The sequence below is a fragment of the Weissella thailandensis genome, from assembly GCF_005405465.1.
GTDB classification, from domain to species: Bacteria; Bacillota; Bacilli; order Lactobacillales; family Lactobacillaceae; genus Weissella; species Weissella thailandensis.
Genome location: NZ_BJEC01000006.1, coordinates 57,672 through 115,342 on the forward strand (window position 1 = coordinate 57,672; position 57,671 = coordinate 115,342).

A 57,671-nucleotide genomic window follows, 5' to 3' on the forward strand; every position below is an offset into this window, starting at 1 on the left:
CGGTTAAGAAGACAGGTCGTGTTGTTGTGGTACAAGAAGCACAACGTATGGCTGGAGTTGCAGCTACCGTGATGGCTGAGATTTCAGAACGCTTTATCTTGAGTTTGAAAGCACCAATTGGCCGTGTAGCTGCACCTGATACAGTATACCCATTCGCTCAAGCAGAAAATGATTGGATGATGAAGGCTGATGACGTTGTTGCTAAGGCCAAGGAGGTTGTGAACTATGACTGAGATTTTTACGATGCCTGATATCGGTGAAGGAATGGCCGAAGGGGATATCACAAACTGGTTAGTTAAGGTTGGTGATACAGTTAAGGTTGATGATTCTGTTGCTGAAGTGCAAAACGATAAGTTAGTTCAAGAAATTGTGTCACCATACGCCGGAACTGTTACAAAGTTGTTCGTGGACCCTGATACAACGGTCGAAGTCGGTGATCCATTGATTGAGTTTGATGGTGATGGTAGTGGTACTGGAGCTGGTGAAGCAGCCCCTGCACCAAAGGAGGAAGAGACACCTGCTGATGAGCCAGAAACTTCTGACGCACCTGCAGCTCCTGCTGGTAATGTTGTTGCAACCAATGGACAAATCTTAGCCATGCCATCAGTGCGTCACTACGCATTTGAAAAGAACATTGATTTGTCACAGGTTCCTGCATCAGGACGTCATGGTCACATTACAATGACTGATGTGACTGAATTTACTGGGGCACCAGCAGCGCCTGAAGCACCAACACCTGAACCACAAGCAGCACCTGTTGCACCTGAGGCTAGTGTTCCCGATGAGAAGCCAGCAACAGAAAAGAAGGTTGAAGTAGCTGATACGAAGTCAGGACGGCAACCAATGTCTGGTGTTCGTAAGGCAATTGCAAACGCAATGTCTGTACAGAATTCAACAATTCCTACAGTTACCAACTTTGATAGTGTTGAAGTGTCAAAGCTTGTTGCTCACCGCTCAAACTTCAAGGAGCCAGCTAAAGAGCAAGGTGTTAAGTTGACTTACTTAGCTTATGCGGTAAAGGCATTGGCTGCTGTTGGTAAGAAGTTCCCTGAAATCAATGCTTCTATCGATATGGATAGTCATGAAGTTATTTACCACGATACGGTTAATGTTGGTGTGGCTGTTAATGCACCTTCAGGATTGTACGTACCAGTTGTTGCCCATGCTGAGAGTAAGTCGATTATGACAATTGCCACTGAAATTGCTGACTTAGCTAGTGCTGTCCGTGAGGGAACGATTAAGCCTGCCCAAATGCAAGGGGCAACGATTACAATTTCTAACTTAGGTTCAGCTCGTGGTACCTGGTTCACACCGATTATTAATGGTAAAGAATCAGCTATTCTAGGCTTAGGTTCAATTTTGAAGGAACCAATCGTTGATGAAAATGGTGAATTGGCTGTTGGACAAAACATGAAGCTATCACTAAGTTATGACCACCGTTTGATTGATGGTATGTTAGGTCAACAATCAATGAATTACTTAAAGAAATTGTTGGCTGATCCTAGCTATATGTTGATGGAGGTATAGAAAATGGTTGTTGGAGCAGAAGCGACTGATGTTGGTACAGTTATCATTGGTTCAGGGCCTGGAGGATATGTTGCAGCTATTCGTGCTGCCGAACTAGGTCAAGATGTAACTTTGATTGAACGAGACGATATTGGTGGAGTTTGTTTAAACATTGGCTGTATTCCATCAAAGGCTTTAATAAATGTTGGTCATCATTATCGTGACAGTCAAGAGGAGAATCCCTTTGGTTTGTCCATGACTGGTAAGTTAGACTGGGATAAAGCGCAAGATTGGAAGCAACATAAAGTTGTTGATCAATTGACTGGTGGTGTTGCAATGTTGTTGAAGAAACATCACGTGCAAATTATCAAAGGTAAAGCAACATTCAATGATAATGAAACATTAAATGTGGTTCAAGAAGATGGTCACCAGTTATTGCGTTTTGAAAATGCCATTGTGGCTGCTGGCTCACGTCCAGTAGAAATTCCTAGTTTGAAATTTGGTGGTCGTATCGTTGATTCAACTGGTGTGTTGAGTTTACCAGAAGTACCTGAACACCTCATCGTTGTTGGTGGTGGTGTCATTGGTTCTGAACTTGGTGGTGCTTATTCAAACTTGGGATCGAAGGTAACCATTGTTGAAGGGTTAGATCATACATTGAATGGCTTCGACAAGGAAATGACAAAGCCTGTTTTGAATGACTTTAAGAAGCATGGTGGTGAAATTGTAACTTCAGCTATGGCTAAAGGTGCAACACAGACCGACAAAGATGTTACATTGACTTATGAAGTTGATGGCAAGGAACAAACAGTGACAGGTGATTACTTGTTAGTTTCAGTTGGTCGTCGTGCTAACTCGGATACATTAGGACTAAATAATACAGATGTTAAAGTCGGTGATCATGGCTTGATTGAAGTGGATAACCAAATGAAGACCAGTGTGTCACATATCTATGCAATTGGTGATATTGTTGCTGGACCTGCTTTGGCCCATAAAGCAAGCTTTGAAGGTAAAGTTGCCGCAGCTGCCATTAGTGGCGCAAGCAATGCACATGACCTTCACTATTCACTACCAGCTGTTGCTTATACGCAATATGAATTAGCAACAACTGGTGAAACACCAGAATCAGTTAAGGCAAAGGACTTAAACGCTAAAATTAGTAAGTTCCCATTTGCTGGTAATGGACGTGCCTTAGCAATGGATGCGGGCGTGGGCTTTATTCGTCTGATTACTGATAAGGATAGTAATGCCATGTTGGGTGCACAAATTGTCGGACCGTCAGCATCTGACTTGATTTCTGAACTTTCATTAGCGATTGAAAATGGCTTAACATCTGAAGATATTTCGTTAACGATCCACCCACACCCAACTTTGGGTGAGGCTATTATGGATGCTGCCGAAGTGGCAGATGGTCTAGGTATTCATGTATAATAGATTAAAATAACGATGTAGAGGTGGGTAGGCAATGTCTTTCTTTAAAACAAATGACGGTGTGCGATTACATTATCAATTCGATGGTAACAGTGATCATCCAGTCGTCGTCTTTCTCGGTGGCTATACAAGTATGATAACCACGTGGGTAGCGCAAGTCGAAGCATTTAAAGCTGCGGGCTTTCGCGTACTGCGTTTTGAGTATCGTAATCATGGTCAGAGTGAACAGACGGACAAAAGCTTACGTATTTCTCGGTTAGCGATGGATTTGGCCAATTTATTGGATTACTTACATGTAAACCAATTTACCTTGATTGGCCATTCAATGGGAGCGATGGTTGCCAGTCAGTATATTTCACTATTTGGTGATCGCCAAGTAAATGTTATTGTGACTGAAGATCAGACACCCAAAATGTTGAACGAAGATGGCTGGCAATATGGTGTTAAAGATTCCTCCTTTGCCCGTATTAGTCAAATTTCTGATAGTTTCCCGACGACAAAACTAGTTAAACAAGCCATTCCAAAAGAGCTGAAACGTCAAGTCTCAGACGGTTATGTGCCGTTTGACTTTGAAAAAAATCGCCCATTGATGATTGATGGGATTGTCCAAGATTGGCGTGATGTTGTTCGTCATGAACGGATACCACATCTATTTTTGGCGGGTGGTGCATCCCCAATGTACCCAGTAGATCATGCAAAGCATGCCCTTGAGCTACAAGGGATTACAGGTTCGGCAATGCACGTCTTTGACGGCGCAGGTCACATCCCACATTTGGAATTTCCGGATGAATTTAACCAGGTTGTGTTAGGGTTTATAAAAAAATTTAATTAAGCATGTCTTTGGTAACGCAACTGTTCACGATGTGTATAGTTAAAAATAAGATGTTTAGGTTATAAAGTCTAGACATCTTTTTTTATGCTTCATTGAATAAATTAAAAAACAATTAGACAAATGAGAAAGTGCATGCTATTATAATAACACTATTAAAATTAAACCGTTCACAAAGGGGAATTAGGTATGAGAAAATTTGGAAAAGTTGCCGCAGTTGCTGCGTCAGTGACAATGGTTGGGAGTGTTGCGTTACCAGCAGTTTCGGCATCGGCAGCGTCTACAGGTAAGAAAATTAATTGGTCAGAAGTTGCGGCATTACCAACCATGGATCCAGCCAAATCTACAGATACTGTATCGGCAGATGCATTGGGTGCCACGAGTTTGCCTTTGGTGCAGTTTGGTAAGGGCGGCAAACTTGAAAATGAAGCAGCAAAGAGTTATGAAAAGTCAGATGATGGTCTAACTTACACTTTCCACTTACGTTCTGGATTAAAGTGGGAAAATGGGGATGATTTGACAGCAAAAGATTTCGTCTATGGCTGGCAACGTTCAATAGACCCTAAAACAGCTTCAGAATATGCTTATTTGTTAGATAGTGTTAAAAATGCAAAGGCTATTCAGAATTAGGTATCGAAGCAGTTGACGATCAGACTTTGAAGGTGACTTTGGAATCTCCTGCATCATATTTCTTACAAGAATTAACAATGCCTGTGTTCTTCCCAGAGAACCAAAAATTTGTGGAAGAAAAGGGAAACAAGTTTGGAACTTCAGCTGCCAACTATTTGTCAGCGGGGCCTTATAAATTTAAAGGCTGGTCAGGTTCAAATAATAAGTATTCGTATGTAAAGAATAATAAATACTATGATGCGGATAAGGTCAAAACTAAGAAAATTGCTGTGCAAACCATTAAGGACCAAAATACTGGTTATAACTTGTATCAAGGAAAGAAACTTGATTTTACACCATTGTCGCCAGATCAGGTGAAGGCTTCAAAGAGCAAGAAGGGTTATAAGGAGATTAAGTCTGGTGCAACACAAGCCTTGCAAATGAATCAAGAAAAGGTACCTGAATTCAAGAATACTAAGATTCGTCAAGCCATTTCTTATGCTGTCAACCGTAAGGCATTATCAAATCAAATTGTTACTGGGTCAGCTATTCCGGCAACTACCTATACACCTAAAGGCTTAGTAAAGAATCCTAATAATAACAAGGATTTTGCAACCGATGCTGAAGTAAAGGGGGCAGTTGGCTATGATAAGAAGAAGGCAGCTAAGTTGTTCAAGGCTGGCCTTAAGGAAGTTGATAAGTCAAAGCTATCGGTTCAATTGTTAACTGACGATGATGATACCTCAAAGCGTGTTGCCCAATTCTTACAAGAACAATTAGAAAAGAATTTGGACGGTATGGATGTTTCAATTAAAACAGTCCCAAAGAAGCAACGTTTGAAGTTGAGTACTGATGGTGATTTCCAAATGCTAAACTTTGGTTGGTTGGCTGATTATCCTGATGCCTCATCATTCTTAGATTTGTATAAGGCTGATGCATCATACAATTATGGTAAGTGGCAGAATGAAGACTACAATGCCGCTTTGGAGAGTGCTGAAGGTAAAAATGCTAATGACAAGAAGGCACAATATGCTGACTTCAAGAAGGCCGAACAAATTCTTGAGAAGGAAGCAGGTGTTGCACCTTTGTACTACCGTTCAACGGCGTCATTATTGAATCCTAAAGTTAAGGGTGTTGTGGCCAATCCAACTGGCGCACCATTTAACTTTAAGTATGCTGTTAAACACTAAACTAAATAATTTATAGTAACGCAACAGGCTGGAGCATAGTAAATGTTCCGGCCTGTTTTGTTCTTTAAATCCATTAACGCCTTTTAATTAATGTTAAAATAAATAGAAATATCATATATGAACAATGACGATTCTCAATTAAGTAAAGAAGGGGACAATGAAAATAACAATTATGGGTGGAACAGGTTATATTGGTCAGGGAATTCTATCTGCGCTCGTCCAGGATAGAAATAATTACGAACTGACTAGTTTATCTCGTTCTGGTGCCCAAAATCATACAAACTTAGTCGATTCTGTGACTTATTTGGCTGTTGATTTGACTAAACCAGGTCATTGGCAGACGGTCATTGATAATTCAGATGTTGTCGTTGATTGTGTGGGAATCTTTTTACCTAGTAAACGGAAAAATACGAGTTATCAGAAAAACAGTATTGATCCTGCAAAAACGGTTATTGACGAGTTAATGGCCAAGACAACGCAAACGAGGTTTGTCTTTATTGCTGCTAATAATGCACCATGGCCGCTTAAAAATTATATGAAAGCAAAAGAAGAGGTTATTGATTACGGTGTCGAAAAGTTGGATAATCGATTTGTAGCTGTTTATCCTGGAATGGTGTACGATAAACAACGTATGCTTAATTTCATTCCAGGCGTATTATTACATTTCGCCATCTATGGATTACATTTGAATTTTTTGAAAAAATATCGTCCAGTTAAACGCCAAAAGTTTAATCAGGAAATGCTTAAAATTATTAATCAACAATCCAGTGTTTTGACAAACAAAATATCATAATTACTTATAGGAGAGAAAAAGTTGATCACTTTAAAATCAAACAGAGAAATTTCAGGTATGGCACACTCTGGTAAAATTCTAGCGGGTGCCCATCTTGCATTACGAGATAAAATATATGTTGGCATGGATACTTGGGAAATTGAGGAAATTGTTAACCAATATATTCTTGATCATGATGCAAAACCTTCAGAAAAGGGCTTTGAAGGATATAAATATGCCACTTGCATTAGCATTAATGATGAAGTAGCACACGCAACACCACGTAAAGGATTAAAATTAAAAAATCATGATGTTGTGACAGTGGACTTTTGTGTTAATTGGCATGGTTATGAAAGTGATTCTGCTTGGACCTACGTTGTTGGTGAAAGTACACCCGAAATCGATCACTTAATGGATGTGACTCACACGGCTTTGTACTTAGCAATCGATCAAGCGCAAGTTGGTAATCGTTTAGGTGATATTGGTTTTGCCATTCAAGACTATGTGGAAAATGAAAACCATATGGGTGACGTCCGTGATTTGATTGGTCATGGTATTGGTCCAACGATGCATGAAAAGCCAGATGTGTTCCATTATGGGGTCGCACATAAAGGATTACGCCTAAAAGCTGGTATGGTCATTACCATTGAGCCGATGGTCAATGCAGGTGGTGACTGGGAAATTAATACTGAAATCGTTCCCGAAACTGGATGGGAGTATTATGTCTCAGGAGATGGTAGCTTGTCAGCACAGTATGAGCATACAATTGCGATTACGAATGACGGACCTAAAATTTTGACATCCCAAGATCCAGTTGGCGATGCCAAGTATTTATGGCAAGATTAATCATTTTGAATAATTAGCACAAAAAGGCAACCCGATTTATTAAAAAACGGGTTGCCTTTTTTGTGCATATTCTTGATTATTAAAATCTTAAGCTGTTACAGCAACTAATGGGTCACCGTTTTTGACCTGGTTAGTTTCGATCGGTTCAACGTTGGCGAAGTCTGCGGTATTCGTAATTGCCATAATTAGCGTTGGATCATACCCAGCGTCAGCAATTTTTTCAATGTCAAAACTACCTAATGGTTCACCTGCAGTAACATGTTGACCTTGTGAAACTTTAGCATCAAAATATTGTCCTCTTAAATTAACAGTATCAATTCCTAGATGAATTAAAATCTCTGCACCATTATCTGATTTAATACCATAAGCATGTTTGGTTTCATAAGCAACTGTTATTGTCCCAGAAATCGGTGCGTATATGGTTGTATCACTTGGTACGATTGCGGCACCATTACCCATTAATTTAGAAGAGAATACTTGGTCATTGACGTCTTCTAATTTAATTGCTGTACCAGAAACGGGTGCGTTAACAATTTCATCAGCTAAGTTAGTCTTGATTGATGCATTAGTAGCTGGTTTAGCATCATCGTTTTTGTTACCACCATCGATGATAGCAAACTTCGCTGCATTTTTCTTACCGTACAGATAGGTCAGGGTAAAGGCAATCACAAATGAAATCACTTCACATAACAGATATGCGGGAATTGACTTTGCGTTAATTGATAAGAAGCCTAGGAATCCTGCTGATCCAAGTGATACCGCAATGACGTGCATTAAGCCAGCGAATGCCGCTGCCACACCGGAACCAATCAAAGCGCAAAAGAATGGAAACTTATATTTTAGATTAACCCCAAACAACGCCGGTTCAGTAATTCCCAATAGGGCAGATACAGTGGCAGAAGAAGATAATCCTTTCATCTTTTTATTTTTTGTCAACGCAAATACACCAAATGTTGCAGCTCCTTGAGCAACGTTTGCCATCGAAGCGACAACGAATATAAAGTCACCATAACCACTGTGATTTTGTGTGAACGCCGTAACTAATTGTGTTTCAATAGCAGGAAAACTTTGATGAAGCCCGGTTAATACGATCGGCGAGTATAACAGTCCAAAAATCCCTGTTCCCACAAAACCTAATGTTTGATAGATAAAGACAATCCCATTAGTAACACCATCTGAAAGTAGGCGCATGACTGGTCCGACGATAACAAATGTTAGAAAACCAGTTACCATTAATGAAATTAAAGGTGTAAAAGTAAAGTCAACTGCAGATGGTAATCTTTTATGTAAGTATTTTTCAATTAACGACAAAATATAAACGGCAGCTAGGACAGGAATAACTTGATAATAGTAGTTATTTTGTGAAACAGTTAAACCGAAAATGTCCCATGATTGATTGGCTATTAAATCTGGTGACACCATGATCATAGCTAAAGCTGCACCTAGGTATTGGTTAGCACCAAAACGTTTGGCGGCTGAAATACCGACTAAGATGGGCATGAATATGAAGGGAGCAGCTGACATGACTTGAATCATCGCTGAGAATCCCTTAATAATTGGGAAACTTTCTACTAGAGCTTTTGGCCCAAATAAGTCAGGTGAAGTTAGAAAGTTATTTAATGCCATTAGCAGACCACCAGCTACTAAGGCTGGAATGATTGGCACAAAAATATCAGATAGTAATTTAATAAAAGCCATGATTGGATTTTTCTTTTTACCATCTTGAGTGACATTTTTAAGCTCTTCAGTTGAAACTGGCGTAACATTTGCAATATTTATTAATTCGTCATAGACATTATTAACATCCCCAGGACCAATAATAATTTGATATTGACCATTTGTTTTGAATGTTCCTTTAACATCATCATTATTATCTAGAGCATCTTGATTTAGTTTACTTTCATCTTTGATAACTAATCGTAGTCGTGTTGCACAATGTGCAGCAGCAGCAAAATTGTCCTTACCAACCGCTGAGACAATCTCATTAGCGACTTTTTTATGATCCATTTGTCTACTCCTTATTTTTGAAAGCGTTTTCTTTATAATTACACTTATTAGGATACCTTATTTTTGTTTTATGTCAATCGTTTGACATAAACTTTAATGATTTAATTTTTTTAAATTATTTATCAGTCTTTCGTTATGTTAAACGTTTGACATATTGTGTTGCATATTTTATCTTAGAAGTGATAATTTTCTAATTTAGTAACCATTTCCAATTTAATAGGGGATTAATTCATATGATTTGGACGAGAGAAAAAAGATACCAACCTTACAGCGCATATTCAAAAGTAGATAAAGAAAATTTAGCAGAACAAGTATCATCGTCAGTGTACAAGCCAGCGTTTCATATACATCCAACTTCAGGATTACTGAATGATCCTAATGGATTTTCTTATTTTAATGGTCAATGGCATATATTTTATCAGGCTTTTCCTTTTGGACCAGTCCATGGTCTAAAATCGTGGGTTCATTGTGTTTCAGATGATTTAGTCCAGTGGCATAATTTAGGTATCGCATTAAAACCGGGCGACCGCTATGATTCACATGGTGCCTATTCTGGATCAGCCCAAGTAATCAAGGATCGATTATTCCTGATGTACACGGGAAATGTACGAAATAAAAATTGGCAGCGTCATAGTTATCAGATTGGTGCTTGGATGGATGAAAATAACCAAATTACAAAAGTAAACCAACTACTTATTGAAGCGCCTGATTATGTGACTGAGCATTTTAGAGACCCACAATTGTTAAAAGTAAATGATGACTATTTCGCTTTAATTGGTGCGCAGGATAAACAAAATTTACGTGGTGAATTTTCATTATATAAAACTCAGGATTTAAAAAATTGGGAAGATATGGGATACATACAACATAATCTTGGTGATTTGGGATATATGGTTGAGTGTCCAAATTTAGTTTATGTTGACGAAAAACCTGTGCTAATTTTTTGTCCACAAGGATTACCGCAGAATGTTTTGCCAACAGAAAATATTTATCCGAACGTCTATACGATCGGTAGTCAGCTAGATTTTAAAACTGGTACTTGGTATTCAGATACATCGATGCTAAATCAACTAGACAATGGCTTTGATGTTTATGCCAGTCAAGCATTTAATGCACCAGATGGACAGGCATATTTGATAAGTTGGATTGGGCTACCTGAAATAAGCTATCCAACGGATAAAGAAAATTGGGCGCATTGCCTGAGTTTAGTAAAACGACTAAAAGTAGTCGATGACAAACTTTATCAAATACCAGTCACTGCTATGTCTACTTTGGCTGTTGTAGAACAAACATTACCCCAAAATCAACGCGTATTAGTTACTGATGCCAAGCAACAATATGAGTTGCGCTTAGATTTGGCACCTGATCAAACAGGTAATTTATTACTAGTTAGTGATGGCAGCAGTAATCATGCGCTACAATTAAAATTTGATACAAATAATGACGGTTATTTAATTGTTGACCGATCAAATGTAGGGGAGCAATTTGCAACTGAATATGGTGAAACACGCCAAGTGAATGTCACTTCACATCACAAACTGTCACTAGATATCTTTGTTGATCATTCAATTTGTGAGATTTTTATAAATGGTGGTGAGCAAGTGATGACATTACGTTTCTTTGCACCACAAGCACAAACAATGATTGCGTTTTCTGAACAAAATAAGCTAAAATATTCAGGTAGTTATATTGCATTAAGCGGTATGGAATAGCTAAATTATTAGAAATTTATATTGAAGAAAAAAAGGATGTGTCATTGTGAAACCAAAGTTATCTGATGTTGCTGAAGAAGCCGGTGTATCACCAACAACTGTCTCTCGTGTTATTAACAATCACGGTTATTTGAGCGCGACGACAAAACAAAAAGTTTATGATGCAATGGCGACATTGAACTATCAGCCAAATTCTTTAGCAAGATCTTTGAAAGGGAAAAAGACGCATATCATTGGTCTTATTTTTCCTGGTATTACAAATCCTTTTTTTGCAGAATTAATTGAAAAATTAGAAAAGCAGTTATTCTTGCAAGGATATAAGGTTATTTTGTGTAATTCTGCGGATGATGTTGACAAAGAGCGGAACTATTTACAAATGTTAATTGCTAACCAAGTTGACGGTATTATCACGGGTGCGCACAATTTAGGCATTAAAGAATATCAAAATACAAATTTGCCAATTGTGGCTTTTGATCGGCGTTACATATCCGGGATGCCAACAATCAGTAGCGATAACTTGCAGGGGGGGATTTTGGCAACAAATACCCTATATAAAGCAGGTGCAAAAAATATTTACTTTATGGGAAATCCAAACCAAAAAGGTAACCCAACTGATCGGCGTTTGCAAGGGTATCAACAACAAATGGCTAAATTAGGCTTGGAAAATCATGTTTTTCCAATTTTCTTTGATGAAACCCCAAAAATCAAGCAAGTTTCTATTCAACAATTTTTAAAGAAAAATCACGTCGACGGTATTATTTGTAGTGATGATTTAACGGCTATTCTGGTATTACAAACTGCCCGTGCGCTGAATATTAAAGTGCCAAATGATTTAAAAATAGTTGGCTATGATGGTACTGAGTTTGTTCAAACATACTTTCCTGAACTGACGACGGTGGTACAGCCAATGGATGATATCGTTATGATGCTTGTTGAAAGTTTGATTAATCGTATAACAAATCGTGAAGATAAACTTGAAGAGAGTGATTTTATTTTACCGGTCTCTTTATATCACGGTGGCACAGTGTAAATTTGATAGACAAATACAGTTTTGAAATGAAGTGTTTTTTATTTTCAAAACTGTATTTTTTTGTGCAAAAATTAGTCAGCCAATCTATTCCTAACATGATAATCTAAGAAAACCTCAGACATATTAGGGTACTGTCAGATAAGAAAAATAATCAAGAATTGTCTAAAACCTAAAAAAAACCTGACTAGTCTAGAAATGCTTGCCTATGCATAGTTAGCCAAGACCTGACTAGTCTAGTTATACAAAGCTTGGTACAAATGAATTGAAACCGTTTTCATATTCATGTACACTGAACGTGTTGAAAGGGGATATTGAAATGGAAAAATATCAAAAAATATATTCTGACCTCTTGAAAGCATTACAAGATAATGTCTACCAACCAGGTGATTATTTACCTAGTGACGGGCAACTTGTTATACGTTATCAAGTTTCTCGTGAGACGGTGCGTAAAGCTGTCAAGACATTGGCTAATGATGGCTATGTCCAAAGGCTACCTGGCCGAGGTTCAGTCGTTTTGGATCGAAAGCATTTTGTATTCCCTGTTTCAACACTTGAAAGTTATCGTGAAATGGTTGCGCAAGCGCACCTAGATGCTAGTAATGATGTCATTGTTATTAAGCAAAATGTGCCTGTTCCGGAAAAAATAACAGGAGGTGACTCACCAGTATTAAGTACATTGGTCGTACGTCGGCGTTGGGTTGATGGTGAAGAGATGGTCTTAGATTATGATTATATTAATCAAGCTGTTATTGATCATGTTCCGCATACGGCGGCTAAGAATTCATTGTTTGATTACTTTGAAAATCAGTTAGGTCTACAAATTGATTATGCAGTTAAACGAATGACAGTTGAAAAAGGAAATGTTGAAGATCGACAGTTACTTCATATTGATGAGGGGATGTCTATGGTAGTTATTCGGAGTGAAACCCGTCTATCTGATAATCGCATCTTATCTTATACTGAATCACGACATCGTGCAGATCGCTTTACAAGTGTTGAATTTGCAAGACGTCATAAATAGGAGGACTCTATATGTTTGGGTTTGGAAAGAAAAAAACAGTTGCCGATGACAACAAATTGTACACGCCAGTAACAGGAGAGGTTATTAATTTAGAAAACGTTTCTGATCCTGTATTTGCTGGGAAAATGATGGGGGATGGCTTTGCTGTAGAGCCTACGGAAGGCACGATCGTTTCCCCCGTTGCTGGTAAAGTGACTATTCAACAAGGGCATGCTGTTGGTTTAGAGAGGGCCGATGGTTTGGAAATACTCGTACACATTGGTATTGATACGGTTTCACTAAATGGTGCGCCATTTACACCAAACGTGAAAGTTGGGGATGTTGTAGAAGGTGGGGACACCTTGGCAACAGTAGACTGGCAGCAGGTTGATGATGCGAAATTACCAAAGACAACGATGGTGTTAATAACAAATTCGGCTGAAAAATTAGATACTTTGTCTGTAGATGTAGGAAATTCATCTGCTGGAAGTCAGATTGGGCAAGCGATTGCCATAGGTTAAATTGGGGAGAATTGAGATGGCAAAACAAAATTATGATGAACTAGCACAGAACATTATTACAAATGTCGGTGGTAAAGATAACGTTGATAAGGTCATTCACTGTATTACACGTTTACGATTTTATTTGAATGATGAGAAAAAGGCAGATACGGATGCAATTCAAGACTTAGATGGTGTTGCAGGTGCTGTCTATAATGCGCAATTAGGTCAGTATCAAGTGGTTATCGGACAAGCAGTAGAAGATGTCTACGATAAAGTAATTGAACAACTGGGAGATGATGTTGTTGACGAAGAGGCAACTGATGCCGCTGTTGAAGCAACTGGTGGTCAGAAATCGAATAAACCAGATGGATTCTTTGGCATGATTAAATATGGTTTCCAATTATTGATTGGAACAATTACTGGATCAATGATGCCAATCATCGGTTTGTTAGCTGCTTCTGGTATTTTAAAAGGTATTTTAACGTTATTTACGTTTAACCTAGGTTGGATCAATGAATCTTCAGCGACATATCAAATCATTAATACAATTGGTGATTCGACATTTTATTTCTTGCCAATTTTGGTTGGATATACCGCTGCTAAGCAATTAAAGTCGGATCCGATTATTGTTGCTGCCATTGCTGGTGTGTTAGTACATCCAACGATGGTGGAATTGGGAGAAAAAACGTCAAAGAACTTTGTTGAATTCCTAGGGGTAACCATGAATGCGAACTTCTTTGGGTTACCGATTCATATTCCATCATATACGTATTCAATTTTCCCAATCATCTTTGCTGCATGGCTTGCAAGGCCAGTTGGTAACTGGTTCAAAAAGGTCTTGCCATTGAGTTTGCGTTCAATTTTCCAGCCACTATTTACGTTGTTTATTGTTTCAATCGTCGTATTAGTAGTTGTTGGTCCGGTGATTACATTGATTTCATCTGGATTGGCAACATTTATTAATTGGATAGTGACATTGAATCAGGCAATTGCTGGATTACTAATTGGTGGTCTATATCAAGTACTAGTTATCTTCGGTTTGCATTGGATGATTATCCCACTTATTTCTAACGATATTGCACAAACCGGTCATTCAGTTTTGAATGGTTTGATTAACTTTACGATGATTGCACAAGGTGCTGGGGCACTAGCTGTTTGGGCAAAAACCAAGATTACAAATATTAAGAGCTTGGCATTCGCTGGTGCCTTGTCAGGATTTGCTGGTGTAACTGAGCCGGCAATGTATGGAATTAACTTGAAGTATGGTCGCGTATTCTGGATGGCTAATATTGGTGGTGCTGTCGGTGGACTGATTGCTGGACTGTTACATGTTGATATGTTTGGGTTCACCGGTTCATGGATTGGATTCCCATCATTCTTCTCAAAGACAGATCCAAATAACATTTGGTACTTCGTCATCGCCGCTACAGTAACCACAGTTGTTTCATTCATTGCGGTCTACTTCTGGGGCTTCAAGGATTCTGATGTGAAGAATGCCAAGAATGCTGAAAAGAAAAACGTATTTAAGGATGCTGTTAACGACTGATTTTGAGGAAGGGAGCTTTTGATGAATTCAAATAATTGGCAATTAAGTTACGACACGGTCTCGCATGGTGTTCGTGCTTATGGTGAAGAATCATTACTTACTTTAGGGAATGGGTATCTTGGTTGGCGTGGTGCCCCGATTATGACATCTTATAGTGATGATCATTATCCAGGACTTTATGTTGCGGGGGTCTTTAATCAAACGTCAACACCAGTTGCTGGTCGCGATGTTATTAATGAGGATATGGTCAACTTGCCCAATCCACAGTTATTAAAGTTGGCTGTCGATGGTGAACCAGTCGTATTTGATCCTACAACACGGGAATCAGTACTCAATTTTGATAGCGGTATTCTCTCAGAGAGCTATACAATACCAACTGTTAAAGGGGAATTGACATTAAAAACTCAGAAAGCAGTCAATCCATTTAAGATGCATCAAATCGGCCTATCTATTGCGATTAGTGGTAATTTTACAGCCGATGTAACTGTTCAAACTATTATTGATGGTCGTGTTGAAAATAAAAATGTTAAACGCTATCGCGATTTTGAATCAAGAGAATTTGATGTGACTGCTTTAACGACAGATAAATTAGTCGCTGAAACCCGACAGTCAGGCATCAAATTGGTCGTAGGTGCAAAAACAAATAGTGATGCAGCTGAATTTTCAGTGACAACAGGACAAGACCAGATAGTTGCTACGGGTGATTTTAAGTTAACCCCTGGGGACACGATTAATATTGAACGAGTTATCGGTATTGCTACAAGTTACGAAGAGGCTGATCCAGAGCAGGTTGTTGATGAACAATTGACTAATGTCACATTTAAAGAAATTGTTGCTGATTCTGTTAAGTATTGGCAGGATGTTTGGTCTGAAGCAGATATCATCCTAGATAGTGATGATCCTGATTTGCAACGAATGATTCGAATGAACGTTTTTCATCTTCGACAATCAGCACAGCACTACGCTAATCAGTACCTAGATGCTTCTGTTGGTTCACGTGGTCTAACTGGTGAAGGTTACCGAGGTCATATTTTTTGGGATGAAATTTTTGTTGTCCCTTATCTAGCAGCTAATGATTCGCAGACTGCTAAGGATATTTTGAAATATCGTATTAATCGTTTAGAGGGTGCCCAAGCCAATGCCAAGATTGATGGTGAAAGTGGTGCAATGTATCCTTGGCAATCTGGCATGACTGGTGATGAACAAGCGCAAGTTATTCATTTAAATACGGTTAATAATGAGTGGGATCCTGATAATTCAAGGCTCCAACGTCATGTATCCTTAGCGATTGTTTATAATTTATGGATATATGTGCAGTTAACAGGTGATGAAAGCATTCTTCAGGAGGGTGGCCTCGATGTCGTTGTTGAGACTTCAAAGTTCTGGTTAAACAAAGTGACTCTAGGAGATGACGGCCATTATCACTTAGCAGGTGTGATGGGACCAGATGAATTCCATGAAGCTTATCCAAATGCTGATACTGGCGGCATCACCGATAATGCTTATACAAATTTGATGTTAACTTGGGCATTGAATTGGCTACAAGAACTTAGTCAACACGAAAATTTGCCAGCCATTGATGACGTATTGCTAGAAAAAGCACAAGATGTCTCAACCCGGTTATCATTAGAAATTAGCGATGCAGGTATCATTGCCCAATATGCTGGTTATTTTGATTTGAAAACAGTCGATTTTGAGGCATATCGACAAAAATATGACGATATTCATCGAATTGATCGTTTGATGAAAGCGGAAGGATTATCACCGGATGATTACCAGGTTGCCAAACAGACCGATACTTTGATGACGTTGTATAACTTAGGTGCAAATCACTTTGTAAAACTAGTTAATCAGCTTGGGTATACTCTGCCAACAGATTGGTTACAGAAAAATACTGATTATTATCTAGCCCGAACGGTTCATGGTTCAACGACGTCACGACCTGTTTTTGCTGGTATTGATATTACATTAGGTAATAAAGAAAAGGCATTAGAGTATTTAAAGACGGCTATTGGTTCAGATTATTATGATATTCAAGGTGGTACAACGGCAGAAGGTATTCATATTGGTGTCATGGGCGAAACACTGGAAGTCATTCAAAATGAATTTGGAGGGGTTTCATTGCGAGACGGTCATATTGTAATCAATCCAAGTTTACCTAATGGTTGGCGTAGGCTGTCATTTAAGCAAAAGTTCCGTGGTGTTTTAATTTCGTTAGATATTTATCCTAATGACGTGAAAGTCGTAGCTGATAAGGATATTACGGTAACTATTTACAATAGGACTATTAATTTACATGCCAATGAGGAACAACAAGTTTCAGGAGGTTAACACAAATGAGTGAATTTGATGTAATTAAAGGATTTGCTTTTGATATGGATGGTGTTTTAGCTGACACAGCTCGTTTTCATACCATTGCCTGGCGTAAAATTGCGGATGAAGTAGGGACAACTTGGACCAAAGAGTTAGAAGAGGGTCTCAAAGGTATTGATCGCATGGGAAGTTTGGCGTTGATCATATCAGCTGGAAGACATGACGATGAATATGATCAATCAGCACGTGAGGCATTAGCTGAAAAAAAGAATACCAACTATCGTGAATTGATTTCCACATTGACACCCGCCGATATTTTACCAGGTATGCAACAATTCTTAGATGAATTAAAAGCAGCAAACTATCAATTGAGCGTTGCTTCAGCTTCCAAAAATGCGCCATTTATTATTGAACGGCTTGGTTTGGCTGATTACTTTGAGGCGGTTGTGGATCCAGCATCAGTGGCTGCTGGTAAGCCCGATCCAGCTATCTTTGCAGCAGCAGCTAAGGTTTTAAACTTAGAGCCTGAACAGGTTATTGGGTTAGAAGATTCCGCCGCTGGTATTCAGAGTATTAATGGTGCTGGCGAAATTAGTGTTGGGATTGGGAATGCAAATGTTTTAGCCGAAGCCGATGTGAACTTTGACAAAACAGCCGATGTGACATTAAATGCAATAAAAGTAGCTTTGGATAGCAAATAAAAAAATTAAAAAGTGGCTAATTTTGGTTAACAATCAAAATTAGCCACTTTTTAATTTGGCAAAGTTTAATTTACTTAGTATGGTAGGAAAATTTCCCTAACAAAATAATTATATACAGTTTTAGGGCTGATTTATATCAAATTCGTTAGGTTATCTGACATACGTTATTGTTTTTCTAATCTTTTTCTAATTTAATATTTGCTTTATTTTGGTTACAATATGTTTTTTTAGTGAAAGATAGTTGCAAGTTTTAAAATTTATTTGACGATATTATCCTGTTTCTATTTGTCATACTCATAGATTAAATATTATTTTTAATTATATTAAATTAAATGCTATATACATTAAATAAGCCTTTAATTAATCAACTTTGTATAAGAAAACGTTTTCGTTAAAATGATGAAAATACGCAAATTTGTCATGAAAATAACACTTTATGTGATTTATCCATGGTGCTTTTTATTTACAAATATTATCTGTGATGATAGAATCATTAAAATTAAATTAGAAAGGAAAAGAATTATGTCATCATTATTTCGAAAGAAAGATATTAATAGACTAACGGAAAATGCTTCGCCGTTAAAAAGAACCTTACATACTTGGGATCTGACCTTTTTAGGGATTGGAGCCATCATTGGTACAGGAATCTTTGTTTTAACTGGTAAAGGAGCTTTGACCGCTGGTCCAGCTTTGTCTGTATCGTTTTTAATTGCTGCTATCTGTTGTGGCTTTGCTGGTTTATGTTACGCTGAATTTGCCTCAATGGCGCCCGTAGCTGGTTCTGCCTATACGTATTCATATATTGCATTTGGTGAAATTATTGCGTTTATTATGGGGTGGGATTTGATACTTGAATACGCCCTCGGAGCTGCAACGGTTTCAGTTGGATGGTCTGGGTACTTTGTTAATCTATTAGATAATATGGGTATCCATATACCAACGGCCCTAACAGCTGCTGCCGGAACGACCCCGGGTGTTCAGAGCTTTTTTAATCTGCCAGCGTTTGTTATTGTTTTAATCATTACATGGATTATTTCGGTGGGGATTACGCAAACCAAGCGAGTTAATGATACGATGGTCATCATTAAATTAGCAGTCATTGTTTTATTCGTTGTCTGCACGGTTTGGTTCATCAAACCTGAAAACTGGAAGCCGTTTAGTCCATTTGGCCTTTATTCGCATACTGACGGGGGGGCAACCGGAATTATTCCCGCCGCATCGATTGTTTTCTTCTCATTTATCGGTTTTGATTCAGTTTCTTCAAGTGCTGAGGAAACTGTTAATCCTAGCAAGACATTACCAAGAGGTATTCTATATTCACTACTAATTTCAACAGTTCTTTACATTATCATGACATTAATTATGACGGGTGTTGTGAAGTACACTGTATTTTCAAAATATTTGAATGCACCTATTTTGGCTATTTTGGCCAAGACAGGACAAACATGGCTATCAGTTATTGTTAGTTTAGGAGCCATTCTTGGTATGACAACTGTTATTTTGGTTCAGCTTTATGGACAATCACGTATCAGTTATTCAATGGCGCGAGATGGTCTTTTCCCAGAATTCTTTGGTCACGTTGATGAAAAACATCAAACACCGTTTAAAGGAACGTGGTTCTTTGGTATTATCACGGCTTTAGCTGCTGGATTCATTAATTTAAATATTTTGTCAGAATTGGTCAACATTGGAACATTGACAGCATTTATCTTAGTATCTGCAGGTATTATGATTATGCGTCGTACAAAGCCTGATTTACATCGTGGTTTTAAGGCCCCTTGGGTACCAGTCACACCAGTCATTGCCATTGTCTTTTGTGTTGTTTTGATTGCTGGTTTGAATTGGGAAACATGGTTGCGTTTCCTCGTTTGGTTGGCCCTTGGAATGGTGCTATACTTTGGTTATGGTAAACGTCATGCTGATACAAAATTTTAAAAGCAAGGAGAAAATACATGATTTATAAAAGTATTTTAGTTGGCTTAGATGGTTCTGATCAAGCAAAGCGTGCTTTTGCAACCGGGCTTTCCTTAGCAAAAGTATTGTCTGCTGACCTGCATCTTGCATGGGTAGTTAATCGTGATCGTGGTATGGATGCATCGTTTGGTGTTAACGAAGATTTTTATCGAGATATGGCGGAACGGGTTGATAAAAAAATGACGCCATATATTAAAAAAGCACAAGAAGAAAATGTTGACGTTGTTGGTCATACTGTCGTTGGTAATATCAAAACAGTATTAACGAAAGATTTACCCGAAGAAAATGATATTGATTTGATTATTGTCGGCAAGACAGGTGCCAATGCCGTTGAAAGGATGTTGCAAGGATCACATAGTGGTTATGTTGTTGGCCATTCTAATTGTGATGTCTTAGTTGTTGAGTAATAGATGAAATGAACATTTTTAAATGAAGTAGAGGTTGGAACAAAAGGTAGATGCTCCAGCCTCTACCTTTTTTATTATTGTAAAACGATTAACTATTATTTGAGGGTTAAAACTAATAGATAGGTGTGCTATTATTTGTGAAACATATAATTAAGTCTTGAGGTGGGAGTGAAGTAATGGCAAAATTTGTTTTTCCGGTAACAAGTATTAACGATTTAAAAGAGAATTATGACTTAATCGTGGTTGGTTCAGGGGCAGCAGGTATGACGGCAGCAATTCAGGCACAAGAATTAGGATTGCATGTCGCTATTTTTGAAAAACTAAATGCTTTGGGTGGTAATTCTAACCGTGCATCAACTGGTATGAATGCTACGGAGACTTTGGTGCAATTGGCAAATCATGTTATTGATGACCAGGACAGTTTCTATGAAGATACATGGCAAGGTGGTGGCAAAACTAATGATAAGGAATTGTTATCATATTTTGTCACTCATTCTGAATCAGCGCTTCATTGGTTAGAAAATCACGACATTCATTTAACAGATTTAACAGCCACTGGTGGCATGTCGCAAAAACGAGCTCATCGACCCGATAATAAGTCAGCCGTTGGAAGTTACTTGGTGAAAGGTCTACAAAAACAATTAGTGACCAAAAAAATACCTTTGTTTTCAGAAACGACGGCTATTAAGATTATGAAACAAGACGGATGGGTAATCGGTTTAAAAATTGGTAACCGTGAGATTGGTGAAAGAATTATTGCAACTAAAGCTGTTTTAATTGCAACCGGAGGCTTTTCACAAAATAAAACCATGTTGAAAGAATATGCCCCTGAACTATTACAGTTGAAAACCACCAACCACCCAGGGGCTACAGGTGATGGCATGAAGTTAGCTGTTGCGGCAGGCGCAACGTTGGTTGATATGCATAAAATCCAAGTGCATCCAACGGTACAACAAGATACGAATCATGTTTATTTGATTGGTGAAGGTGTGCGTGGTGAAGGAGCTATTTTGGTAAATCAAGCCGGGCAACGATTTGTTAATGAAATGACGACACGTGACAAAGTAACAGCCGCTATTGATAACTTACAAGAAGACGGAGCAACACTAGTTTTTGATCAAGGTATTCGAGATGCATTTCCAGCGATTAACTTTTACGATGCGGTTGGACTTGTGATGACGGCTGAAAACTTAACAGATTTGGCTAAAAAGGCGCACTTGGATATTGAGAAATTGAGCGCCACTGTTGCCAAGTGGAATGATAGTCAGTTAACGGGAATCGATGTAGATTTCGGTCGTGAAACTGCCATGGCGCGTCGCTTGGCTTTACCACCTTATTATGCGATTCATATTAAACCAGCGATTCATTACACAATGGGGGGCATTAGAATAAATAAATTGACAGAGGCCCTTAACGAAACTGGTGATAAGGTTGGTGGTTTATATGCCGCTGGTGAGGTTGCTGGCGGATTACACGGAGATAATCGTATTGGCGGCAATTCAATTGCTGAAGCCGTTATTTTTGGTCGGCAAGCTGGTAAACAAGTAGCAAAATATATAGATGAAATGGACAAGTAAGACAAAAATATCGGAGCTGGAACAAAAGATACTGTTCTAGCCCCGATATTTATTTTTACTTTTTTATATGAGTGCTATTGAGCGGTATAACCACCATCAACAACAAATTCTGATCCTGTTGCAAACTTTGATTCATTTGAAGCTAAGAACACACACATATAAGCAATGTCGTCTGGATCTCCCAAATGCCCCATTGGTGTCTTAGAACGTTGTGACATTATTTCAACCATCCCGTCGGCGTTCTCAACCATTGGTGTTTTGATATATCCTGGATGAACTGAGTTGATACGAATATCATAATCTTTCAGTGCACAGTCAACAGCTGCTGACTTAGACATTAGTCGAACGGCTCCCTTTGAGGCGTTATAAGCACCTAGATTAGAATCACCGACAAATCCTTCAATTGACGACATATTTATAATAGATGCACCAAGACTTTTATTTTTCATGCGCTGGATAGCTAGGCGAGTACCAAAGAATACACCATCCAAGTTAACAGACATGACCTGACGCCATTCTTCAGTTGTCGTATTTTCAATACTATTATCCACGGCAATACCAGCATTATTAACTAATGTTGAAACAGGTCCAAATGCTTTTTCGGTTTGATCAAATAAATCTACCCAACCAGCTTCATCAGATGAATCATGTTGAATGAAACGAATAACGTCGGGTGTACCAATCTTTTTTGCAGCATCTTCCCCAACTTGCGCACGACGACCAGTGATAACGACTTTAGCACCTTCTTGCACGAATCTATTGGCAATCGACCAACCAATTCCTACAGAACCACCAGTAACAATTGCAACTTTACCTTTCAAACGCTCGCTCATTTTTAAATACCCCCAAAGTTTTTATAATATGTGTATATGTGAATTATATCACAAAAATGATGCGTTTAAAGGACTTTTTGTTACATATTTTTTTAAAAAAGGGGTTATTAACCGCTTGTTGTTGTATTACATGCGATTTTTCGAGTCCTTTTTCATTGTTCATAAAATCACTATTTATTTTTTTAATCATAGAGAGTATACTCAAAAATCGTAAGCGGTTATGTAAAGACTTAATCGGTATATGTTGAGTAAATGTTAAGTTTTTTTGTTAATCATAACTAATATGTCTTTACAAAAAGAGGGCTTGCGACTGTTCGCGTAAACGTTTACAATATTGGCGAGGGTTATTTTTTATATAAAGGAGATTTTATCATGGAAGCACTTGTTTTAACTGGCACAAAAGAATTGAACGTTAAGGACATTGATCGTCCAGAGGTCTTGCCTAATGAAGTATTGGTTCATACGGCATTTGCCGGTATCTGTGGAACTGATCATGCATTATATGCAGGATTACCAGGGTCTGCAGATGCTGTGCCACCAATCGTGTTAGGACATGAGAATTCGGGAGTTGTTGCAGAAGTTGGGGATGCAGTCACTAATGTTAAAGTAGGGGACCGGGTGACCGTTGATCCTAATATTTATTGTGGACAATGCAAGTACTGTCGTACAGGTCGTCCTGAATTATGTGAAAACTTATCAGCAGTTGGTGTCACTCGTGATGGTGGCTTTGAAGAATATTTCACGGCTCCTGCATCAGTTGTATATCCAATTCCAGATAACGTATCATTGAAATCAGCTTCTGTTGTAGAGCCAATTTCATGTGCAGTACACGGTATTAAGTTATTAAAGTTATCACCATACCAAAAGGCACTAGTTATTGGGGATGGATTTATGGGGGAACTATTCGTTCAAATCCTACAAGCTTATGGTATTCACCAAGTAGATTTGGCCGGTATCGTTGATGAAAAATTGGCTATGAATAAGTCAAAGTTTGGGGTTAAAAACACATTTAATACTAATAATGGTGATCAAATTCCTGCGGAAGAATACGATGTTGTTATTGAAGCAGTTGGTATGCCACAAACACAGGAAGAAGCCATTGCGTCAGCTGCTCGTGGTGCCCAAGTATTGATGTTTGGTGTCGGTGGTCCAGATGCAACATTTGAGATGAACACTTATGAAATTTTCCAAAAGCAACTAACGATTCAAGGATCATTTATCAATCCAAATAGTTTTGAAGATTCACTAGCATTGCTATCATCAGGAAAGCTGAATGTTGAAGCCTTAATGTCACATGAACTCGATTACAAGACCGTTGATGATTTCGTTAATGGTAAATTGGGCGTTGTATCAAAGGCAGTTGTTAAAGTTGGCGGTGAAGAGGCATAAAAATGGAAAATGTGGGGGATAAAAAGGCGCAGAGAAGCCTATCTATGAGTTCTTCAATTACTTATTTCATAATTTCTCTAATTTTTAACTCTTTAGGGAATGTGTTAACTTTAGTCACATCAGCTCATGTTCATCCATCTTTTCTTGGATCAGCTTATTGGACAGCTGGTGAAGCTAATTTAGGTAATGCAATTTTGGGGGACAACTCATTAGCATTGTTTTGGGCATTTTTAGTCTTAGGAATGTTGGTTTCATTTTTGAATGCCTTACTAATGAAGCAACTCGATTGGAAACGAATCTTTGGTAATTTTATTTTCATGTTGCCATTCTCAATCTTCATTCAATGGTTTTCTAATATTTTTAACCAGATCATGCCAGATGCAACGACATGGCCAATGGTTATTTTGTATACTTTGATCAACTTTATCGGGGTTGGCTTTATTGCTACGGCAATCTCAATTTATCAACGGGTGAACTTAGTGTTGCATCCTGCTGATGATTTGATGCAAATTCTACGATTTAAATATTTCAAGGGATCAGCATTTAAAGCAATGTGGGCATCTTATATCCCACCAACTATCTTTGCGTTGATTGCATTTATTATTACTTTCCCTTCACTCTATAATTTCGGGATTGGAACATTATTTGCCTTTCTTTTCCAGGGTAGTATAACAGGCGTCGCTGACCGTTATGTATTTCCTAATCTAAAGCATCAAGCAATTGATGTCGGTAACTAAGTTTAAAGGAGTTAAAGATGGCTTTTACGGATTATTATTCAGGCTTACAACATGTTGGTATTCCAGCTTTATCATTGCAAGTATCAGAACGTTTTTGGGAAAAACTAGGATTTGAAAAAATTGGAGATTTCCCAGTTGGTAATGTTATTTTTATGCAACGTGAGAACCTAGTGATTGAAACGTGGACTGGTGATGAAATTGTTGGCAAGCCAGGTGCGATCAATCATATTTCGTTGGATACTTCAGACGCTGATGCTGCATTTATTGCTGCCAAGGATGAAGGATTGTCATTGCTTAATAATGAAGTACAAACATTGCCATTCTGGGATAAAGGTATTAAGTTTTTTAATGTACAAGGTCCGGATGGGGTAATTGTTGAATTTTGTGAAATAGTCAAATAGTAAGCATATTTTTGAATAAGGCCGGGACACAAAGTCCCGGCTTTTATTATTAAAAGACAATTATTAATATGAAATTAAAAAATATTATATTTGACTAAAGTGACAACTTTATGTTTATAATTAGGTTGTCACTTTTTAAAAGAGCTTGATTTTTACTAAACAAGCAGGAGGAGAAGTATAGTATGTTTGTTTTAGCAAATTTAATACCAAAAATACCATTTGGCCCTTGGGTCGATAGTGGTGTTGATTGGTTAACAAAGCATTTAAGCGGATTATTTGATGCTATTCAAAATGGTGGAAATGTTGTGATGGATACCATGACTAATGCGTTAACGGGGATTCCAACTTGGTTATTCATCATCGGATTAACCATTTTTGCTGCTTTAATGTTTGGTAAAAAGTGGGGGTTCCCACTCTTCACGTTTATTGGATTGATAATTGTTGAGAACCAAGACTTGTGGTCAAACATGATGAACACATTTACGTTGGTTTTGATGGCAAGTTTGATTTCAGTTATTATTGGTGTGCCATTAGGTATTTGGATGGCTAAGAATGACGTTGTTAATAACATCGTGCAACCAATTTTGGACTTCATGCAGACAATGCCAGCGTTCGTTTATTTGATTCCTGCGGTAGCCTTTTTTGGAATTGGTGTGGTACCGGGTGTATTTGCTTCGGTTATCTTCGCGTTACCACCAACAGTTCGAATGGCGAATTTAGGAATTCGTCAAGTGCCAACTGATTTAGTTGAAGCAGCTGACTCTTTTGGTTCAACGGGTACGCAGAAGTTATTTAAAATTGAATTACCATTAGCTAAGAAAACCATTTTCTCAGGAATCAATCAAACGTTGATGCTTGCCTTGTCAATGGTTGTGGTCGCATCAATGATTGGTGCACCTGGTCTTGGACGTGGTGTGTTAGCCGCCGTACAGGATGCTGATATTGGTAAGGGATTTGTTAATGGTATCGCATTAGTTATTCTGGCTATTATCATTGATCGATTAACACAAAAGATGAATGCAACGCCTAATCAGAAAACTGATCAGCAACCAGAGCATTCGAAATACCATTGGAAGGCTTGGACCGCAATCGTCGTTGCAATTGCAATGATTGGAAGCGGTGTAGCGCACGCAATCACAACCGCAAAATCACAAGAGAAAACGGTGAAGATTGCGACGACACCATGGGATTCAGAGAAGGCTTCAAGTACTGTTCTTGCACAAGCTTTACGTCAACATGGTTATGAAGTTGAAATGACTTCATTGGACAATTCAATTATGTGGCAGTCAATTGCTAACGGCCAAGCAGACGTTTCAGTCTCAGCTTGGTTACCAACAACTCATAAGGCACAATATAATAAGTATAAGAGCCAAATTGATATGATGGGACCAAACTTGAAGGGGGCAACCAATGGACTAACGGTGCCAACTTATATGACTGATGTCAATAGTATTGAAGATTTGCAAGATCAGGCAGGTAAGAAGATTACCGGAATTGAACCTGGTGCTGGTATTTCAAAGATGGCTAAGAATACTATTAAGGGCTATGGATTGGATCAAAAGGGTTGGAAGTTATCAGAGTCATCAACGGGAGCTATGACAGTTGCATTGGGTAAGGCCATTAAGGAAAAGAAGCCAATTATCGTAACTGGATGGCAACCACATTGGATGTTCCAAAAGTATGATTTGAAGTATCTAAAAGATCCTAAGAAGACAATGGGTAGTTCAGAAAACATTTATACGATGTCTCGTAAAGGTATGAAGGAAGATAAGCCTGATGCTTATAAGGCTGTCGATAAGTTCCATTGGAGTAAAGATGATATGTCGAGCGTTATGCTAGATATGTCTAATGGAAAGTCAGCTAAACAGGCAGCAAACAGCTGGATTAAAGATCATCAAGCAGAAGTGGATGCTTGGTTTAAGTAAATAACCATTTAGTAATAAAATGAATATTTAGGCAAAAAGGAGCCGTGTCATTCGAATGTAATGACATGGCTCCTTTTGTGTAACTGTCGAGATAAAATGATGACATGATTTTATTTTCTTTTAAATCTGTGTAGAAAAGATTTTTTTAAAAATGGATTATCCTCACCAATACATTTAAAGAATTCGGTTCCCTTTAATTCTTGATCGATACTATTATCTGAACTAGCCTTAACTTTGGGTGATAGTGCATTAACATACGCCATGGATGGTTTGATACCATACCGGTTTACATTCTCGTCTAACTTAGACATGCGATAAAGTAGGCGATCCGTCTGTTTATTATAAACAAAATTTTCTCTGTCATAATCAAATAACTTACGCCATTTTTCTTGTCCAGATTCATTGGCGTCATCATATCGAGTTAGAGGAAAATACTTGGGGAGCGGCTCATTGATTTCTTGGTAATATTCTTTAAAAATAGCTCGCGTGAGTGCTAAAAAGTCATTTTTAGAACCGTTGCGATAAGCGTTCCATTTAGTTTCGTCATCAGATATTTTTTCAGCGAATCTCAAAACAAAATCTTGGAATAGTTCGTTATTCGTTTGATCACTAATTTCATGATAGGCTTTTAGTGATGCTTCTTTAAAGTCATCGTTAAATACAGCGTCATGCTTTAAATAATAGCTTCTACGGCGTGCACGTTCATTTAAGGTATAATCTTCACTATTAGTTGTTGTAATCATTGCTGGATAACTCGTATGTTGTGTGGCGACATTATTATTAAGTGTCATCACTAACTCTTCACCACGCTTAGCATTGGTGAAAAAATCGTTCGGTAATTCATCAACCAATAAGGGGGTTACATTTTCTTCACTTAACCAGTCGTGTAAAAGTTTGACCGTATTCGCTCCTTTTTGATAATCATTTTGATAAATTAAGTCATAAGCTATAAAATCATCTTGATTCTTATTGGATTTCACCATTTTAGAGATAATTCTTAAAAGACTTGATTTACCTGAGTTAGCAGTACCACCGATAAACAAAATTTGTGGAATGTCTCGTGCCTCTTCGTCGTCTGGACGACCAATATTACTCCTAATAATGGAAATAAATGGCGCGTTGAAAGCAAATAAAATGGCTTCATAAATCCTTTGGCCATATTCATCTGAATAATCTAGGGTAAATTTGTGGTAACTTTCAATTAATTGATCGATAGTATGTAAACTATCTTTTAATGCATCATGGGATATATGCTTGCCAAATGGCAATAATCTATTTTTATTTAGTGGGTCGAGGGTAAAGAGTCCTGACTGGTTATTATTGATATCAATATTGGCGCTGCTAAAAGTTAAAAGGGGACGTTTGCTAGCCATACTATTGTTATCATGCGCATGGAGTTTAATTGAAAGAACCTTATTAGCTTTCTTTTTTTCTGTTTGCTTCGTTACTAATCTGTGATTACCTTTATTCTTACTAATAATATTACTAATTAATTCAAAAACCTGATCAGATTTAAGGTTGTCGTTCTGCGTGTCTTCAAATTCCTGAGTTCCAGCAACCTTTTCATTATTAATTTGATTTACTAATTCGCCTGTATTCTCAGGAATCAGACCAACCTTCATGTCATCACGTAGGGTTTGTACCACGTCACTTAAGTCGTTGGTTTGAATGTTTTCTAAATCATTAGCAGTAAATATCGTTGCAGTGACTAGCCTGTCTTGCTCCGACAATTTAGAGTTATCACTCATACGTTGTTGAATAATTTTAAAGGTGTTTTTAGAAATGTAATCGGTCAAAATCGGCTCTAAGTCATAAAAATAGCGTTGCTGATAAAGGTCGAATAGAGGTGAATTATCGTAAATCAAAACTTCTTCAAATTGATTGTATTGTGGTTCAAAAGCTTGACTAGATAAATTGGCCGACCCAATACTCAAACGAGTTTCTTGGGTTGCATCATTGCTAAGTAAATAAAATTTTGAGTGAATAACATTCCCGGGTTTGGGAACTTTAACTTGAATTTTTTTATCAATCACTTGTTTTTTAACCGGCGTATCTAATTCGCTAAGAAATTGCAGTGATTCGTTAGTAAGCTTACTTTTAAATGAAGACTTCAAGGTTTGCTTTAGTAATTCATCGTTGGTAGCTGCCTGAACCCGTTCTTCGGGAATACCAACAACGATGTTAATACTATCAAAGTTAGATAGGTATTGGTTAATAAATTTTGGTGAGGCAGAGAAGGTTACAGCAGTGAGTTTATTGTATTTGGTTGAATCGAAAATCTCTTCAATTTCATAATCGACAAGCTCATTATTATAAATAATATTAGTGGTTTTTTGCATCAGCTTTCCTCCGGGTTAAGGGCAATGTTTTTTTGAGCGGTAATCTACGTACAACGACAGATAGTGAATGGTGCCTATAAATATAGTTCATAACCTATAAAAAATAGCGGTAAGTGACTGAAAAGCTTTCAATCATTTACCGCCTAGCAAAAGATAAGTTATTTATTTTTTGATATATCTCAATGAATTGTTTAAAACAAGAGATAATCTATTCAACCGATTTCTTTAAAAATGGTAATTTTTCACGCATAAAGGGAATAACCCAACGGTCTAACCCGATTTTTCCAGCGTTAAATCCTGCGACCAGAATAATAAGTTCTAAGAATAATAGCAATGGATTAGTAGAAATCATTCCTGCTAGTAGGTAGTTGAAGTTTAATCCCATAGCAAAGAAGGTAGCTGCAGTCGTTAACGTTCCAAAGATCAAGCCCAGACCAATGAACAATTCACCATATTCAACCAAGAAATTAAATACGTCAATATTAGGTTGGACGACTGATTTTAAGAATGACGTGTAGAAATCATAAGCTGGTTGTCCATTAGCATCCTTAACGGGATTCTTAATTGCCATGTCAATCATACTACTTGCTGAGAAGTTTCCAGAAGAAATCTTTCCAAACCCAGACAAAAACCAGACAATACCTACATATAAACGAATGATTGTACTAATCACCATGCTTGTTTTAGATGAACGTAACCATTTAACCATAAAAATACCCCTTTCAAAAAGTAAGCGACCTAAGTGTAGCGAAAAAAATTTGGGATGTCCAGTCTTTGTAATAAAATAATATGGATTGTAATAGGATATATCATTACAAATTAAATTGTAATATAATATTTTTTCTGTGTTCTTATTATAAGTAAGACCCGATTGTGTCGGTAGTTGTCTATTAATTCATTAATTAACATATCTTCATATAATTTAATGCTTTTTATCTACAAAAATAAAATATATTAATTATAAAATTGTTATTATTTTGTAAAAGTGTTATTAGAATGTAAAAAAACAGATATTAAAAATATATGTTGAACATCTTTTCTTTTATAGTTTATATCTATAAATAATAATGTAATTTTCGGGTTTCATGTACTCATGCGTATACATATGTGTATTTGATAATTGACATGTGAATTCCTCCTTGCTGTCGTTAATTGGAAGATAGATAAATAGTAAGGGAAAAGGTTTATACTAAGTTGTGCACTGTTTTTGTTCAAAGCTATGATTTATTTTAAAGGAGGTGACAAAATGAACCTTGAACTGTTATTTGGTCAGATCGTTCTCATGTTTGCGTTAATGCTAGTAGGAGTGGGAGCTAATAAAGTGAAATTTATGCATGAGCAAACCGCTAGTGATTTAACTAACGTTTTACTATATGTTGTTTCACCGTGTTTAATCATAGAATCATTTGAAAAGCCATATTCAGCTAGTCGAGTTCATGCTTTGTTAGTGAGTGCGTTAGGACTGATTGTTGTTTACGGGATACAAATTATAGTGTCAAAATTTGTCTTTAAAAAAATTAAAGATAAAAATTTACGGAGAATTGTGGAGTATGGCAGCATTTACTCCAATGCAGGTTTTATTGGTATTCCGATAGTCAGTTCTCTATTTGGTTCGACTGGTGTTTTTTATGCCGTAGTGCCTCTGGCCCTTTTCAATATCTTTAATTGGACACATGGTGTAGGGCTTTTTGCCAATGAAGAAAATGCCGCCAGTCGTCTTGAAAAATTGCGTAGTGTATTGTTTAATCCCAATATTATTGCTATTTTTATTGGTTTAATATTATTTTGTTTTTTCTATCAAATTACCTAGTTTACTTAGCCAAATTATCGATTATATTAGTTCCATCAACACCCCTGTGTCAATGCTCGTAATTGGGAATAGTTTAGCTAATATTGCTCTGAAAAATTTTAAAATTAATCGTTCTATTTTGATGTCTCTATTTTTACGCAATTTAATATACCCTCTCGTAACGGCGTTAGTCATGCAATCATTAGGACTTACTGGTAATCCCTTGTCTACGATGATTCTAATGATGGCCTGTCCTGTTGGAGGAATGGTTGTGTTGTTTACTCTACAAAGTCGTGGTAAGCAAGAACCAGCCCTCGCGCTAATGGGAACATCAACCTTATTGAGCTTATTCACGATTCCAGCTGTATTTCTCATTAGTAATTTGTTTACTTAAACTTTTGAATATTTTTATTTCATGAGTGAATTTTCACATTATAGTAGGAGGCAAATAGCAATCGGCAGTACAAAAGAATAAGATGACCAGGCAGGTATTCAGCTAAATTATCTTCGCGGTGGTTTGAAGTTGATGCTAAGACCACTGAAAGTGCTATAACAAACTATATGGGGGGCGAAAAATCCACGAGTTGATGTATAGAAGGAGAATATGAAGGATAGAACAGTTGAAACGATGTAATATCACGCCGTTAAAAGCCGCCCTAAACTTGAATAAGTTGGGCGGCTTTTAACTATAATAAAGTAATTATTTTTGTTAAATCCTATTGTTGGAAGTGATAGTGCTTCCTAATCTAGTTATTTCACTGAGTCATGGTACTTACCAGTCATTGAACAATCCGAATTATTTTATTCCCAATCATCATCATTTAACCACGCGGCTAATTTTTCTGGTGTGTCTAGATCCTTTGAAGGGACAAATTTTGAATAAAATTGAAGATTTTTAACATCCCGTTCCCTTTGCTGATCCTCAGTTAACCTTATATCACCAGCTAGCTCATTGGCAATTTTTTGTAAACTTTCTCCCCAAATTCGTAATTTATCTGAAATGTCTAGTAAGTCCTCTGAACTATTAACTGATTCAATATCTTCGATAATATCCTTATGGCGTCCATTGAGATGTGTTACGTCATGAATCAATAGTTTTTTCTCTATTTCCAAAGCGTCAAGGTCCTCGAATACTTGATAAGAGTCTTGCCCGCCAAATTTACGGATAAATGTTTTTAATTCGTAATCAGTCATTGCATGAATCTTATAGTAAATCAATTCGGATTTTTGCTTTGCATCTTTTTTGCCATTTAACTCTGTTATGTCTGACCATTCGTTATCTGCGATGGCGTACAAGTCATTAATGCTTATTAGATAATCTCCATTATGTAACGGTTCATTTTTCAATTTCTGAAACAACTCTTGCATGTTGCTGGCTTCAACCGTTTCTTGCAAACTGCCGTTTTTGCTTCTTTTAGTCCATCTAATCATTATTAATTATCCTTTCTTAAAAAGGCTAAATTTACGTCTATCAACCATATATCATAGTAGGATGCAGTAGTTTAGTAGATATAGCCGCATCGATATGTAATTCAAAGAGAGGTTCAAGGTGATATTTATGGGGCTGATCCCCCAAAATATTTAAGTTACTTTTATCATATCATTTTCCGATGATACAGGGGAAATGACTCGCAGATAAGCTTAATGATTGGTAGAAACTTCCAATTGACTAATTTTTTGGTGATTAATTATTTCAGTTTATCTTAAAAATTCGTACGAAAAAATGAAAAAGTAGTCATTTTATGAATTTACATTGTTCAAATACCAGATATTTTTTAGGTTGGCTATATTCAGTTAAATGTTATAAAGTACGAACAATAGCAGTTGGTTTTGTGATTATCATTAGTTGTATTATTGTGAATTAAATAACGCTTTTATGAATTAAAATTTAATTTAATGTATTACAAAATACATTATATACACTTCATTATATAGTAATTAAAATAAAATATAACAAGTATGAACATTTGTAAAAAAGTGAACTTTATTTACTAATCTTTTTTATAATGTTAAGTTATTGGTGAAAATAAAAAACGAGGTGGGTGGATTCATGCATTTTACGAAAGTTATTCAAGGTAGTTATTATTCTTCTGTATCTTCAAAAAAGGTTGCTTTTTATGAAAATAGCCTAGTTTGTCTAAATGATGAAGGACGAATTGGTCAGATTGTTCAACAAGATGATCCAACATACCATAATGTTTTAGATCAAGCTAAGGCAGACAATATTTTATGGACATTAGCAGATGATCAATATCTGCTACCAGGATTTATTGATACTCACGTACATGCACCACAATGGCCAAATATTAGCCAAGCGTTGAACAGTTTTGAAGAAGATTGGTTCTTCAATTACACATTTCCATTAGAGGCTAAATTTTCAGATGCTGCCTTTGCACATAAGGTATATGACAACCTTGTTCACACATTAATCGACAATGGCACGACAACAGTTTTGTATTTCGGATCACTTGATAATGCCGGGAACGTTGAATTAGTTAAGTCATGTCAAAAATTCCATCGACGTGGTCTAATTGGGAAGGTGGTTATGGATAATCCTGACGAATGTCCTGATTATTATCATGATGAATCAACTGAAAGTGCTTTAGCTGATACAGAAGCATTTATCCACACTGTTGATAAAATGAACGCAGGTCAATTTATTAAAATGCAAGCCGTTATCACACCACGTTATCTAACATCATGTACTTTAGAAGGTATGCGTGGTCTTGGAGAATTGGCTAAGAAATACAATCTACTGATTCAATCACATTGTAGTGAAAATAACACGGAAGATGCTTATGCTTTAGATAACTACAACAAACGCGATTCAGAAATGCTTGATGAGACTGGTTTATTAACAGATAAAGCCATTATGGCTCATGGTACGCTACTAAATAATTTTGATTTAGATCTTTTCCAGGAACGTGGTACGTCAATTGCTCACTGTCCAGTTTCAAATGGATTTCATGGAACAGCAGTTTTACCTGTTAAAAAAGCCCTTGAAAAGGATATTAATGTTGGTCTAGGAACGGATATTTGTGGTGGTTATGAACCAAGTATATACCAAACACTACGTCAGGCGGCTATGGCATCAGCAATGCTTAGTGATGGCGTAGATAACAGCATTGCGACTGATAAACGTGGCGTTGGTGATGCTCGTATCACAGCAGATACTGCATTCTACTTAGCAACTGCTGGTGGCGCCAAAACATTGCACCTTAATACGGGAGTTGTTCAAGAAGGGGCCTTTGCCGATCTACAAATCGTTCATTCAAAGTATCCTGAATTTATTGAGCAAACACCTTATACTCGTTTTGAAAAGTTAATGTACGAAACAACTACTAATGAAATCGATGTCGTCTTAACACAAGGACTTGTTGCTAAAGGGGAAATCAAGTAATGGCTGAAGATAAAAAAGCAGATGGGTTAATTTTAGGACCTGATGATACGTTGCCAACCTCTGAGGCAACTGTTTTAGGTCTTCAGCATGTCTTAGCGATGGATGCTTATGTTGGTCCGTTATTGATTGCTAGTATGCTAGCGTTAAGCGCAACGCAAACATCTTCATTTCTACAAGCTGCTTTTCTAGCCTGTGGTTTTGGAACAATTATTCAAACAGCAGTCTTTATGAAAATGCCTCTTTCACAAGGACCATCGTTCGTTCCTGCAAGTGCCATTGTTGGCATTTATTTTGCCAATGGTGGGAACAACGGCGGGATGTCCGTTGTCTTAACCTCATGTTTGATTGGTGCCTTACTCCTAATATTATTAGGAATATCTGGTTGGTACGAAAAGATTATCAACCATCTTTTGCCGCCGGTTGTTGGTGGGACTATCATCACTTGCGTTGGGTTAGGGAACTTACCTAATATGATGAATAGTAATATTTTTCATGCTGCTGGAAATGACTTTGAAAATATCGCTTTAGCCGGTATCACCGTGGGAACACTATTAGTTGTTGTAACGATTGGAACTTATATTACTAAATTACACCGTTTTCTAAAAGTGTCTTCTATTATCATTACGATGATAGTGGGTATTATTGTTTCAATGATGATGGGCCGTATGGACTGGAGTAGCCTATCCTCAGCTGCTTGGTTCAGTTTTCCAAAGTTTACGATGTTCCACTATGGACTTAATTTTAATCTATCAGCTACTATTACATTTATTATTATTTACATGGTCCTAACAGCTGAAACGACTGGTACTTGGTTTGCCATGAGTGCGGTCACAGGTAAAGAGATTAAGGGCAAACAATGGAATCACGGTATGATTGGTGAGGGTATCAGTTGTTTAGCTTCTGTCTTAATTGGTAGTGTACCCATGACTGGGTATTCAACTAATGCTGGTATTGTTGCAATTACTGGTGTTGCTAGTCGTAAAGTATTCGTTGCCGCTGGTTTTTGGTTCATGGGCTTAGGGTTATTTAGTAAGTTAGCTGCCTTGTTAGCTGCTATTCCATCCCCAGTAATTGGTGGTATCGGAGCCGTTGTCTTGGTTATCATCATGCTAAACGGACTAAACACCATTGGCGATCTGAAAACAGCTGGTAATCAAAGTTACATTATTGGTATCCCAATTTCAGTCACAATGTCTTTGGCCCTGCTACCTGATAAATTTAAGGAAGCTGCGCCACAGATGTTACAATATTTAATTGGATCACCAATTGCTGTTGCTGCTATTACAGCAATTGTTTTGAATTTAATTTTAAACCGTAAATCTATGACAACCGTTCAAACAGAAGGTGCACAATAGTAAATGAGTGGGGATAAGATAGTTTCGATTAAATTAAAAAAGCAGACAAGCTAAACTGGATATTCGTCAAATTGTATTTATAGAAGAGCTATTTAATTGAATAGATTAAACATTAGGCGGCTGAATTTTTCATGAATTTGGCTGCTTTTTGTGTATAGTTTTGTAAGTGGGGAAACTTATAGATAAACTATTTTGAATGCCTATTGCTATCAGGTATTAAATACTTAAAATGGGTTGGGGGCACCTATATATAGATTTAATGAATTTAGTTAGTATAAGGATGAACTAGAATTAGTGACAAAATTTTGGGGTAAATTAAATGGGTTGGATTAAATTAGGGAAAAATACAAAAACGTACTGAATTAGCTTATTAAGCCTTGAGTTGAATCAACAAAATACAAACGTTCAACAAATTATTGATGCGATTGGAAATTTCCTATAAAATTCTAGTTGTATGAACTTTATTCTTAACTATACACAGTACTATAAACGTTGATACAAAGGCGTTTAGAGACGTGTATAGTTTTTTTATTACATTGATTACAAAATAATGACAGACTGATTTTTAATCAAGTATATAGCTAGTCACCGGACTTAGTTCGGTCAATTTTTTTGGTAAGGATTTCTAGTATCGATATTAAAAAGATAGGAGGTGATAATTAATGAATTATAAAGATGCAGCTACCTTAGGACAAGCAGTTAAAACTTGGCGTGAAGATCATCATTATCGCATGGGTGATGCAGCTAAAGTAGCAAATATTCCATATGCAAGTTTTCAACGTATTGAGTATGATCAGGGAAATCCGCGTATTAAAAATTTAGCATTAATTGCACGAGCCCTTGATATGTCAACGGATGAAGTCATTGCCCGTTGGTTTAACGACGATGATGACAAACAAAAAGATCAATAACTGAAGGTAACATCTGACATCGCAAATGAATGATGTTATCAACAGCTATTGATCTTGGAAAATTAAATAAATTACCCTCTGTTGCGATTAGTACTGGCATACTTTTTAAAACAGAAAGTACATGTATCATTTTCAAAAAAATGATGAAAATGAGCTGGTTTTAGTGTGCCATTTTTTAGCACCAAACCTAATGTAAATTCATTATAGCATAATATATTATGCCTTGTGAAGTCATGAATGAAGTGAGTTCACGACTTAGGATGATGACTGGTATTACATGACGTTACTAAGAGCCACAGAGGGGGTATAGTAGCGTTTTTTGACTATACCAAAATGGTTCTAAGAGCAGTTACGGTATGCGACGTGGTAACTTGTATGAGCAATTAAGGGGTTCGCATCGACTACACGTCGTCAGAAAGGTGCCAGAGAACGTTGTAGCGAACGTTTAAAGTAATGTGGTGTTTATTGGTAGCCACTGGTGGTGACAACCAGACAAACGCGTCAAAAGGTCAGGGTGGACGTACTGAAAATGGCGTCACACGGCAATCACAATGGCTTCATGGTGCTTAGTTCATAATTCGACCGTTTAACTCGAAATGATGTTGTGATGGTAGCTGGGCAGTGCTGGCTTTAAACGTGTGCCAATTCTTGTAATTGGACGACAAAACAGTGATTTTGATCACTCTGATCGCAGTTAGTGTTTTGTTGGAATAGCTCGCTCAAGGGCGAACTCTCCTAACTAACGCTACGCGTTGTTGATGAGTTGTTAAGCATCAGTCTAATTAATGATTAACTACATGAAGTATGTCGTTTTGTTGTCCAGCAAGTCGGACTGAACGGAGAAAGAATATGTTAGAAATTGATAAATTAAAAACGATTGAACGCATGGAGCATCAACCAACAGCGTATGTGTATGTTGCTTTCGATAAGACCTTTTCAACTATTAGAGCTTATGCCGATAAGCAAGCCGATTTACATAAGCAAGTCTTGACAATGCAAGCACAAAAGGCAGAGATTTTTTGGTTAGGACGATTGTCTAAAGCAGCCTGGGATGATGTGATGCAGCATTGGCAAAAGCGGGTTAGATTGCAGGATTGTATTGTGTTAGAAACAGTGCGTGGGTGGAGGTGAATGAAATGAATTACCAGTACATTGCAGTAGATTGGCAACGACGTCATATCTTATTAAGTGCTGAATCAATGGCGAGTTTGAATCGGCTAATCTTATCTGAAAAAGGGCAAGCATTAATTCATCAACAAGCTGTTTGGATATACCGTATTGAGGCAGAAGTATTTGTCAAAGTGGTACAAGAAATTAATCGAACTGGTGTCGCTTTTAGTCAATTAGTACGACCTGATCATTAGGTAATTGTGGGAGGTAGGTTATGTGGGAGCAATTAGATTTATTTGACCAGCAGTTAGTTGTGACCAAACAAAAAACAGTCTATTTTGCCAGACCATTAACCGGTACTGGTTTGAGTAGTGTGGGACAATTTGTCAGCTCAGTTAATGAAAGTGAGATACTAAATGGACAGATAGTGACTGCAATAGATAAGCAACTATTTGTGATTGAAAACCCCGTTGCTAGTACGCAAATGATTCCAGAAAAAGACATCATTCAAGTTACTAAAACGCAACAAAATCTAGAACAGTTTTTAAGTGATAAGTTACAAGCTAGTTACCCAATTATTCGGATACTATTTGATGAATAAGGGAATAAGAGGAGGAAAGAATTATGCAAACAAATATTCATGTGGGACGTCTGTTAAAAACATTTAATGTGCAAATGGTGGGTGAGAAAAAAGACATTAAAATGGTGCGTTTAGATTTGGCAGTTAAACGGTATTTGAGTCAGAAATCCCAAACTGATTTCATTTATTATGTGGCGTTTGGTAAGACGGCGGATATGTTATATCAGTATGCCAATAAGCAAGGACTACCACTTGAAGTTCATTTTAATATTCAAAGTCATCGCTATGAAATGACCGACGGTCAGCGTAAATATCAAACCACTAATGTGATCACATCATTCATGCCCTGGTCAACTAATAATCAAGATAAATCTGGTGTGACAGATGATGAACTGTCAGCTGCAAATGACGAAACAGAGGCAGATGTTTTACAAGGATTAGCCGGCCTAGTTGCAGATGATTTAGAAATTAGATAGGAGGTTTTCATGCAGCATGTCAAAGTTAAATATAGTGAAAAACCGCATCTAAAAGAAGGTACTGGTTGGTTCAGTCGTTGGTGGTATCGCAGACGTGTTAAGCATGATAATCGGCAATATAATCACTACGATCAGCAACGCAGAACCGTCACGTTACGTTTCCTAAGTTTACTCGGAATAGCTGCGGCTATTTTGATTTATTCTATGGTAATGCCACGGCCGTCAAGTACCGTTTCAACCAAATTAAATCAAGAGATGGCGTTTGGTAATCAAGGCACTAATGTTGCCTTAACAAAGAAAATTTTTAATGATGAAACGGGACTATTAGAATTACATTTTAAGTTCACCGGGAACGTTGATGATTCGATTACCACAGGCATTAATATGAAACGGTTTAAGTTGTCATTTGCTGGTGATCGGTACATTCAAAATGGGCAATCCGAGTATCATATTGTGGCCACTTCACCTAATACGATGGTCGTTCAATTTGAGAAATTAAAGACTAATTTTCAAGATGTACGCGTTAGTTTTGCAGACAAAACAATTGATACGGAAAGTATCAAAACGGCGGCTAATGATGACGAAAGTGCTGCCAATAAACAAGCCAAAGCAAGTGATCAATTGGCGATAATTATCATTAACAATGATGATAAATTACCAACTAATCAACAACGTAAGGTATTAAGCAAAAAGCAACTAGTTGTGGCCCAAACTAGGACAAATATTCAAGAACATGAACACAATATTAAAGAAAATCGTGCTGCGATTAAAGAGTGGCAAGTAGCCATTAAAGAGCAAACTGAAAACGTGCGGGTAACGCGTCAACAAATGGAAGATATGACTGATAAAGAACGGTCACAAGCTAACGAAACAATTGCGTCTTATGAATCAAAAATGACCGATCTCAAGAAAAATATTAGTGATGCCAAGACTGATATTCAGAGTGAAAAAGACAAAATTACACATTTAGAAAAACAAAAAACCAGGCAACAACATGGGCAACTGAATGTTCCTAAATTAGCGCAATAACTTTTGCGGAATTGCTGCAAAAAATCAGTGATTCCGCAATGTTTTTTTCCTAATGGTTGGTTCAGCTATGGGGTAGCCCTAGGTGTAGCAGTGGGGTATTTAGAGGTGTAGTTATGGGGTAGCCACCGGGGTATTCATGGGGTATTTTTTAAAAACTGGTGACGTCACAAGAAATGCCCGCACAGCGGTACTATGGAACAACGTGACATCATTTACCCTTAACCTGTTATTTATTATTGATGTACTTGAACTTTAATTTAGGTACGATAAGAAATTTGAATTTTGACTTAACGATGGAGGTTTAATTTAATGGTAAATCGAATTACTATGCGAGACTTATCTGATCATACTTTGAAAATTATTGACGAAGAAGCTGAACGAAATAATATTTCACGAAATGCTTTGTTACAGATTGTGATTGAGAACTTTGCGAATAACTTAGAACAAGCCAATGCTAACGAAATTTTGTTGGAACCTTTGCAAGATGTGACAAAACAATTAAATACGTTAACGCATGCAACAACCGAATCACAAGTAGCTATTTCGCATGATCTAACAGCACTAACCAACAGCATTCGACAACTCATTAAGTACATGTACGACGATACATTTGAATAAAAGGAGAAACAAAATGTATGGTTACCAGCGACGATGGTTGCGTCGATTAATGGTGATAGTAATGACAGTGGTAGCAATCTTAATTTTTGTTAAACGAGATGTTATTTTAGATCATCTTTTTAATCAATTTAGTCAGTCAACAGTTGCACCTAAGACACCGCAAAAAGAGGACCCACAGAAAAAATTAGCCACATAAGATTTTACAAATCAACAAGTGATTGCAGTTAATGATAATCAACCTAACTTTACAACGAATGATCTAAAAACGGACGAAGGACCCTGGCAAAAATTATCTCATCGTGATTGGTTAGGACGACCTAGACAAGCCAATGCGTTGTTGAACAAACAGCAAATGCCAACTACAAAACGCAAAGCATTAACGGTGAAAACACCGGGGTATAATGTCTATCAATTTAAGCAAAATAATCAACAAGTTTATTTATACAATCGGTCACATTTAATTGGTTATCAGCTGACTGGCTTGAACAATGATGCCCGTAATTTAGTGACGGGTACGCATGCAATGAATGCCATTCATGAAGAAGATAACCAAGCCTCAATGGAAACTTATGAGAATCAAATTGCAACTTATTTACGGCAATCATCAAAGCATTATGTTCGTTATCAAGTGACCCCATTATATCGAAACGTCGAACGCGTACCACGGGGTATTGAAATGGCTGGTCAATCGATTGGTGATGATGTGATTAAATTTCATGTTTATATTTTCAACAGTCAACCAGGTTGGCAAATTAATTACTATACAGGCACAGCTTTACAACAAAATGAGGAGAAATAATTATGCAAACATTAAGTGAATTTCGTCAAAAATTGCAGCGGGAAAATCAGAATCGTATCAAGTATTTACGAGCAAAATTTAAAAATTATGCCGATGAGGATTTGGATGAAAAAGTTTCCGATGAACTAAGAGGGTTGATCAACGTCACCGAAATTTTGAATCATGAACCACCGAAGAAAATAGCCGTCGTCGACAAGTCGCTGTTAAAACTAGTCAACAAGAAGCCTGGTACCGTGATGCATTAAAAGATTGGTTAGGTCAGCATCCTGAAGTCGGGGTTAGTGGCGATAATAATGGTGGGATGTATCGCTTTGCCTTAACTTTTTTCGTTAATCAAGTGGTTTTAAATCCCAAAAACAATAGTCTGTCATATGCTGATTTATTAAAAGTCATGGATAAAATCAATGACCCAGATCCAATGTTAAATCAAATCAATTTACAGATGAACGATTTAAAAGAAATGACCTCATTTATTGCAGCCATGGATTACTTAGAAAATATGCAAGTCTTTGGTCCAACGCGACAAATTGATGAAATAATTCAAACGGATATTCGTTCAGAAATTGATGAGAGTAGTCAGTATGCCAAAGACTATGATGCCTACCAGAAGCGTCGTAAAAATGATCTCGCAAACAAACGTCAGCGCCGTCGCGGTGAAGGAATGGAGTTTAAACATGACTAATCAAAATTTTGATTTACAAGCAGCCTTAGAAAAATTACATGAAGAAGATTGGTTGCACCCGGGTCAAGCTGCCTTTCAAGATAAGATGATGGTTCAAGAAGTTGAGACGGAGAAGAAGTATCGGCAAAAAAATTATTGGCTTGCGCAATTTTCTCATTTATTAATGAACCAGTATCAACAAAGTAGTCACACGTGTGCCAGAATTTTGCATCAAACAAGTCATAAAAGTATTACGCGAGCTGTTGTCCGTTACCCGGAATCAGATTTTGCCACTTTAACTGATGTTCAGGAAAGTTTAGCAGCTTATGCACAACAACAAGGGGTGAAAACAGATGGTTAAAACAGGGGGCTTTGCGAATTTTGCAACGGGGGAAAAGAAAACAGGTGCTGTACTATTACCAACCCACTTTACGACAGCAGCACAAGCAACGAAAGCAGGTAAACAATTTGGTAATCTAGTACGCACTTATGCTGCTAAAAGTTCAAAAGTAATGGATGAAAATAACCAAGCTTTAATGGATGTGACCGATGCTGAACAAGCACAAAGCGCTAGTGATAGTTTTGGTTACAGTTCCCGTTTTTCCGCTACCGGTGATGAACACCCGTTGTTTGATAGTGATACGTTAAATATAACCGATGAGCAAATGGACAAACTAGAAGATACACTAAATTTAGCACAGGCAAATGGCAATATTTTACATGAGATGGCATTCTCGATGCGGGGTGATTGGTTAGTTGAAAATGGCTTGTATGACCCTGAAACGAAACAGTTAGATCAAGATAAATTGAAACGTGCTGAACAACATATCGTGAAAGATTTGTTCGAAAAAGGTGGCCCACAACCCTTAGGCGAAGGACCCGATGATGTGGTTTGGTTTGGCGCAGTACATCAAGACACTGATCACTTAAATATGCACATTTGGTATGCCAAGGTTTCACCTGAAACCCGCCCTAGTATGTTGCACAAAAATGGTGGACCTAAGGGGGTCATTGATTTCAAAGCGAAACATCAAGCTGAAAGTAAATTCCGTTATGAACTAGAGTCGGAAGCGACCAAAATGCAACGGGCAAATGTATATGAAGCCGTCGGTAATTACCGAGGTCAAATTAAGCAAGATTCACTCACCAAACTGGATCAAGCTCATAAATATACGCCGGACCTGCAGAAAATTTATGACATTTTACCGCAAGATTTACGAGGACGTTGGAAAGTCGGTAACACTGATACGTTAGTGACGAATGACAAAAGCTGAATGGCACCAGCTAATCGTCGAATGAACACGTTAATTGATAAATTATTGACATATGAATTAAAAGACGACTACCAAGCATTTAAGACGACGGCCCAAAAGATGGATGCCATGATGACTGAAACACACGGGCAACAACATCAAGGCCAAGCGAAATGGTCAGAGATGCAAGACCAACGATTACGTAAAGAATTAGCGAATGGTATTTATCGGCAGTTTAACGAACAGTTTAAACTAGGCAGTCATCAAAATGATGATCAGTTCCATAAGCAAGCTAATGGTAATTTTGAAAAAGCGAAACAAAAACAACAACCAGCAGAAACGCCACAACCTAAGCACCATAAAGCGGCCCCCTTAGGTAAATTAAATAAGATTGCCAAACGGATGACGAAACAAAGTCGGCAAGAAATGCAACAAGTACAGAGGATGTTGCAAGAGACAATGGCAGAGCAAAGTCAGGATGTCAGTGATGAATCACTTTCACGGCATCTATGAGTTCTTACTAAAATAAATTATTAATCAATACAAAAAGTGCCACAAACACTGATATATTAGTGCTTGTGGCATTCTTTTATGTTATAATAGTTGTACAGGTTAAAGGCGGTGGCTGACTTTCTATTAGGAAGAAGGTGATGCCTATGAATGCAATTCATGGACACCAGAATCTAACGAAAGGAGGATCAGCCAGAAATGTCTGTTCACGATGCAATGTCCTTAGTGATATTGTTCGCGACTTTCTTGTTGGCGTTGTTGACGTATATCGACAACCACAACAAGAAGTAAGACAAACTAAAAAACCGCCCCATACTTTGACGAGTTAGGCGGTTTTAATTATTTTAAAATCAGTCACCGTTAAAGTAACCTGGGCCTCGTGTTGGTAGCACGGGGCTTTTTGTTTACAAATAAATTATACCATAGCTATGAAAAATCCCCAAATTTTAAGGTGTCCGGAGTCTGTAGAATAATAAGCATAAGGTTTGATATGGAAGTTGAAATACTTCTGTAACATACCTTGTGCTTATATTTTTGTCAAAAAGGCTTAATTTATTAAGAAAACCTAAAAAATGAAAATAAGCACGAAAAAAAAAGACCAACCAGTGGCTAGTCGATTATGTACTTTGAAAACTAGATATAAAAATTGATTACTATAAAATAATGTCTCGACAACCTTATTCAAAAATCAAATTTACTTAACTAATCTTCAATATGATAATTGTAAAGTATTTTGTGAATTATAGCAATCATGGTTAGCTGTTAATTAGCTAACTCGGAGCCTCTAAAAGAGTGTAGAGAGAACAGTCTAGGACAGTTACTAAAATCTAAGTAATTTTGTTACTCCGTTAGAAAAAACCTCAGTATCGATGCGATGTGTGCATACAGTGGCATGTATGTTACACCAAAGGTTCTGAGTCATGAAAACAACAAAATTATGAGAGATTATACATGCACAGAGATATAGTCAGTATGGTTTGTTGAATAACGTGCCAATTGTTAATTTTCAAAACAAAAATATAGTCACAAATTGATTCAATAGTAAAAAAAGTTTTATGAGAATGTTATTTAATGAGTAGTATATTTATTTAGCACTTACAATATTTTCTGGTAGCGTCAAGAATCTTGTGTAAATGAAATGCCCTCTAACTTAAATTAATGATGCTTCCAAGGTGTCCTGGAGTCCTTTGAACCCTCGGTAGATCCGCTTCAGAGACTTCTCGTTATAAACATTAAACTGAGAAACCAGGAAGCAATCCAGGGAATCTTCCGTTGGAAATTGTTCTTTGTGGTGGGTGGTGCGCTTGAGATGCTTATTAAAGTTCTCAATCAGGTTAGTGGAGTATAGTGATTGCCGGATAGCTGGTGGAAAGTCCATGAAAGTGAGTAAATTCGGCATTTTAAGCAGATCTTTGATTAATTTGGGATAGGTCTGATGTCAGTTGTTGGCGAACTCATTCAGTTTCAGTTCGGCTGCTTCACGGTTGGCGGCCCGATGAACTTGTTTAAAGTCACTGATCACGGCCTTGCGGTCTTTTACGCGAACTTTGTTCACCAGATTCCGCCCAACATGAACCAGGCAACGTTGTCGTTTGGTTTTAGGGAAATGCCGATTCAAGCCTTCATCCAAACCAACTAACCCATCGGCCACAAACAACAGCACATCTTTAACGCCCTGCTTGATCAAGGTTCCCAGCAGTTCAGTCCAGATTCCAGTCGATTCCGTTGGCGCCACTTGGTAGTTCAGCACTTCTTTCGTACCATCTGGACGAATGCCAATCGCAATATGAACGGCTTCTTTTTGAACGGTATCCCGCTTTAACGGCAAGTAAGTGGCATCTAAGAAGATGGCCGCATATTGTGAAGCCAGTCGACGTTGCTGGAAAGCTTGAACCTGTTCATTGACGGCTTTAGTTATGTTGGAAACCGTGGCTTTGGAGTAGTGAGCACCGTACATTTTCTCAATGAGTTCGGCAATTTCAGCAGTGGTAATTCCCTTGGTATACAACTGAATGACCGTTGTTTCTAAATTATCACTGTGCCGACCGTAGGCTGGCAAGGTATGATTTTCAAACCGGCCATTGCGATATCGAGGAATGGTTAAGTTAAGTTGGCCGTACTTCGTATCAAACGAGCGCTCATAACTGCCGTTGCGGTTATTACCAGTGTTAATCCCAGCGTATGAGTAGCGTTCGTAACCTAAAAACTCTGCCAGTTCGGTTTGAAGCAGTTGGTTAATCGCAATTTCTAGGTGGTGACGAAAAACTTCGTCCAAATCTTGCTTTTGGGCTAGTGCAGCGATAATTTCTGTGGTAAGTTCATTCATGGGGAATGCCTCCTGTGATGTTTTCTGTGATTACTAAATATCATAAGGGAAGGCATTCCCTATTTCTATACAATTCAAAAATCTTTTATGCATTTACACAAGATATTTTACGCTCTCATTTGACGCTTTTTAAGATTTTGTGTATCAATAGACTATGCAAAGTTATTATGTCTTAAAGCGGCTTTTAAAGGGATTGAAAGGGCTTTGATTCAAAAGCTATTTCTGAAAATACTAATACTATGTTATTTGGATTAAAATTGTTTTGGTTTCACTAAATAGTCGACATCAGTCTGGGTTGCTCAGAAGTCCAAGCAGCCATTGGTTGGTATATCAATTTTTATAATCCCAATCGTATCTCAAATGTCGCCTAATTAACTGAACAAAAATAGTCCAATTTATTGACTTCTGAGCATTCAGTCAAGCCCATATCTTTCGTTAAGATTTATGTTGCAACCTATAGTTATAAGAAATGAATATGGCAAAAAGTGATTAGGTAATGTTTATTAATCCATGATCATTAGTCTTCATTTGTAATTGATAAAAATCAAAGTGCTTGACAATGATAAGGGGTAATTATAAATTACATGTAAGTTCATTAAACTACATTTGTAGACGAAGGTTGTATTACCAAAAGGAGACAAATCGTATGAAAAAAACAATTATAAGTAGTCTTTTATCTGTAGCATTATTAAGTTCTTATCCACTAGTGAATAAGGTAGGCGCGAATACACTTGATGATGCAGATAATGCTGCTCAAGCTGGCTCGAAAACGGTGGCTAGCGAAGCAACGGATAAATCTCAAACAGGCCACGAAGGTATGAAACATGATGAATCTGGGAAAATTCCAGAAGGATTGGTAGAGGCAGAAAATCCAACTTATCCAGAAGGAAGCGAAGTAACGATTCAAACCGATCACATGCCAGGAATGATGGGAGCTACAGGTGAGGTTGTAGGTGCCTTTGATTCAATTACCTATGAAATCACCTATAACGATACCAAAACAGGAGAGGAAATCGCCAATCACAAATGGGTTGTACACGATGAAGTTGAAAATGCCCAAGACGAGCCTTACCAAGTAGGTGACAAAGTCGTTCTAGAAGCTAACCATATGCCCGGTATGCAAGGGGCGACCGCAACCATTGATTCGGCAGAGGACACCACTGTTTATATGGTCACGTACACGGATACAGAAACAGACGATACTGTTGAAAATCATAAATGGCTAACAGAAGAAGAATTAGGGGAAGAAGAACAAGACTCAAGCCAATTTTGGAGAGCACGTACAGTAGAAGAAGTACAAGCAGATGTTTCCCAATACGATACATTAGAAGAACTTCAAAATTACGAAGTGGTTGGGGGAGATACTCTCTGGGCGATTTCTCAAAGTACTAATTTTTCAGTAGACGATTTAACTGAAGCATTTAATATTAAAAACGCTGATTTAATATTTGCTAACTACACACTTGAAAATCAACCATCATTAGAAGATAGCTATGAGAACCAGATAATTAGCGAGTCCAAAAAAACAAGAGATATGGATAATATGGGGAGATATGAAGCATGATGAGTCGGGAGAAATTACAGAAGGCTTGGAAGGAGCTGAAAATCCGATGTACGAAGTAGGAGAATCTGTTATTCTTAAGCACGGTCATATGCCTGGAATGGAAGGTGCCGAAGCAACTGTTTCTGGCGTATTTGCTACGACGGCTTATGAAGTTTCTTTCAATTCAACCAATGGTGGAGAACGAGAGGAAAATCATCGCTGGGTTATCCACGAAGAAATTTCTGAGTCAACCAAAGGCGCATTTGAACCTGGAGAAGAAGTGACATTAGAAGCCAACCATATGGAAGGTATGGAAGGAGCAACTGCAATAATTGATGACGCTGTAACTACGAATGTTTATATGGTGGATTACCAGCCAACAGATGGCGGAGCAGTTGTTCGCAATCATAAATGGTTTGTTGAAGAAGAATTAGCTCAATAATTACTAGTGGTACATTAAAATACCTAAAATTTGCCCTCATGATTTTAACTTTAACAGTCATTATGTACTTTCTAATGTTTGTGAATGTCAATGAATTTGCGCACATTTACTTGAGTCAAACCCGTGTTTATATGGCTATTTTGATGGGCGCAGTCATGGCTATTATTATGATGGGTTTTATGTGGAAAATGTATGATAATAAAAAATTAAACGCCGTTATAATGGGGCTTTCAGTCTTACTCGTGCTGGGATCGTTTGGGCTTATTCAAAACCAAGTTGGCGTAGATGATACTGCTTGGATGAGAGCTATGATTCCACACCATTCTACAGCTATTATGACGAGTGAAAATGCCAATCTCACAGATTCACGGGTGCAGTAATTAAGCGAAGAAATTATCCAAGCCCAAGAAGAAATTGCTGAGATGGAACAATTAATTGAAGATATAGAAGAAAACGGAGAAGAATAAACATTCAATCAATTTAAGAAGTAAATCAATGGTAACCTTATAATTAGTGTTGGGTAAAGATAGGAAAACAAAGGCAATAATAGCTGGTTACATTTATTTAAAAAAGACTTTACAAGAATGGTTTATAATAGTATAATTGTCTCAAACATTTAAGTTTACGCATGTAGACAATAAGGAGGGAAAGAGAATGAGTACAATAGTAGTTAACCCTCATATCACAGATGCTGAATGGGAAGTTATGCGTGTAGTCTGGGCGAATGGTCGAGTGACTAGTAAAGAAATCATCTCCATATTGAAAGAAAAAATGGACTGGAAACCAGCCACTATTAAAACGCTCTTAGGTCGACTGGTTGAAAAAGGCGTACTAAATACAGAGCAAGAAGGTAGAAAATTTATTTATACTACCAATATTGAAGAGAAAGAAGCCGTAGGAAATTATACAGACGATATTTTCAACCGTATTTGTCGAAAGAATGTCGGGAATGTAGTAGGGAGTATCATTGAAGATCATGTCTTAAGCTTCGATGATATCCAGCGACTAGAAGAAATATTAGAGATGAAAAAAGCTTTCGCAGTAGAAGAAGTGGATTGTCAGTGTACAGAAGGGCAATGCGAATGCCATTTACATCATCATGGAGGATAAGGAGCGAAAAATTGGAGAATAAATCGTTTGCCATAGAAGGTATGACCTGTGCGTCTTGTGCGCAGACAGTAGAAAAAGCGGCAAAAAAGTACGTGGGGTCACACAGTCTTCTGTGAACCTAGCAACAGAAAAGTTGAGTATAGAATACAATGAACCAACTTTTTCGGTAGAAAATCTACAAAAAGCGGTGGATAATTCAGGGTATGAACTGATTGCCCAAGAGGGAAAGACGCAAACCTTTGCAATTGAAGGGGTTGAATCTGTAGAGGTTGATTTAGCGACTAAAAAAGCAGTACTTGAAAGTCAAACAGAGAATGATACCGAAACGCTCAATGCTGCTTTAGCAGAAACTAACTATTCAGTATTAAGTGCATAAAGTACGAACACCATTTACTTATAGATAGTAGATAGAGATAAAGTATAGAACCCTTTTCATGAGGATTATATGCAGTGTTAGATGAGAAAGTTCTAAGACTTTAAAATCAGTCTCTAATATAATAAGGAGGAATTAAAAATGAGGAATAACAAACAACATTCGTCACATAGTCATCATAATCACGGCGACATGGATCACTCAAAACACGACCATAATGAAATGGAACATAGTCAGATGGATCACGGTAAGATGAATCATAGTGTGATGGATCACAGTGAAATGGATCATGGCGCAATGGGAGGGCATGCCCACCACCATCACGGTAGCTTTAAGGAGATTTTCTTGAAGTCACTCCCATTAGGAATTGCAATCTTACTCATTACTCCTTTGATGGAGATTCAGTTGCCTTTCCAAATTATCTTTCCTTATGCAGACGTTGTAGCAGCTGTATTGGCAACAATTCTATACATTTTTGGCGGAAAACCATTCTTAATGGGTGCGAAAGATGAGTTTAATTCAAAAGCTCCAGGCATGATGTCCTTGATTACTTTGGGAATAACGGTTTCTTATGCCTATAGTGTTTACGCAGTGGCCGCTCGATATGTGACTGGAGAACATGTCATGGACTTCTTCTTTGAGTTTACAACGTTAATTTTAATCATGTTATTAGGACACTGGATTGAAATGAAGGCATTGGGTGAAGCAGGGGACGCGCAAAAATCATTGGCTGAGTTGGTGCCGAAAGATGCTCATGTTGTTTTAGAAGACGATTCGATTGAGACTCGTCCAGTTGCTGACTTGCAAGTAGGTGATTTGATTCGTGTTCAAGCCGGAGAAAATGTTCCAGCAGATGGAACGATCCAGCGTGGCGAATCACGTGTAAACGAAGCGCTTGTGACTGGGGAATCGAAACCAATTGAAAAAAATCCTGGAGATGAGGTCATCGGTGGATCAACCAATGGTGGCGGATTCCTCTATGTGGAAATAAAGCAGACGGGCGATAAGTCCTTCATTTCTCAGGTTCAGACATTAATCAGTCAAGCTCAAAGCCAACCTTCTCGAACAGAAAATCTTGCACAAAAAGTTGCAGGATGGCTCTTTTATATTGCGGTTATTGTAGCTCTTATTACCTTTGTCATATGGATGGTTATAGCTGATGTACCAACGGCAGTTATTTTTACAGTCACCACATTAGTTATTGCTTGTCCGCATGCCCTGGGTCTGGCTATTCCATTGGTGACTGCTCGTAGTACCAGCTTAGGGGCCAGTCGGGGATTATTAGTGAAGGACCGGTACGCTTTGGAGTTGACTACAAACGCAGATGTTATGGTTTTAGATAAAACTGGAACTTTAACAACTGGTGAGTTTAAAGTATTAGATGTTGAACTCCTTAATGATAAATATACGAAAGATGAAATCGTTGCCTTATTGTCAGGTATCGAAGGTGGATCTAGTCACCCTATCGCTCAGTCAATTATTAGTTACGCAGAACAGCAAGAGATACGTCCAGTAAGTTTTGATTCGATCGATGTTATTTCTGGCGCTGGTGTAGAAGGTCAAGCTAACGGACATCGTTATCAATTAATCAGTCAAAAAGCATATGAACGTAATCTGGATATGGATATTCCAAAAGGAGCAACCCTCAGTGTCTTAGTAGAAAACGACGAAGCAATCGGTGCTGTAGCTTTAGGGGACGAATTAAAACCGACAAGTAAAGCCTTAATACAAGCCCTTAAAAAGAACAAGATTCAGCCGATTATGGCAACGGGTGACAATGAACAAGCGGCTCAAGGGACTGCAGAAATTTTAGGTATTGATTATCTAGCTAATCAATCTCCTCAAGACAAATATGAATTAGTTGAAAAACTTAAAGCAGAAGAAAAGAAAGTTATCATGGTCGGTGACGGGGTCAACGATGCACCTTCTCTTGCATTAGCAGACGTTGGTATAGCTGTTGGTGCCGGAACTCAAGTAGCATTGGATTCAGCCGATGTCATCTTGACACAGTCAGACCCTGGCGACATTGAATCCTTTATCGAGTTGGCTCAGAAGACCACACGTAAGATGAAAGAAAATCTTGTTTGGGGAGCAGGGTATAACTTTATCGCGATCCCAATAGCTGCAGGAATACTAGCACCAATCGGCATAACATTAAGTCCAGCAGTCGGTGCCGTCTTGATGTCACTTTCGACTGTAATTGTTGCCATCAATGCTATGACATTGAAATTAGATCCAAAATAAACAGTTATTTGGCACATGAAATAATTGAATGACCTTATCGTGTAAAAATACAATAGTTTCACAGGAAAGGAAGAGATGAAATAATTTAAAAAATCATCTCTTCCTTTTTGCTCAGAAGTCAATAAATTGGACTATTTTTATTCAGTTACTTAGGCAACATTTGAGATACGATTGCGATTGGGTATAAATAAAATAATTCAGGCACATGAATCATTCGAAAGAGTGAATTATGTGTATGTTTTAATAAGATTTGATATTTCTGTGATAAGGCTTATATTAAAGGTGTATAACACAACCAGAGACGATTGACACCTTAATTAGGCCCATGAGTTTCAATTTTGAACGTAAAGGGGAAATTCATAATGAAAGTGACACAAGCAGTACTAGACGATATTAAACGCACAACAGATCAGTGGCGCGCTTCAGATGAGAAATGAGATGCAGGACTACCAACGGAGTTTCCGGATGTCAAACGATATGACAACATCAGTTATGGTCCAGCTGGTGAAGAAAATTTGTTAGATGTTTATACACCTAAAGATGTGACACAAAGTGTGCCTACCATTATCGATATTCATGGTGGGGGGAACGTATACGGGTCCAAAGAGCTTTATCAGCATTACTGCCTTGGTTGGGCGAGACATGGATTTGGCGTTGTTAATTTCAATTATCGGCTGGCACCTCAATCCATTTTTCCAGGCGCACTGAAAGATACGGCACTCGTCGCAAAATGGGTTGCTGATCACGGGCAAGACTATCATTTAGATACAAATAATGTTTTCATCATTGGCGATAGTGCGGGTGGCACGCTCGCCTATCAGTATTTGACAGCATATGCGAATCCTAAATATCGTAAGGCGCTGGGATTAGTCTCTAGTGGGCAACTTGTTGTCCGAGGTGGAGCACTGAATAGTGGCTTTTATTTTGTAAAACGTCCTGGTGCCATAACACCGGACAGTTTGATGAGCACCTATTTTACACCAGAAATGATGCATAAATATGATCAGGAACTGCATACAGAAAACTATGTGACGCCTGATTTTCCACCAGTTTTTGTACTGACCGCCAATCATGACTTTTTACATGATGAGGGCGTGCGCTTTGATCAATTTCTATTGGACCATCACCTGGCACATCGATTTGCCAGTTTCGGTACGGAAAGTGATCCGCGCGAACACGTTTTTCAATTGAATCAACGTGATGCCGTGGCAGCTAAAGCTAATCAGCACGGGGAGAATTTTTCAGAAGTTTGTTTGTAGAAAAATAAGGTGATCTTCGAAAATTAAGTAAACAAAAAGACCGGGATTATTGCACTCCCCGGTCTTTATTTATATGAACATTACTCAGCAATTGCTTGAAAGAAAAGTACGGTACCCCAAGTTTCACCTTTAATTAAGTTCTTGGCAAATTTAGCAGCGGCATCCAAATCGTTATCAGGGGTTACTTTGAATTCAAGTTTCATACCGGTTTTTTTAACGAATTCGTATTTGAAATCGCCTTCATATTCTGTCAAAAGCTTGATAGATTGAAGTCAATATTTGAGACAGATTTTCTTCTGCCCTGTAAATCTAGCATAAGAGCACCTTACTTAATGTCACTGTTCACCACGTGAATGTCTATCTAAAAAAAAGAAGGAACCGGGGTGGAAAAAAATGAATTTAAACCGACTGCGATTGAAAGGTTAAAGAGTAAGAGCTATGAGCATCCCACAGATTATTTTGGTGTGACGGTTGATCGATTATATGATCACTGACGCGAGATTCTAAATGCAAACAATCGTTCATGACTAGAGGATAACCTTCTAATAGGGTTCATTTTTAAATAACCCCTTACAGATATATTAAAACAGCCCCATTATCAAATTGCTAGATAATGGGACTGTTTTTATTAACGATATAATGAGCCTTAAAACGCAGGAATAGATTGAACGGTTAAGCGTTAATGAGTAGCTTGGACTATCTCGGAAAGTATGCTTGTTGATGCGTTTATAGAGCCATTTTCAACGCGTACAATTGTGGATTAAACTAGCAAATTCACGTTGGTTCAACACCAGAGTTTCACACAGGTCATCTACTTTCACTGTCACTTCTAATTTCATTTTTTTTAGTATAAGAGCATTAAAAACTTTGAAAATATCCTGTATTAATTTTTGTAAGCATTATTAAACTATATTATCTAGTAAGTGATATAACTAGAATATTTTAAAAGCAAAAAGGAGAATAGAAAATGGGAATTATTTGGACCTTAATAGTCGGTGCAATAATTGGAGCAGTAGTCGGAGTGCTTACTAGTCGAGGTGCTGCTATGGGTTGGATTAGCAATATACTTGCTGGATTAATTGGCTCATGGTTAGGCGAAAGTTTGTTAGGTAACTGGGGGCCTAGTCTTGCTGGCATGGCATTAGTGCCTTCTATCATAGGAGCAGTTATTCTAGTAATTATTGTTTCTTGGATCACAACTCGAATCAAACATTGAAATAAAAGGGGAATTTTGATCATAGCAAAATAAAAAGGATGATCCTAAATCTAATGATGAAGAAAATATTTTTGATCACCTCAATCAATACATTTTGAAAACAATGAAGATGGTGAGATTGAAAAACAAAAGAGTCAAGAGGCTTACCGGAAAAATCCTAATCTCGTGTTAGTGGCACGTGATGCTCAAAGTTTTCATCGTATGCAATCAACGTTTGATAACCCAGTCATTTTTACACCTGACATGGTTTTATATATGAAACCTGTTAACTGGAATTTCAATCGAAATGGGGCTTTATTCGTTTTACGGCATGATTCAGAAAAAGTTGTTAAAAAAAGTACGATTGACAATACGATTGACAATATAAAAGATATTTTAGGAAATGAACGCCCTATAAAATGAGTTGATACCGTTCTAGACGAACCACAAAAGATAACACCTATTACTCGGGAGGCATTATTTGATTCAGAACTAGAACTATTCTCGCACCAAAAAATAATTATTACAGATCGCTGGCATGCAATGGTATTTTCCGTTCTAACAGGAACACCTTGCCTATTATTTGGAAATAGTTATGGAAAAGGAAAGCACGCTTACTTTGATTGGCTAGAGCATATCAACTGGGTTAGTTATACCGATAAGGAAGATAACGAGAGGATTAAACAACAAATAAACGCGGTCATGGAAGTCAAAACTCATGCTTATGATCTTATCCCTGATTTTAAATAGTTACATGATTTAATTGCACATAATCGGTAGGAAAAAGTCAACTTTTTGATAACATTTGTTGCATGAAAATCCTCCTCAAGTGTATGGATAAGACCTATACCATTTTTCGATACTACTTTAGATTAATTCTAAATTATGTTTATGGCAACTCTAAAAAGTGTTAAAATTCTTGTCAGAGGGGGAAATCACGATGAAAACCTATATGAACTATTTCTTTGATGAGCCAGCGTTTGATCTCCACGATGGCGGCTACGTGCCGCTTGAGGTCAGTGATGCGCCTGAGAAGCCCTTAAATGTGCCGCCGTTGTTGAAACCGGATAAAGAGACGGCGACCGACGTTTATTACACGGTGACAGCAGAGGCTGGGGAAACGAAACTGTTACCTGGGGCGAAGACCAAGACGTGGGGCTATAATACCAGTCTGTTAGGTCAGACGATTGTGTATCGCCGTGGTCAACATACGCATGTGACACTGAAAAACACCCTGCCTGAGTTGACCACTTTTCATTGGCATGGGGCTAATGTCAGTGGCCCTTATGTTGATGGCGGATGCCATGCACCGGTTTATCCGGGTGAAAGTAAGCATATCGACTTCACATTGGAACAACCGGCGACGACTTTGTGGCTGCACGCGCATCCGTGCCCATCCACAGCCGAGCAGGTTTGGCATGGTTTGGCTGCTATGGTGATTGTCAAAGACGACCATGAAGTCAGCCTGCCATTGCCAAGGAACTATGGCGTTGACGATATTCCGGTCATTTTGCAAGACCGGCGTTTTCATGAGAACAACCAGTGGGACTACCGGGCTGATTATGATCCTGACGGTGTTGCTGGGCCAACTGCAATGATTAACGGTACAATCAATCCCTATTTTGATGTCACCACGCAAAAGGTCCGGTTGCGTTTTCTGGATGGTTCTAATCGCCGTGAATGGCGGTTGCATTTTTCCGATGACCTACCATTTACGCAAATTGGCGGGGATGGCTCACTGTTACCGGAGCCGGTCAAATTTACCCATTTGATGCTGACTTGTGCTGAGCGTGCCGAAGTGATTGTTGATTTTGGCCAATACCATGAAGGCGACGAGGTCACCTTATATACGGATGATGTGCCATTGCTAAAGTTCCGCATTCATGCGTTCAAACCGGATCAGACTACCTTGCCTGATAAGTTGTTCGATGTGAAGGCACCAGTGGTTGACCCGGCTTTGCCAGTTCGCCACGTTGTGATGCAGGGGATGGACGAAGGTGTTGCGATTGATGGAAAAAAGTTTGCCATGCAGCGGATTGATGCCACGCAACCAATTGGCAAATCCCAGTACTGGGATGTTACCAATAGCAATGATGCGCCTGGAATGGTTCATCCATTCCATGTGCATGGAACCCAATTCTTAGTCTTGTCGCGGAATGGGCATGCGCCGTATCCAAATGAACATGGTTTCAAAGATACCGTTGGCGTGAATCCTGGTGAAACGGTTCGGCTGCTGGTTCGCTTTGATTTGCCAGGGGTTTATATGTATCACTGCCATATCATTGAGCACGAAGATGGCGGAATGATGGCACAGATTGAAACATTCGATCCAGCCAAGCCAAAGCAAGAATATAAATTGATGGATATGGATACGTTAATGATGGCCTTGGCTAAAGAACGTGGCGTCAAACCATCTGAGATTTGGATGGGCGGTATGCAGTCTTATGAAAAAATGGGAATGAAAATGTAAACGTCCCACAATACTAATATAGAAAAAGATGGTTTTAATATGCACTCTCCAACGATCAAACATCGCGGGGCTTTTGTCGCCACGTTACTGACAGGCACCTTTTCGATGTCAATTTCTCAGTCTTCTTTAAGCACCGCTTATCCTGCTTTTATGAAAGCTTTTGGTTTAGGGGCGGATACAGTTGCTTGGCTGACAACCGGCTTTATGTTGGTGATGACCTTGATGATTCCGGTTAGCCCATGGCTGTTGCATAATGTTACTTTCCAACGGCTTTTCCAAGCGATTGAACTCATTTTTGCCATTGGGACAGGCTTATGTATCTGGGCACCGAGTTTTACCGTGCTCATGATTGGCCGGTTGCTTGAAGCGATTGCGGTCGGGATTATTTTCCCGAGTTTCCAGACCGTGTTGCTGACGATTACGCCGCATAGGGAGCGTGGTCGGGTGATGGGCACGGCGGGATTGGTCATGGGCTCAGCCTTGGCAGTCGGTCCGATTATTTCCGGTGTTTTGCTGACATGGTTCCCTTGGCAGACTTTATTCTTGTTCTTCTTGGTCGTTTCGCTGCTTGTGCTGGCCGTTTCAACGGTGACCATTGCGTCTGTCATGCCATTGCAACCGACGCAACTGGACTGGGTGTC

The 57,671-nt window shown here is 38.0% G+C and carries 55 protein-coding genes and 5 pseudogenes (2 of these 60 cut by a window edge); 53 read left to right on the plus strand and 7 right to left on the minus strand.

Annotation, left to right across the window (positions count from 1 at the left end):
• The 8 genes from FFM62_RS03745 to map form a co-directional block, all read left to right on the plus strand.
• Window positions 1-233: the final stretch of an alpha-ketoacid dehydrogenase subunit beta gene (locus FFM62_RS03745; protein WP_115470812.1), read on the plus strand. The gene continues 748 nt to the left of window position 1, outside the view; the window shows 233 of its 981 coding nt (coding positions 749-981); its start codon lies off the left edge, out of view; the stop codon is at window positions 231-233.
• Window positions 226-1,527, plus strand: coding sequence for a 2-oxo acid dehydrogenase subunit E2 (locus tag FFM62_RS03750; protein ID WP_115470813.1), 1,302 nt, complete (start codon window positions 226-228; stop codon window positions 1,525-1,527). The genes FFM62_RS03745 and FFM62_RS03750 overlap by 8 nt, the downstream gene beginning before the upstream one ends.
• A gap of 3 nt (window positions 1,528-1,530) precedes the next feature.
• The gene (gene lpdA / locus FFM62_RS03755; protein ID WP_115470814.1) at window positions 1,531-2,937 is read left to right on the plus strand and encodes a dihydrolipoyl dehydrogenase; all 1,407 of its coding nucleotides are present in this window, start codon (window positions 1,531-1,533) and stop codon (window positions 2,935-2,937) included.
• 34 nt (window positions 2,938-2,971) lie between these two features.
• The gene (locus tag FFM62_RS03760) at window positions 2,972-3,769 is read left to right on the plus strand and encodes an alpha/beta fold hydrolase (protein ID WP_115470815.1); all 798 of its coding nucleotides are present in this window, start codon (window positions 2,972-2,974) and stop codon (window positions 3,767-3,769) included.
• Between the two features lie 186 nt (window positions 3,770-3,955).
• Window positions 3,956-4,396 (plus strand): ABC transporter substrate-binding protein, encoded by a 441-nt coding sequence (locus tag FFM62_RS10440; protein WP_307722225.1) that lies wholly within the window; start codon window positions 3,956-3,958, stop codon window positions 4,394-4,396.
• A 38-nt stretch (window positions 4,397-4,434) separates the two neighbouring features.
• Window positions 4,435-5,565 (plus strand): peptide ABC transporter substrate-binding protein, encoded by a 1,131-nt coding sequence (locus FFM62_RS03765; RefSeq protein ID WP_307722226.1) that lies wholly within the window; start codon window positions 4,435-4,437, stop codon window positions 5,563-5,565.
• 157 nt (window positions 5,566-5,722) lie between these two features.
• Window positions 5,723-6,358 carry an NAD(P)H-binding protein gene (locus tag FFM62_RS03770; protein WP_115470816.1) on the plus strand — a complete coding sequence of 212 codons (636 nt, stop codon included), beginning with the start codon at window positions 5,723-5,725 and terminating at the stop codon, window positions 6,356-6,358.
• A 21-nt stretch (window positions 6,359-6,379) separates the two neighbouring features.
• A complete protein-coding gene (map, locus tag FFM62_RS03775; RefSeq protein ID WP_115470817.1) occupies window positions 6,380-7,183 on the plus strand; it encodes a type I methionyl aminopeptidase in 804 nt (267 codons plus the stop codon).
• Window positions 7,184-7,270: 87 nt separating this feature from the next.
• Here map and FFM62_RS03780 read toward each other — a convergent pair whose 3' ends face one another.
• On the minus strand, window positions 7,271-9,190 hold the full coding sequence (locus FFM62_RS03780; RefSeq protein ID WP_115470818.1) for a sucrose-specific PTS transporter subunit IIBC: 1,920 nt from the start codon (window positions 9,188-9,190) through the stop codon (window positions 7,271-7,273).
• Between the two features lie 233 nt (window positions 9,191-9,423).
• Here FFM62_RS03780 and FFM62_RS03785 point away from each other — a divergent pair, with 233 nt between their 5' ends.
• From FFM62_RS03785 to FFM62_RS03830, 10 genes are all read left to right on the plus strand, one after another.
• On the plus strand, window positions 9,424-10,902 hold the full coding sequence (locus FFM62_RS03785; RefSeq protein ID WP_115470819.1) for a sucrose-6-phosphate hydrolase: 1,479 nt from the start codon (window positions 9,424-9,426) through the stop codon (window positions 10,900-10,902).
• Window positions 10,903-10,948: 46 nt separating this feature from the next.
• Window positions 10,949-11,932, plus strand: coding sequence for a LacI family DNA-binding transcriptional regulator (locus FFM62_RS03790; RefSeq protein ID WP_115470820.1), 984 nt, complete (start codon window positions 10,949-10,951; stop codon window positions 11,930-11,932).
• A 316-nt stretch (window positions 11,933-12,248) separates the two neighbouring features.
• Complete coding sequence (gene treR / locus FFM62_RS03795; protein WP_115470821.1) at window positions 12,249-12,953, plus strand: trehalose operon repressor; 705 nt, start codon at window positions 12,249-12,251, stop codon at window positions 12,951-12,953.
• A gap of 11 nt (window positions 12,954-12,964) precedes the next feature.
• A complete protein-coding gene (locus tag FFM62_RS03800) occupies window positions 12,965-13,453 on the plus strand; it encodes a PTS sugar transporter subunit IIA (protein ID WP_115470822.1) in 489 nt (162 codons plus the stop codon).
• A 16-nt stretch (window positions 13,454-13,469) separates the two neighbouring features.
• Entirely contained in the window at window positions 13,470-14,981 is a 1,512-nt protein-coding gene (locus FFM62_RS03805; RefSeq protein ID WP_115470823.1) for a PTS transporter subunit EIIC, read from the plus strand.
• 21 nt (window positions 14,982-15,002) lie between these two features.
• The gene (locus tag FFM62_RS03810; RefSeq protein WP_115470824.1) at window positions 15,003-17,312 is read left to right on the plus strand and encodes a glycoside hydrolase family 65 protein; all 2,310 of its coding nucleotides are present in this window, start codon (window positions 15,003-15,005) and stop codon (window positions 17,310-17,312) included.
• Between the two features lie 5 nt (window positions 17,313-17,317).
• A complete protein-coding gene (pgmB, locus tag FFM62_RS03815; protein ID WP_115470825.1) occupies window positions 17,318-17,995 on the plus strand; it encodes a beta-phosphoglucomutase in 678 nt (225 codons plus the stop codon).
• A 522-nt stretch (window positions 17,996-18,517) separates the two neighbouring features.
• Complete coding sequence (locus FFM62_RS03820; protein WP_115470826.1) at window positions 18,518-19,930, plus strand: amino acid permease; 1,413 nt, start codon at window positions 18,518-18,520, stop codon at window positions 19,928-19,930.
• Between the two features lie 17 nt (window positions 19,931-19,947).
• Window positions 19,948-20,376 carry a universal stress protein gene (locus tag FFM62_RS03825; RefSeq protein ID WP_115470827.1) on the plus strand — a complete coding sequence of 143 codons (429 nt, stop codon included), beginning with the start codon at window positions 19,948-19,950 and terminating at the stop codon, window positions 20,374-20,376.
• A 176-nt stretch (window positions 20,377-20,552) separates the two neighbouring features.
• Window positions 20,553-21,953, plus strand: a complete 1,401-nt coding sequence (locus FFM62_RS03830) for a flavocytochrome c (RefSeq protein WP_115470828.1) — start codon at window positions 20,553-20,555, stop codon at window positions 21,951-21,953.
• A gap of 74 nt (window positions 21,954-22,027) precedes the next feature.
• Here the strand turns inward: FFM62_RS03830 and FFM62_RS03835 are convergent, their stop codons facing one another.
• Complete coding sequence (locus FFM62_RS03835) at window positions 22,028-22,786, minus strand: NADP-dependent (R)-specific alcohol dehydrogenase (protein WP_115470829.1); 759 nt, start codon at window positions 22,784-22,786, stop codon at window positions 22,028-22,030.
• A gap of 372 nt (window positions 22,787-23,158) precedes the next feature.
• On the opposite strand from FFM62_RS03835, the gene FFM62_RS03840 reads away from it, so the two are divergent.
• The 4 genes from FFM62_RS03840 to FFM62_RS03855 all read left to right on the plus strand — a co-directional run bounded on the left by FFM62_RS03840 (window position 23,159) and on the right by FFM62_RS03855 (window position 27,238).
• Window positions 23,159-24,175 carry a zinc-dependent alcohol dehydrogenase family protein gene (locus tag FFM62_RS03840; protein WP_115470830.1) on the plus strand — a complete coding sequence of 339 codons (1,017 nt, stop codon included), beginning with the start codon at window positions 23,159-23,161 and terminating at the stop codon, window positions 24,173-24,175.
• Window positions 24,176-24,177: 2 nt separating this feature from the next.
• Window positions 24,178-24,912, plus strand: coding sequence for a DUF6198 family protein (locus tag FFM62_RS03845; RefSeq protein WP_115470831.1), 735 nt, complete (start codon window positions 24,178-24,180; stop codon window positions 24,910-24,912).
• 17 nt (window positions 24,913-24,929) lie between these two features.
• A complete protein-coding gene (locus FFM62_RS03850) occupies window positions 24,930-25,313 on the plus strand; it encodes a VOC family protein (protein WP_115470832.1) in 384 nt (127 codons plus the stop codon).
• Between the two features lie 182 nt (window positions 25,314-25,495).
• A complete protein-coding gene (locus FFM62_RS03855; RefSeq protein ID WP_115470833.1) occupies window positions 25,496-27,238 on the plus strand; it encodes an ABC transporter permease/substrate binding protein in 1,743 nt (580 codons plus the stop codon).
• Window positions 27,239-27,348: 110 nt separating this feature from the next.
• Here the strand turns inward: FFM62_RS03855 and FFM62_RS03860 are convergent, their stop codons facing one another.
• Together FFM62_RS03860 and FFM62_RS03865 are read right to left on the minus strand one after the other, a co-directional pair.
• Window positions 27,349-29,577, minus strand: a complete 2,229-nt coding sequence (locus FFM62_RS03860; protein WP_115470834.1) for an Aq_aa27 family P-loop NTPase — start codon at window positions 29,575-29,577, stop codon at window positions 27,349-27,351.
• A gap of 208 nt (window positions 29,578-29,785) precedes the next feature.
• Window positions 29,786-30,286: a DoxX family membrane protein gene (locus FFM62_RS03865; RefSeq protein ID WP_115470835.1), complete on the minus strand. Its 501-nt coding sequence runs from the start codon at window positions 30,284-30,286 to the stop codon at window positions 29,786-29,788.
• Between the two features lie 537 nt (window positions 30,287-30,823).
• Here FFM62_RS03865 and FFM62_RS10445 point away from each other — a divergent pair.
• Together FFM62_RS10445 and FFM62_RS10450 are read left to right on the plus strand one after the other, a co-directional pair.
• Window positions 30,824-31,387 (plus strand): AEC family transporter, encoded by a 564-nt coding sequence (locus tag FFM62_RS10445; RefSeq protein WP_307722227.1) that lies wholly within the window; start codon window positions 30,824-30,826, stop codon window positions 31,385-31,387.
• A 34-nt stretch (window positions 31,388-31,421) separates the two neighbouring features.
• On the plus strand, window positions 31,422-31,760 hold the full coding sequence (locus FFM62_RS10450) for an AEC family transporter (protein WP_307722228.1): 339 nt from the start codon (window positions 31,422-31,424) through the stop codon (window positions 31,758-31,760).
• 407 nt (window positions 31,761-32,167) lie between these two features.
• On the opposite strand, the gene FFM62_RS03875 is transcribed toward FFM62_RS10450, so the two are convergent.
• The gene (locus tag FFM62_RS03875) at window positions 32,168-32,797 is read right to left on the minus strand and encodes a hypothetical protein (protein WP_115470836.1); all 630 of its coding nucleotides are present in this window, start codon (window positions 32,795-32,797) and stop codon (window positions 32,168-32,170) included.
• 619 nt (window positions 32,798-33,416) lie between these two features.
• On the opposite strand from FFM62_RS03875, the gene FFM62_RS03880 reads away from it, so the two are divergent.
• From FFM62_RS03880 to FFM62_RS10280, 17 genes are all read left to right on the plus strand, one after another.
• On the plus strand, window positions 33,417-34,766 hold the full coding sequence (locus FFM62_RS03880) for an amidohydrolase family protein (protein ID WP_115470837.1): 1,350 nt from the start codon (window positions 33,417-33,419) through the stop codon (window positions 34,764-34,766).
• Window positions 34,766-36,121, plus strand: coding sequence for a uracil-xanthine permease family protein (locus tag FFM62_RS03885; RefSeq protein ID WP_115470838.1), 1,356 nt, complete (start codon window positions 34,766-34,768; stop codon window positions 36,119-36,121). Before FFM62_RS03880 ends, FFM62_RS03885 begins: the two co-directional genes overlap by 1 nt.
• Window positions 36,122-36,783: 662 nt before the next feature.
• A complete protein-coding gene (locus tag FFM62_RS03890) occupies window positions 36,784-37,032 on the plus strand; it encodes a helix-turn-helix domain-containing protein (protein ID WP_115470839.1) in 249 nt (82 codons plus the stop codon).
• 849 nt (window positions 37,033-37,881) lie between these two features.
• Entirely contained in the window at window positions 37,882-38,163 is a 282-nt protein-coding gene (locus tag FFM62_RS03895) for a hypothetical protein (protein WP_115470840.1), read from the plus strand.
• Window positions 38,164-38,168: 5 nt separating this feature from the next.
• Complete coding sequence (locus FFM62_RS03900) at window positions 38,169-38,396, plus strand: hypothetical protein (RefSeq protein ID WP_115470841.1); 228 nt, start codon at window positions 38,169-38,171, stop codon at window positions 38,394-38,396.
• A gap of 20 nt (window positions 38,397-38,416) precedes the next feature.
• The gene (locus tag FFM62_RS03905) at window positions 38,417-38,743 is read left to right on the plus strand and encodes a hypothetical protein (protein ID WP_115470842.1); all 327 of its coding nucleotides are present in this window, start codon (window positions 38,417-38,419) and stop codon (window positions 38,741-38,743) included.
• A 23-nt stretch (window positions 38,744-38,766) separates the two neighbouring features.
• Entirely contained in the window at window positions 38,767-39,198 is a 432-nt protein-coding gene (locus tag FFM62_RS03910) for a single-stranded DNA-binding protein (RefSeq protein ID WP_115470843.1), read from the plus strand.
• A gap of 9 nt (window positions 39,199-39,207) precedes the next feature.
• Window positions 39,208-40,227 carry a hypothetical protein gene (locus tag FFM62_RS03915; RefSeq protein WP_115470844.1) on the plus strand — a complete coding sequence of 340 codons (1,020 nt, stop codon included), beginning with the start codon at window positions 39,208-39,210 and terminating at the stop codon, window positions 40,225-40,227.
• 309 nt (window positions 40,228-40,536) lie between these two features.
• On the plus strand, window positions 40,537-40,845 hold the full coding sequence (locus FFM62_RS03920) for a hypothetical protein (protein WP_115470845.1): 309 nt from the start codon (window positions 40,537-40,539) through the stop codon (window positions 40,843-40,845).
• A gap of 13 nt (window positions 40,846-40,858) precedes the next feature.
• Window positions 40,859-41,041, plus strand: coding sequence for a hypothetical protein (locus FFM62_RS03925; RefSeq protein ID WP_115470846.1), 183 nt, complete (start codon window positions 40,859-40,861; stop codon window positions 41,039-41,041).
• Between the two features lie 18 nt (window positions 41,042-41,059).
• Complete coding sequence (locus FFM62_RS03930) at window positions 41,060-41,644, plus strand: DNA/RNA non-specific endonuclease (RefSeq protein ID WP_115470847.1); 585 nt, start codon at window positions 41,060-41,062, stop codon at window positions 41,642-41,644.
• A gap of 2 nt (window positions 41,645-41,646) precedes the next feature.
• Window positions 41,647-41,889 carry a hypothetical protein gene (locus tag FFM62_RS03935; protein WP_115470848.1) on the plus strand — a complete coding sequence of 81 codons (243 nt, stop codon included), beginning with the start codon at window positions 41,647-41,649 and terminating at the stop codon, window positions 41,887-41,889.
• A gap of 56 nt (window positions 41,890-41,945) precedes the next feature.
• Complete coding sequence (locus tag FFM62_RS03940) at window positions 41,946-42,326, plus strand: hypothetical protein (protein WP_115470849.1); 381 nt, start codon at window positions 41,946-41,948, stop codon at window positions 42,324-42,326.
• Window positions 42,319-42,666, plus strand: a complete 348-nt coding sequence (locus FFM62_RS03945) for a hypothetical protein (RefSeq protein ID WP_115470850.1) — start codon at window positions 42,319-42,321, stop codon at window positions 42,664-42,666. Before FFM62_RS03940 ends, FFM62_RS03945 begins: the two co-directional genes overlap by 8 nt.
• On the plus strand, window positions 42,659-43,579 hold the full coding sequence (gene mobP2 / locus FFM62_RS03950) for a MobP2 family relaxase (protein ID WP_115470851.1): 921 nt from the start codon (window positions 42,659-42,661) through the stop codon (window positions 43,577-43,579). The genes FFM62_RS03945 and mobP2 overlap by 8 nt, the downstream gene beginning before the upstream one ends.
• Window positions 43,580-44,071, plus strand: coding sequence for a hypothetical protein (locus FFM62_RS03955; protein ID WP_115470852.1), 492 nt, complete (start codon window positions 43,580-43,582; stop codon window positions 44,069-44,071).
• Between the two features lie 195 nt (window positions 44,072-44,266).
• Window positions 44,267-44,359, plus strand: coding sequence for a putative holin-like toxin (locus tag FFM62_RS10280; RefSeq protein WP_219843355.1), 93 nt, complete (start codon window positions 44,267-44,269; stop codon window positions 44,357-44,359).
• Window positions 44,360-45,218: 859 nt separating this feature from the next.
• Here FFM62_RS10280 and FFM62_RS03960 read toward each other — a convergent pair.
• Window positions 45,219-46,394 (minus strand): annotated as a pseudogene (locus FFM62_RS03960) (IS256 family transposase).
• 646 nt (window positions 46,395-47,040) lie between these two features.
• Here FFM62_RS03960 and FFM62_RS10105 point away from each other — a divergent pair.
• The 8 genes and pseudogenes from FFM62_RS10105 (at window position 47,041) to FFM62_RS04000 (ending at window position 53,365) form a co-directional block, all read left to right on the plus strand.
• Window positions 47,041-47,958, plus strand: coding sequence for a DUF1541 domain-containing protein (locus FFM62_RS10105; RefSeq protein ID WP_147161009.1), 918 nt, complete (start codon window positions 47,041-47,043; stop codon window positions 47,956-47,958).
• Complete coding sequence (locus tag FFM62_RS03970; RefSeq protein ID WP_115470853.1) at window positions 47,948-48,379, plus strand: YdhK family protein; 432 nt, start codon at window positions 47,948-47,950, stop codon at window positions 48,377-48,379. Before FFM62_RS10105 ends, FFM62_RS03970 begins: the two co-directional genes overlap by 11 nt.
• Before the next feature lie 38 nt (window positions 48,380-48,417).
• Window positions 48,418-48,846 (plus strand): annotated as a pseudogene (locus tag FFM62_RS03975) (DUF305 domain-containing protein).
• Window positions 48,847-49,033: 187 nt separating this feature from the next.
• On the plus strand, window positions 49,034-49,489 hold the full coding sequence (locus FFM62_RS03980) for a CopY/TcrY family copper transport repressor (protein ID WP_115470854.1): 456 nt from the start codon (window positions 49,034-49,036) through the stop codon (window positions 49,487-49,489).
• A 55-nt stretch (window positions 49,490-49,544) separates the two neighbouring features.
• Window positions 49,545-49,637, plus strand: a pseudogene (locus tag FFM62_RS10480) (cation transporter); the annotation flags it as partial.
• A gap of 93 nt (window positions 49,638-49,730) precedes the next feature.
• Window positions 49,731-49,865 (plus strand): annotated as a pseudogene (gene tcrZ / locus FFM62_RS10210) (copper chaperone TcrZ); the annotation flags it as partial.
• 138 nt (window positions 49,866-50,003) lie between these two features.
• A complete protein-coding gene (gene tcrB / locus FFM62_RS03995) occupies window positions 50,004-52,106 on the plus strand; it encodes a copper-translocating P-type ATPase TcrB (protein ID WP_115470856.1) in 2,103 nt (700 codons plus the stop codon).
• Between the two features lie 515 nt (window positions 52,107-52,621).
• Window positions 52,622-53,365, plus strand: coding sequence for an alpha/beta hydrolase (locus tag FFM62_RS04000; protein ID WP_165845888.1), 744 nt, complete (start codon window positions 52,622-52,624; stop codon window positions 53,363-53,365).
• An 80-nt stretch (window positions 53,366-53,445) separates the two neighbouring features.
• On the opposite strand, the gene FFM62_RS10375 is transcribed toward FFM62_RS04000, so the two are convergent.
• Window positions 53,446-53,568 (minus strand): hypothetical protein, encoded by a 123-nt coding sequence (locus FFM62_RS10375; RefSeq protein ID WP_258088552.1) that lies wholly within the window; start codon window positions 53,566-53,568, stop codon window positions 53,446-53,448.
• Between the two features lie 764 nt (window positions 53,569-54,332).
• Between FFM62_RS10375 and FFM62_RS04015 the strand changes: the two genes are divergently transcribed.
• The 4 genes and pseudogenes from FFM62_RS04015 to FFM62_RS04030 all read left to right on the plus strand — a co-directional run.
• A complete protein-coding gene (locus tag FFM62_RS04015; RefSeq protein WP_075269763.1) occupies window positions 54,333-54,581 on the plus strand; it encodes a GlsB/YeaQ/YmgE family stress response membrane protein in 249 nt (82 codons plus the stop codon).
• Between the two features lie 78 nt (window positions 54,582-54,659).
• Window positions 54,660-55,310, plus strand: a pseudogene (locus FFM62_RS04020) (polysaccharide pyruvyl transferase family protein); the annotation flags it as partial.
• Between the two features lie 190 nt (window positions 55,311-55,500).
• Complete coding sequence (locus FFM62_RS04025) at window positions 55,501-57,030, plus strand: multicopper oxidase family protein (protein WP_115470858.1); 1,530 nt, start codon at window positions 55,501-55,503, stop codon at window positions 57,028-57,030.
• Between the two features lie 39 nt (window positions 57,031-57,069).
• Window positions 57,070-57,671: the 5' portion of an MFS transporter gene (locus tag FFM62_RS04030; protein ID WP_115470859.1), read on the plus strand. 772 nt of this gene lie beyond the right edge of the window; only the first 602 of its 1,374 coding nucleotides appear in the window; the start codon lies at window positions 57,070-57,072; its stop codon lies off the right edge, out of view.

What these genes read in the sequence shown, in the direction of transcription:
- FFM62_RS03910 (WP_115470843.1), top strand. Translation starts at nt 38,767, where the DNA reads ATGCAAACAAATATTCATGTGGGACGTCTGTTAAAAACATTTAATGTG.
- FFM62_RS03945 (WP_115470850.1), top strand. Translation starts at nt 42,319, where the DNA reads ATGACTAATCAAAATTTTGATTTACAAGCAGCCTTAGAAAAATTACAT.
- FFM62_RS03845 (WP_115470831.1), top strand. Translation starts at nt 24,178, where the DNA reads ATGGAAAATGTGGGGGATAAAAAGGCGCAGAGAAGCCTATCTATGAGT.
- FFM62_RS03885 (WP_115470838.1), top strand. Translation starts at nt 34,766, where the DNA reads ATGGCTGAAGATAAAAAAGCAGATGGGTTAATTTTAGGACCTGATGAT.
- FFM62_RS03825 (WP_115470827.1), top strand. Translation starts at nt 19,948, where the DNA reads ATGATTTATAAAAGTATTTTAGTTGGCTTAGATGGTTCTGATCAAGCA.
- FFM62_RS04025 (WP_115470858.1), top strand. Translation starts at nt 55,501, where the DNA reads ATGAAAACCTATATGAACTATTTCTTTGATGAGCCAGCGTTTGATCTC.
- FFM62_RS03970 (WP_115470853.1), top strand. Translation starts at nt 47,948, where the DNA reads ATGAAGCATGATGAGTCGGGAGAAATTACAGAAGGCTTGGAAGGAGCT.
- pgmB (WP_115470825.1), top strand. Translation starts at nt 17,318, where the DNA reads ATGAGTGAATTTGATGTAATTAAAGGATTTGCTTTTGATATGGATGGT.
- FFM62_RS03955 (WP_115470852.1), top strand. Translation starts at nt 43,580, where the DNA reads ATGGCACCAGCTAATCGTCGAATGAACACGTTAATTGATAAATTATTG.
- FFM62_RS03875 (WP_115470836.1), bottom strand. Translation starts at nt 32,797, where the DNA reads ATGATTAGATGGACTAAAAGAAGCAAAAACGGCAGTTTGCAAGAAACG.
- FFM62_RS03810 (WP_115470824.1), top strand. Translation starts at nt 15,003, where the DNA reads ATGAATTCAAATAATTGGCAATTAAGTTACGACACGGTCTCGCATGGT.
- lpdA (WP_115470814.1), top strand. Translation starts at nt 1,531, where the DNA reads ATGGTTGTTGGAGCAGAAGCGACTGATGTTGGTACAGTTATCATTGGT.
- FFM62_RS03865 (WP_115470835.1), bottom strand. Translation starts at nt 30,286, where the DNA reads ATGGTTAAATGGTTACGTTCATCTAAAACAAGCATGGTGATTAGTACA.
- FFM62_RS03770 (WP_115470816.1), top strand. Translation starts at nt 5,723, where the DNA reads ATGAAAATAACAATTATGGGTGGAACAGGTTATATTGGTCAGGGAATT.
- FFM62_RS10280 (WP_219843355.1), top strand. Translation starts at nt 44,267, where the DNA reads ATGTCTGTTCACGATGCAATGTCCTTAGTGATATTGTTCGCGACTTTC.
- FFM62_RS10445 (WP_307722227.1), top strand. Translation starts at nt 30,824, where the DNA reads ATGAACCTTGAACTGTTATTTGGTCAGATCGTTCTCATGTTTGCGTTA.
- FFM62_RS03900 (WP_115470841.1), top strand. Translation starts at nt 38,169, where the DNA reads ATGAATTACCAGTACATTGCAGTAGATTGGCAACGACGTCATATCTTA.
- FFM62_RS03905 (WP_115470842.1), top strand. Translation starts at nt 38,417, where the DNA reads ATGTGGGAGCAATTAGATTTATTTGACCAGCAGTTAGTTGTGACCAAA.
- tcrB (WP_115470856.1), top strand. Translation starts at nt 50,004, where the DNA reads ATGAGGAATAACAAACAACATTCGTCACATAGTCATCATAATCACGGC.
- FFM62_RS03920 (WP_115470845.1), top strand. Translation starts at nt 40,537, where the DNA reads ATGGTAAATCGAATTACTATGCGAGACTTATCTGATCATACTTTGAAA.
- FFM62_RS04015 (WP_075269763.1), top strand. Translation starts at nt 54,333, where the DNA reads ATGGGAATTATTTGGACCTTAATAGTCGGTGCAATAATTGGAGCAGTA.
- FFM62_RS03925 (WP_115470846.1), top strand. Translation starts at nt 40,859, where the DNA reads ATGTATGGTTACCAGCGACGATGGTTGCGTCGATTAATGGTGATAGTA.
- FFM62_RS10440 (WP_307722225.1), top strand. Translation starts at nt 3,956, where the DNA reads ATGAGAAAATTTGGAAAAGTTGCCGCAGTTGCTGCGTCAGTGACAATG.
- FFM62_RS10105 (WP_147161009.1), top strand. Translation starts at nt 47,041, where the DNA reads ATGAAAAAAACAATTATAAGTAGTCTTTTATCTGTAGCATTATTAAGT.
- treR (WP_115470821.1), top strand. Translation starts at nt 12,249, where the DNA reads ATGGAAAAATATCAAAAAATATATTCTGACCTCTTGAAAGCATTACAA.
- FFM62_RS03840 (WP_115470830.1), top strand. Translation starts at nt 23,159, where the DNA reads ATGGAAGCACTTGTTTTAACTGGCACAAAAGAATTGAACGTTAAGGAC.
- FFM62_RS03750 (WP_115470813.1), top strand. Translation starts at nt 226, where the DNA reads ATGACTGAGATTTTTACGATGCCTGATATCGGTGAAGGAATGGCCGAA.
- FFM62_RS03835 (WP_115470829.1), bottom strand. Translation starts at nt 22,786, where the DNA reads ATGAGCGAGCGTTTGAAAGGTAAAGTTGCAATTGTTACTGGTGGTTCT.
- FFM62_RS03855 (WP_115470833.1), top strand. Translation starts at nt 25,496, where the DNA reads ATGTTTGTTTTAGCAAATTTAATACCAAAAATACCATTTGGCCCTTGG.
- FFM62_RS03800 (WP_115470822.1), top strand. Translation starts at nt 12,965, where the DNA reads ATGTTTGGGTTTGGAAAGAAAAAAACAGTTGCCGATGACAACAAATTG.
- FFM62_RS03785 (WP_115470819.1), top strand. Translation starts at nt 9,424, where the DNA reads ATGATTTGGACGAGAGAAAAAAGATACCAACCTTACAGCGCATATTCA.
- FFM62_RS03760 (WP_115470815.1), top strand. Translation starts at nt 2,972, where the DNA reads ATGTCTTTCTTTAAAACAAATGACGGTGTGCGATTACATTATCAATTC.
- FFM62_RS10375 (WP_258088552.1), bottom strand. Translation starts at nt 53,568, where the DNA reads ATGAAACTTGAATTCAAAGTAACCCCTGATAACGATTTGGATGCCGCT.
- FFM62_RS03860 (WP_115470834.1), bottom strand. Translation starts at nt 29,577, where the DNA reads ATGCAAAAAACCACTAATATTATTTATAATAATGAGCTTGTCGATTAT.
- FFM62_RS03935 (WP_115470848.1), top strand. Translation starts at nt 41,647, where the DNA reads ATGCAAACATTAAGTGAATTTCGTCAAAAATTGCAGCGGGAAAATCAG.
- FFM62_RS03820 (WP_115470826.1), top strand. Translation starts at nt 18,518, where the DNA reads ATGTCATCATTATTTCGAAAGAAAGATATTAATAGACTAACGGAAAAT.
- FFM62_RS03915 (WP_115470844.1), top strand. Translation starts at nt 39,208, where the DNA reads ATGCAGCATGTCAAAGTTAAATATAGTGAAAAACCGCATCTAAAAGAA.
- FFM62_RS03850 (WP_115470832.1), top strand. Translation starts at nt 24,930, where the DNA reads ATGGCTTTTACGGATTATTATTCAGGCTTACAACATGTTGGTATTCCA.
- FFM62_RS03890 (WP_115470839.1), top strand. Translation starts at nt 36,784, where the DNA reads ATGAATTATAAAGATGCAGCTACCTTAGGACAAGCAGTTAAAACTTGG.
- FFM62_RS03780 (WP_115470818.1), bottom strand. Translation starts at nt 9,190, where the DNA reads ATGGATCATAAAAAAGTCGCTAATGAGATTGTCTCAGCGGTTGGTAAG.
- FFM62_RS03895 (WP_115470840.1), top strand. Translation starts at nt 37,882, where the DNA reads ATGTTAGAAATTGATAAATTAAAAACGATTGAACGCATGGAGCATCAA.
- FFM62_RS03880 (WP_115470837.1), top strand. Translation starts at nt 33,417, where the DNA reads ATGCATTTTACGAAAGTTATTCAAGGTAGTTATTATTCTTCTGTATCT.
- FFM62_RS03830 (WP_115470828.1), top strand. Translation starts at nt 20,553, where the DNA reads ATGGCAAAATTTGTTTTTCCGGTAACAAGTATTAACGATTTAAAAGAG.
- FFM62_RS03805 (WP_115470823.1), top strand. Translation starts at nt 13,470, where the DNA reads ATGGCAAAACAAAATTATGATGAACTAGCACAGAACATTATTACAAAT.
- FFM62_RS03940 (WP_115470849.1), top strand. Translation starts at nt 41,946, where the DNA reads ATGTATCGCTTTGCCTTAACTTTTTTCGTTAATCAAGTGGTTTTAAAT.
- FFM62_RS03980 (WP_115470854.1), top strand. Translation starts at nt 49,034, where the DNA reads ATGAGTACAATAGTAGTTAACCCTCATATCACAGATGCTGAATGGGAA.
- mobP2 (WP_115470851.1), top strand. Translation starts at nt 42,659, where the DNA reads ATGGTTAAAACAGGGGGCTTTGCGAATTTTGCAACGGGGGAAAAGAAA.